Source organism: Pseudomonas quercus, assembly GCF_012033695.1.
GTDB lineage: Bacteria > Pseudomonadota > Gammaproteobacteria > Pseudomonadales > Pseudomonadaceae > Aquipseudomonas > Aquipseudomonas quercus.
The window spans coordinates 110,098-158,750 of record NZ_JAAVJI010000011.1 but is presented as its reverse complement, the minus strand read 5'-3'; the positions used below and the strand labels follow the sequence as shown (position 1 = coordinate 158,750).

The 48,653-nt window shown below is 58.2% G+C and carries 56 protein-coding genes and 1 tRNA gene (1 of these 57 running past the window's edge); 46 read left to right on the top strand and 11 right to left on the bottom strand.

All coding sequences use genetic code 11. The features are described from left to right. The 43 genes from tuf (HBH25_RS17455) to bfr form a co-directional block, all read left to right on the top strand. A partial coding sequence (tuf, locus tag HBH25_RS17455) for an elongation factor Tu (RefSeq protein WP_168085210.1) occupies positions 1-1,140 on the top strand: 1,140 nt, incomplete at its 5' end. Positions 1,141-1,193: 53 nt separating this feature from the next. Then, positions 1,194-1,269 (top strand) — tRNA-Trp (locus HBH25_RS17450). A 44-nt stretch (positions 1,270-1,313) separates the two neighbouring features. Continuing rightward, positions 1,314-1,682, top strand: coding sequence for a preprotein translocase subunit SecE (gene secE, locus HBH25_RS17445; protein WP_168085209.1), 369 nt, complete (start codon positions 1,314-1,316; stop codon positions 1,680-1,682). 9 nt (positions 1,683-1,691) lie between these two features. Then, positions 1,692-2,225, top strand: a complete 534-nt coding sequence (nusG, locus tag HBH25_RS17440) for a transcription termination/antitermination protein NusG (protein WP_168085208.1) — start codon at positions 1,692-1,694, stop codon at positions 2,223-2,225. A 115-nt stretch (positions 2,226-2,340) separates the two neighbouring features. After that, positions 2,341-2,772: a 50S ribosomal protein L11 gene (gene rplK, locus HBH25_RS17435; RefSeq protein ID WP_168085207.1), complete on the top strand. Its 432-nt coding sequence runs from the start codon at positions 2,341-2,343 to the stop codon at positions 2,770-2,772. Next, on the top strand, positions 2,772-3,467 hold the full coding sequence (rplA, locus tag HBH25_RS17430; protein WP_168085206.1) for a 50S ribosomal protein L1: 696 nt from the start codon (positions 2,772-2,774) through the stop codon (positions 3,465-3,467). Before rplK ends, rplA begins: the two co-directional genes overlap by 1 nt. Before the next feature lie 191 nt (positions 3,468-3,658). Next, a complete protein-coding gene (gene rplJ / locus HBH25_RS17425; protein ID WP_168085205.1) occupies positions 3,659-4,159 on the top strand; it encodes a 50S ribosomal protein L10 in 501 nt (166 codons plus the stop codon). Between the two features lie 75 nt (positions 4,160-4,234). Further along, positions 4,235-4,597, top strand: coding sequence for a 50S ribosomal protein L7/L12 (rplL, locus tag HBH25_RS17420; protein ID WP_168085204.1), 363 nt, complete (start codon positions 4,235-4,237; stop codon positions 4,595-4,597). 220 nt (positions 4,598-4,817) lie between these two features. Next, positions 4,818-8,891, top strand: a complete 4,074-nt coding sequence (rpoB, locus tag HBH25_RS17415; RefSeq protein ID WP_168085203.1) for a DNA-directed RNA polymerase subunit beta — start codon at positions 4,818-4,820, stop codon at positions 8,889-8,891. 63 nt (positions 8,892-8,954) lie between these two features. Continuing rightward, positions 8,955-13,154: a DNA-directed RNA polymerase subunit beta' gene (gene rpoC / locus HBH25_RS17410; protein WP_168085202.1), complete on the top strand. Its 4,200-nt coding sequence runs from the start codon at positions 8,955-8,957 to the stop codon at positions 13,152-13,154. Positions 13,155-13,330: 176 nt separating this feature from the next. Next, complete coding sequence (gene rpsL, locus HBH25_RS17405) at positions 13,331-13,702, top strand: 30S ribosomal protein S12 (RefSeq protein WP_003186084.1); 372 nt, start codon at positions 13,331-13,333, stop codon at positions 13,700-13,702. A 102-nt stretch (positions 13,703-13,804) separates the two neighbouring features. Continuing rightward, complete coding sequence (gene rpsG, locus HBH25_RS17400; protein ID WP_040261491.1) at positions 13,805-14,275, top strand: 30S ribosomal protein S7; 471 nt, start codon at positions 13,805-13,807, stop codon at positions 14,273-14,275. Between the two features lie 30 nt (positions 14,276-14,305). Beyond that, positions 14,306-16,426, top strand: coding sequence for an elongation factor G (gene fusA, locus HBH25_RS17395; protein WP_168085201.1), 2,121 nt, complete (start codon positions 14,306-14,308; stop codon positions 16,424-16,426). 27 nt (positions 16,427-16,453) lie between these two features. Next, complete coding sequence (tuf, locus tag HBH25_RS17390) at positions 16,454-17,647, top strand: elongation factor Tu (RefSeq protein WP_168085200.1); 1,194 nt, start codon at positions 16,454-16,456, stop codon at positions 17,645-17,647. 140 nt (positions 17,648-17,787) lie between these two features. Further along, positions 17,788-18,099 carry a 30S ribosomal protein S10 gene (gene rpsJ, locus HBH25_RS17385; RefSeq protein ID WP_003186070.1) on the top strand — a complete coding sequence of 104 codons (312 nt, stop codon included), beginning with the start codon at positions 17,788-17,790 and terminating at the stop codon, positions 18,097-18,099. An 80-nt stretch (positions 18,100-18,179) separates the two neighbouring features. Then, a complete protein-coding gene (gene rplC, locus HBH25_RS17380) occupies positions 18,180-18,815 on the top strand; it encodes a 50S ribosomal protein L3 (RefSeq protein ID WP_168085199.1) in 636 nt (211 codons plus the stop codon). 12 nt (positions 18,816-18,827) lie between these two features. Beyond that, entirely contained in the window at positions 18,828-19,430 is a 603-nt protein-coding gene (gene rplD, locus HBH25_RS17375; RefSeq protein ID WP_168085198.1) for a 50S ribosomal protein L4, read from the top strand. Further along, on the top strand, positions 19,427-19,726 hold the full coding sequence (rplW, locus tag HBH25_RS17370; RefSeq protein ID WP_168085197.1) for a 50S ribosomal protein L23: 300 nt from the start codon (positions 19,427-19,429) through the stop codon (positions 19,724-19,726). Before rplD ends, rplW begins: the two co-directional genes overlap by 4 nt. A 14-nt stretch (positions 19,727-19,740) precedes the next feature. Continuing rightward, on the top strand, positions 19,741-20,565 hold the full coding sequence (gene rplB / locus HBH25_RS17365; RefSeq protein WP_168085196.1) for a 50S ribosomal protein L2: 825 nt from the start codon (positions 19,741-19,743) through the stop codon (positions 20,563-20,565). A 15-nt stretch (positions 20,566-20,580) separates the two neighbouring features. Continuing rightward, a complete protein-coding gene (rpsS, locus tag HBH25_RS17360; protein ID WP_013789761.1) occupies positions 20,581-20,856 on the top strand; it encodes a 30S ribosomal protein S19 in 276 nt (91 codons plus the stop codon). Between the two features lie 11 nt (positions 20,857-20,867). Next, positions 20,868-21,200 carry a 50S ribosomal protein L22 gene (gene rplV / locus HBH25_RS17355; protein ID WP_168085195.1) on the top strand — a complete coding sequence of 111 codons (333 nt, stop codon included), beginning with the start codon at positions 20,868-20,870 and terminating at the stop codon, positions 21,198-21,200. Between the two features lie 13 nt (positions 21,201-21,213). Beyond that, a complete protein-coding gene (gene rpsC, locus HBH25_RS17350) occupies positions 21,214-21,900 on the top strand; it encodes a 30S ribosomal protein S3 (protein ID WP_168085194.1) in 687 nt (228 codons plus the stop codon). 12 nt (positions 21,901-21,912) lie between these two features. After that, positions 21,913-22,326 (top strand): 50S ribosomal protein L16, encoded by a 414-nt coding sequence (gene rplP, locus HBH25_RS17345; RefSeq protein ID WP_009397508.1) that lies wholly within the window; start codon positions 21,913-21,915, stop codon positions 22,324-22,326. Further along, positions 22,326-22,517 carry a 50S ribosomal protein L29 gene (rpmC, locus tag HBH25_RS17340; protein WP_040261502.1) on the top strand — a complete coding sequence of 64 codons (192 nt, stop codon included), beginning with the start codon at positions 22,326-22,328 and terminating at the stop codon, positions 22,515-22,517. Before rplP ends, rpmC begins: the two co-directional genes overlap by 1 nt. 2 nt (positions 22,518-22,519) lie before the next feature. Continuing rightward, positions 22,520-22,786, top strand: a complete 267-nt coding sequence (gene rpsQ, locus HBH25_RS17335; protein WP_168085193.1) for a 30S ribosomal protein S17 — start codon at positions 22,520-22,522, stop codon at positions 22,784-22,786. Positions 22,787-22,809: 23 nt separating this feature from the next. Further along, the gene (rplN, locus tag HBH25_RS17330; protein ID WP_003243907.1) at positions 22,810-23,178 is read left to right on the top strand and encodes a 50S ribosomal protein L14; all 369 of its coding nucleotides are present in this window, start codon (positions 22,810-22,812) and stop codon (positions 23,176-23,178) included. Positions 23,179-23,189: 11 nt separating this feature from the next. Further along, positions 23,190-23,504 carry a 50S ribosomal protein L24 gene (rplX, locus tag HBH25_RS17325; protein ID WP_168085192.1) on the top strand — a complete coding sequence of 105 codons (315 nt, stop codon included), beginning with the start codon at positions 23,190-23,192 and terminating at the stop codon, positions 23,502-23,504. Positions 23,505-23,524: 20 nt separating this feature from the next. After that, positions 23,525-24,064, top strand: a complete 540-nt coding sequence (gene rplE, locus HBH25_RS17320) for a 50S ribosomal protein L5 (protein WP_168085191.1) — start codon at positions 23,525-23,527, stop codon at positions 24,062-24,064. A gap of 13 nt (positions 24,065-24,077) precedes the next feature. Further along, complete coding sequence (gene rpsN, locus HBH25_RS17315; RefSeq protein WP_168085190.1) at positions 24,078-24,383, top strand: 30S ribosomal protein S14; 306 nt, start codon at positions 24,078-24,080, stop codon at positions 24,381-24,383. A 190-nt stretch (positions 24,384-24,573) separates the two neighbouring features. Continuing rightward, positions 24,574-24,966: a 30S ribosomal protein S8 gene (rpsH, locus tag HBH25_RS17310; protein WP_168085189.1), complete on the top strand. Its 393-nt coding sequence runs from the start codon at positions 24,574-24,576 to the stop codon at positions 24,964-24,966. Positions 24,967-24,978: 12 nt separating this feature from the next. Beyond that, a complete protein-coding gene (rplF, locus tag HBH25_RS17305) occupies positions 24,979-25,512 on the top strand; it encodes a 50S ribosomal protein L6 (protein WP_168085188.1) in 534 nt (177 codons plus the stop codon). Between the two features lie 10 nt (positions 25,513-25,522). Beyond that, positions 25,523-25,873: a 50S ribosomal protein L18 gene (rplR, locus tag HBH25_RS17300; RefSeq protein WP_168085187.1), complete on the top strand. Its 351-nt coding sequence runs from the start codon at positions 25,523-25,525 to the stop codon at positions 25,871-25,873. A gap of 3 nt (positions 25,874-25,876) precedes the next feature. Continuing rightward, a complete protein-coding gene (rpsE, locus tag HBH25_RS17295; protein ID WP_168085186.1) occupies positions 25,877-26,377 on the top strand; it encodes a 30S ribosomal protein S5 in 501 nt (166 codons plus the stop codon). Continuing rightward, the gene (rpmD, locus tag HBH25_RS17290) at positions 26,377-26,553 is read left to right on the top strand and encodes a 50S ribosomal protein L30 (protein ID WP_168085185.1); all 177 of its coding nucleotides are present in this window, start codon (positions 26,377-26,379) and stop codon (positions 26,551-26,553) included. Before rpsE ends, rpmD begins: the two co-directional genes overlap by 1 nt. A gap of 3 nt (positions 26,554-26,556) precedes the next feature. Further along, entirely contained in the window at positions 26,557-26,991 is a 435-nt protein-coding gene (gene rplO / locus HBH25_RS17285) for a 50S ribosomal protein L15 (protein ID WP_168085184.1), read from the top strand. Further along, positions 26,992-28,326, top strand: a complete 1,335-nt coding sequence (gene secY, locus HBH25_RS17280) for a preprotein translocase subunit SecY (RefSeq protein ID WP_168085183.1) — start codon at positions 26,992-26,994, stop codon at positions 28,324-28,326. A gap of 28 nt (positions 28,327-28,354) precedes the next feature. Beyond that, positions 28,355-28,471: a 50S ribosomal protein L36 gene (rpmJ, locus tag HBH25_RS17275; protein WP_002555468.1), complete on the top strand. Its 117-nt coding sequence runs from the start codon at positions 28,355-28,357 to the stop codon at positions 28,469-28,471. 130 nt (positions 28,472-28,601) lie between these two features. Then, positions 28,602-28,958 carry a 30S ribosomal protein S13 gene (rpsM, locus tag HBH25_RS17270; RefSeq protein WP_168085182.1) on the top strand — a complete coding sequence of 119 codons (357 nt, stop codon included), beginning with the start codon at positions 28,602-28,604 and terminating at the stop codon, positions 28,956-28,958. A 30-nt stretch (positions 28,959-28,988) separates the two neighbouring features. Further along, on the top strand, positions 28,989-29,378 hold the full coding sequence (rpsK, locus tag HBH25_RS17265; protein WP_002555466.1) for a 30S ribosomal protein S11: 390 nt from the start codon (positions 28,989-28,991) through the stop codon (positions 29,376-29,378). 18 nt (positions 29,379-29,396) lie between these two features. After that, positions 29,397-30,017, top strand: a complete 621-nt coding sequence (gene rpsD, locus HBH25_RS17260) for a 30S ribosomal protein S4 (RefSeq protein WP_168085181.1) — start codon at positions 29,397-29,399, stop codon at positions 30,015-30,017. Between the two features lie 22 nt (positions 30,018-30,039). Beyond that, positions 30,040-31,041 (top strand): DNA-directed RNA polymerase subunit alpha, encoded by a 1,002-nt coding sequence (locus HBH25_RS17255; protein WP_040261517.1) that lies wholly within the window; start codon positions 30,040-30,042, stop codon positions 31,039-31,041. A 43-nt stretch (positions 31,042-31,084) separates the two neighbouring features. Continuing rightward, entirely contained in the window at positions 31,085-31,471 is a 387-nt protein-coding gene (rplQ, locus tag HBH25_RS17250) for a 50S ribosomal protein L17 (protein WP_168085180.1), read from the top strand. 314 nt (positions 31,472-31,785) lie between these two features. Next, positions 31,786-32,256: a bacterioferritin gene (gene bfr, locus HBH25_RS17245; protein WP_168085179.1), complete on the top strand. Its 471-nt coding sequence runs from the start codon at positions 31,786-31,788 to the stop codon at positions 32,254-32,256. Between the two features lie 33 nt (positions 32,257-32,289). On the opposite strand, the gene uvrA is transcribed toward bfr, so the two are convergent. Continuing rightward, a complete protein-coding gene (gene uvrA / locus HBH25_RS17240; RefSeq protein ID WP_168085178.1) occupies positions 32,290-35,127 on the bottom strand; it encodes an excinuclease ABC subunit UvrA in 2,838 nt (945 codons plus the stop codon). 200 nt (positions 35,128-35,327) lie between these two features. Here uvrA and HBH25_RS17235 point away from each other — a divergent pair, with 200 nt between their 5' ends. The 3 genes from HBH25_RS17235 to HBH25_RS17225 all read left to right on the top strand — a co-directional run bounded on the left by HBH25_RS17235 (position 35,328) and on the right by HBH25_RS17225 (position 38,189). After that, entirely contained in the window at positions 35,328-36,722 is a 1,395-nt protein-coding gene (locus HBH25_RS17235; protein ID WP_168085177.1) for an MFS transporter, read from the top strand. A 10-nt stretch (positions 36,723-36,732) separates the two neighbouring features. After that, a complete protein-coding gene (locus tag HBH25_RS17230; RefSeq protein WP_168085176.1) occupies positions 36,733-37,257 on the top strand; it encodes a single-stranded DNA-binding protein in 525 nt (174 codons plus the stop codon). A gap of 206 nt (positions 37,258-37,463) precedes the next feature. Beyond that, positions 37,464-38,189 (top strand): NAD-dependent epimerase/dehydratase family protein, encoded by a 726-nt coding sequence (locus HBH25_RS17225; RefSeq protein WP_168085175.1) that lies wholly within the window; start codon positions 37,464-37,466, stop codon positions 38,187-38,189. Positions 38,190-38,261: 72 nt separating this feature from the next. On the opposite strand, the gene HBH25_RS17220 is transcribed toward HBH25_RS17225, so the two are convergent. The 10 genes from HBH25_RS17220 to HBH25_RS17175 all read right to left on the bottom strand — a co-directional run. After that, positions 38,262-39,857 (bottom strand): gamma-glutamyltransferase family protein, encoded by a 1,596-nt coding sequence (locus HBH25_RS17220; protein ID WP_168085174.1) that lies wholly within the window; start codon positions 39,855-39,857, stop codon positions 38,262-38,264. Positions 39,858-39,879: 22 nt separating this feature from the next. Beyond that, positions 39,880-40,764: an ABC transporter permease gene (locus HBH25_RS17215; RefSeq protein WP_168085173.1), complete on the bottom strand. Its 885-nt coding sequence runs from the start codon at positions 40,762-40,764 to the stop codon at positions 39,880-39,882. Continuing rightward, positions 40,764-41,708 carry an ABC transporter permease gene (locus HBH25_RS17210; protein WP_168085172.1) on the bottom strand — a complete coding sequence of 315 codons (945 nt, stop codon included), beginning with the start codon at positions 41,706-41,708 and terminating at the stop codon, positions 40,764-40,766. Before HBH25_RS17210 ends, HBH25_RS17215 begins: the two co-directional genes overlap by 1 nt. Positions 41,709-41,736: 28 nt before the next feature. Further along, positions 41,737-43,236 carry an ABC transporter substrate-binding protein gene (locus HBH25_RS17205; protein WP_168085171.1) on the bottom strand — a complete coding sequence of 500 codons (1,500 nt, stop codon included), beginning with the start codon at positions 43,234-43,236 and terminating at the stop codon, positions 41,737-41,739. Continuing rightward, positions 43,233-44,345, bottom strand: coding sequence for an ABC transporter ATP-binding protein (locus HBH25_RS17200; RefSeq protein WP_168085170.1), 1,113 nt, complete (start codon positions 44,343-44,345; stop codon positions 43,233-43,235). The genes HBH25_RS17205 and HBH25_RS17200 overlap by 4 nt, the downstream gene beginning before the upstream one ends. Continuing rightward, entirely contained in the window at positions 44,342-45,349 is a 1,008-nt protein-coding gene (locus HBH25_RS17195) for an ABC transporter ATP-binding protein (protein ID WP_168085169.1), read from the bottom strand. The genes HBH25_RS17200 and HBH25_RS17195 overlap by 4 nt, the downstream gene beginning before the upstream one ends. Then, positions 45,346-46,083, bottom strand: a complete 738-nt coding sequence (locus HBH25_RS17190) for a FadR/GntR family transcriptional regulator (protein WP_168085168.1) — start codon at positions 46,081-46,083, stop codon at positions 45,346-45,348. The genes HBH25_RS17195 and HBH25_RS17190 overlap by 4 nt, the downstream gene beginning before the upstream one ends. A 305-nt stretch (positions 46,084-46,388) precedes the next feature. Further along, on the bottom strand, positions 46,389-47,042 hold the full coding sequence (locus HBH25_RS17185; protein ID WP_168085167.1) for an HAD family hydrolase: 654 nt from the start codon (positions 47,040-47,042) through the stop codon (positions 46,389-46,391). A 58-nt stretch (positions 47,043-47,100) separates the two neighbouring features. Then, positions 47,101-48,630: a sodium:solute symporter family protein gene (locus tag HBH25_RS17180; protein WP_168085219.1), complete on the bottom strand. Its 1,530-nt coding sequence runs from the start codon at positions 48,628-48,630 to the stop codon at positions 47,101-47,103. Then, positions 48,630-48,653, bottom strand: partial view of a hypothetical protein gene (locus tag HBH25_RS17175; RefSeq protein ID WP_168085166.1) — the end only. Its footprint extends 234 nt past the window's final position; only the last 24 of its 258 coding nucleotides appear in the window; its start codon lies beyond the right edge, outside the window; its stop codon occupies positions 48,630-48,632. The genes HBH25_RS17180 and HBH25_RS17175 overlap by 1 nt, the downstream gene beginning before the upstream one ends.

Here is a 48,653-nt window from a genome sequence, read left to right as displayed (position 1 = left end):
GGTCACGTTGACCATGGCAAGACCACTCTGACGGCTGCTCTGACTCGCGTCTGCTCCGAAGTATTCGGTTCGGCCAAGGTCGACTTCGACAAGATCGATAGCGCCCCGGAAGAGAAAGCGCGCGGTATCACCATCAACACCGCACACGTCGAGTACGACTCGTCTGTTCGCCACTACGCTCACGTTGACTGCCCAGGTCACGCTGACTACGTGAAGAACATGATCACCGGTGCTGCCCAGATGGACGGCGCGATCCTGGTCTGCTCGGCCGCTGATGGCCCGATGCCTCAGACTCGCGAACACATCCTGCTGTCCCGTCAGGTAGGTGTTCCCTACATCGTCGTGTTCCTGAACAAGGCCGACATGGTAGATGACGCCGAGCTGCTGGAACTGGTTGAAATGGAAGTGCGTGACCTGCTCAGCACCTACGATTTCCCAGGCGACGACACCCCGATCATCATCGGTTCGGCGTTGATGGCCCTGAACGGCCAGGACGACAACGAGATGGGCACCACCGCTGTGAAGAAGCTGGTCGAAACCCTCGACAGCTACATCCCAGAGCCAGTGCGTGTGATCGACAAGCCGTTCCTGATGCCGATCGAAGACGTGTTCTCGATCTCCGGTCGCGGTACTGTTGTAACCGGTCGTATCGAGCGCGGTATCGTAAAAGTCCAGGATCCTCTGGAAATCGTTGGTCTGCGTGACACCACCGTGACCACCTGCACCGGCGTTGAAATGTTCCGCAAGCTGCTGGACGAAGGTCGTGCTGGCGAGAACTGCGGCGTGCTGCTGCGCGGCACCAAGCGTGACGACGTTGAGCGTGGCCAGGTACTGGTCAAGCCAGGTTCGGTCAAGCCGCACACCACGTTCGAAGCCGAAGTGTACGTACTGAGCAAGGAAGAAGGCGGTCGTCACACGCCGTTCTTCAAAGGCTACCGTCCACAGTTCTACTTCCGGACCACTGACGTGACCGGTAACTGCGAACTGCCGGAAGGCGTTGAAATGGTTATGCCAGGCGACAACGTGAAACTCGTTGTTACCCTGATCAAAACCATCGCAATGGAAGACGGTCTGCGTTTCGCAATCCGTGAAGGTGGTCGTACCGTTGGTGCTGGTGTTGTAGCCAAAATCATCGCGTAAGTAGTTGTAATCTCTCCATCAGGCCGGCATAATGGTCGGCCTGATTCAGTTTTAGGTCAGTAGCTCAATTGGCAGAGCGACGGTCTCCAAAACCGTAGGTTGGGGGTTCGATTCCCTCCTGACCTGCCAGATTCACTTCGGTGGCTGGCTTTCTTTTCACAGGACTTTCCCAAATGATGCCGAAGGCTGAAGCCTCTGACACTCGTTTCGATCTACTTAAGTGGTTGGTCGTTGTTGCGTTGGTCGTCGTGGGGGTTGTCGGTAATCAGTATTACTCGGCATCTCCAGTCCTGTATCGCGTGCTTGCGCTGATCGTGCTTGCCGCTGTTGCTGCGTATGTCGCACTTCAAACCGCCAAAGGCAAATCCTTCTTTGTCTTGGCCAAGGAAGCTCGCACCGAAATTCGCAAAGTTGTCTGGCCTACGCGCCAAGAGACTGCGCAGACAACCATGATTGTTGTGGCTGTCGTTCTGGTTATGGCCTTGCTGCTGTGGGGGCTCGATTCCCTCCTGGGCTGGCTTGTTTCCCTGATTGTAGGCTAAGGGTGTCCCGTGGCTAAGCGTTGGTACGTTGTGCATGCTTACTCGGGTTACGAGAAGCATGTCATGCGCTCCCTGGTGGAGCGTGTGAAGCTGGCAGGCATGGAAGAACAGTTTGGCGAAATCCTTGTTCCTACCGAAGAAGTGGTAGAAATGCGGAATGGCCAAAAGCGCAAAAGTGAGCGCAAGTTTTTCCCTGGCTATGTGCTGGTACAGATGGACATGAGTGAAGGCACTTGGCACCTTGTCAAGGATACCCCTCGTGTCATGGGCTTCATTGGCGGCACTGCTGATAAGCCGGCGCCGATCACTGACAAGGAAGCTGAAGCTATCCTGCGTCGGGTGGCGGACGGTAGCGACAAGCCGAAGCCCAAAACCCTCTTCGAGCCAGGTGAAGTGGTGCGTGTGGTCGACGGTCCATTCGCAGATTTCAACGGTACGGTTGAAGAAGTTAATTACGAGAAGAGCCGCCTGCAGGTTGCGGTGCTCATTTTCGGTCGCTCCACCCCGGTGGAGCTGGAGTTCAGCCAGGTCGAAAAGGTCTGACTGGAGACGGATCCCCTACCCCGCAGGCGTAAGCTGCGGGGTTTTGTCGTCACCGGGATAAAACGTAAGCAAATGGGGAGCCGGAAGGCGTTTGTACCCAAATCTGGAGTAGCTCATGGCTAAGAAGATCACGGCTTATATCAAGCTGCAAGTAAAGGCCGCTCAGGCCAACCCAAGCCCACCCGTTGGCCCAGCATTGGGTCAGCACGGCGTGAACATCATGGAATTCTGCAAGGCCTTCAACGCCCGTACCCAAGGTATGGAGCCAGGCCTGCCGACGCCTGTGATCATCACGGTCTACAGCGACCGTAGCTTCACGTTCGAAACCAAAAGCACCCCTGCTTCTGTTCTGCTGAAGAAAGCTGCAGGCCTCACCAGCGGTTCGGCTCGCCCGAACACCGTCAAGGTTGGCACCGTCACTCGCGCTCAGCTCGAAGAGATTGCCAAGACCAAGAACGCTGATCTGACCGCTGCCAGCCTCGATGCAGCCGTGCGTACTATCGCCGGCTCAGCTCGTAGCATGGGCCTGAACGTGGAGGGTGTGTAATGGCTAAGCAAACCAAGCGTCAAAAGGCAATCGCTTCGAAAATCGAAGCGGGCAAAGCCTACAGCTTCGAAGAAGCGGCTAACCTGTTGGCCGAGCTGTCGACCGTCAAGTTCAGCGAATCGTTCGACGTTGCTGTGAACCTGGGTGTAGACCCACGTAAATCCGACCAGGTCGTACGTAGCGCTACCGTTCTGCCACATGGCACCGGTAAAACCGTTCGCGTTGCCGTGTTCACCCAAGGCCCTGCTGCTGAAGCCGCTTTGGCCGCTGGCGCGGATCGCGTTGGCATGGACGACCTAGCCGCTGAAATGAAAGGCGGCGACCTGAACTATGACGTTGTGATCGCATCCCCTGATGCCATGCGCGTTGTAGGTCAGCTGGGCCAGGTCCTGGGTCCTCGCGGCCTGATGCCTAACCCGAAAGTCGGCACCGTAACTCCAGACGTAGCCACTGCTGTCAAGAACGCCAAAGCTGGCCAGGTGCGGTACCGTACTGACAAGAACGGTATCATCCACACCTCCGTTGGCAAGGTTGGCTTCGAAGCTGGCAAGCTGAAGGAAAACGTTGAAGCACTGATCGCTGACCTCAAGCGTATCAAGCCAGCTTCTTCGAAAGGTATCTACGTTAAGCGCGTTACGTTGAGCACCACCATGGGCCCAGGCCTGGTGATCGACCAAGGCTCGCTGAGCGCGTAAGACGGAAGAGGGCGGTTGTAACGCCTTCTGTGCAAGATTGGGGTCCCTGCCTGGCGGGGGCTGTCCAAGACCGTAGGCGGCTTTGCCTTAAACTACAAGCCTACGCAGATGGTGCTCCCGATTCGTTATTGAATCAGACACCAAAACGACATTCGGTTTCGGCCGAATGAACCGGAAACCAGGAGAAACCCGTGGCAATTAAACTCGAAGACAAAAAGGCCATCGTCGCTGAAGTCAACGAGGCTGCCAAAGCTGCTCTGTCTGCTGTCGTGGCTGATGCCCGTGGTGTGACTGTAGGCGCTATGACCGGACTCCGTAAAGAGGCCCGCGAAGCTGGCGTATACGTACGTGTTGTACGTAACACCCTGCTGCGCCGCGCTGTTGAAGGCACTGATTACAGTGTACTCAACGACGTGTTCAAAGGCCCGACCCTGATCGCGTTCTCCACCCAGCACCCAGGCGCCGCCGCCCGGTTGTTCAAGGAGTTCTCGAAGGGTCAGGACAAGTTCGAGATCAAGGCAGCTGCGTTTGAGGGCAAGTTCCTCGCAGCCAATCAGATCGACGTTCTGGCAACGCTGCCGACCCGTGACGAAGCCATTTCCCAGCTGATGAGCGTGATTCAAGGCGCTACCAGCAAATTGGCCCGTACACTGGCTGCACTTCGCGACCAGAAAGAAGCTGCAGCAGCTTAAGGCTCGCTCGTCTTCTAGCGTTTTTTGTTTATTTCGATGGTCGAGCAGGCCGTCCCCCAATTCAGGAAAAGAGTCATGTCCATTTCCCAAAACGATATCCTCGAAGCCGTTGGCAACATGTCCGTAATGGAAGTTGTTGAGCTGATCAAAGCTTTCGAAGAGAAGTTCGGTGTTACCGCTGCTGCCGCTTCTGCTGGCCCAGCTGCTGCCGCTGCCGTCGTTGAAGAGCAAACCGAATTCACCGTTAAACTGGTTGAAGCCGGCGAGAAGAAAGTAAACGTCATCAAGGCTGTACGTGAAGCCACCGGCCTGGGCCTGAAAGAAGCCAAAGCCGTTGTTGATGACCTGGGCGTTGTGAAAGAGAACGCTTCGAAAGAAGAAGCTGAAGCTCTGAAGAAAGCCCTGGAAGAAGCAGGCGCCAAAGTCGAAGTCAAGTAACTCCGACCTTGCGTCTCCAGCCGGAGCGTCAAGCAGAAGGCTGATGGCTGGTGGCTTATGCCACCGGCCTTTTTCCGTTACTGGCAGCCAATCAGGTTGGTGCCCTTAACGAGCGGTAACCGCCCCGAGGGGGTGGCGCAAACCATGGGGTTTGCAAGATTTTCTGGCTACTCCCGCCGGGAGAGGCCAAACAAGCAGGTGACCAAGCTGGGGAACGCTGATGGCTTACTCATACACTGAGAAAAAACGAATCCGCAAGGACTTTAGCAAGTTGCCGGACGTGATGGATGTGCCGTACCTCCTGGCCATCCAGCTGGATTCTTATCGTGAATTCCTGCAGGCGGGCGTGTCCAAGGACTCGTTCCGCGACGTCGGCCTGCATGCGGCTTTCAAATCGGTATTCCCGATCATCAGCTACTCCGGCAACGCTGCCCTGGAGTACGTTGGTTATCGCCTGGGCGAACCCGCCTTCGATGTGAAGGAATGTGTGCTTCGTGGCGTGACCTTCGCGGTTCCACTGCGAGTCAAGGTCCGCCTGATCATTTTCGACAAGGAATCGTCGAACAAAGCGATCAAGGACATCAAAGAGCAAGAAGTCTACATGGGTGAAATTCCCCTGATGACTGAAAACGGTACTTTCGTCATCAACGGTACCGAGCGCGTAATCGTTTCCCAGCTGCACCGTTCGCCTGGTGTCTTCTTCGATCACGACCGTGGCAAGACCCACAGCTCTGGCAAGCTGCTGTACTCCGCTCGCATCATTCCGTACCGCGGCTCTTGGTTGGACTTCGAGTTCGATCCCAAGGACTGCGTGTTCGTGCGTATCGACCGTCGTCGCAAGCTGCCGGCCTCCGTGCTGCTGCGCGCACTGGGCTATACCACCGAGGAAGTGCTTGACGCGTTCTACACCACCAACATCTTCCATGTGAAGGGCGAAAAGCTGAGCCTCGAGCTCGTACCGCAGCGCCTGCGCGGTGAAATCGCGGCCATGGACCTCACCGACAACGACGGCAAGGTCATTGTCGAGCAGGGTCGCCGGATCACTGCACGTCACATCAACCAGCTTGAAAAGGCCGGTATCAAGGAACTCGAAGTTCCTTTGGACTACATGATTGGCCGCACCACTGCCAAGGCTATCGTGCACCCGGCCACTGGCGAAATTCTGGCTGAATGCAACACCGAGCTGACCACTGAAGCGTTGGTCAAGATTGCTAAAGCCCAGGTCGTTCGTATCGAAACGTTGTATACCAACGATATCGACTGTGGTCCGTTCATCTCCGACACCCTGAAAATCGACTCCACCAGCAATCAGCTGGAAGCGCTGGTCGAAATCTACCGGATGATGCGCCCAGGCGAGCCGCCTACCAAGGACGCTGCCGAAACCCTGTTCAATAACCTGTTCTTCAGTGCAGAGCGCTACGACCTCTCCGCTGTGGGCCGGATGAAGTTCAACCGCCGTATTGGCCGGACCGAAATCGAAGGTTCCGGTGTTCTGAGTAAGGACGACATTGTTGCCGTGCTCAAGACGCTGGTGGACATCCGTAACGGTAAAGGCATTGTCGACGACATCGACCACCTGGGTAACCGTCGCGTTCGTTGTGTCGGTGAAATGGCCGAAAACCAGTTCCGCGTAGGCCTGGTACGGGTAGAGCGTGCCGTCAAGGAACGTCTGTCCATGGCCGAGAGCGAAGGCCTGATGCCTCAGGACCTGATCAACGCCAAGCCCGTAGCGGCAGCGGTGAAAGAGTTCTTCGGTTCCAGCCAGCTGTCCCAGTTCATGGACCAGAACAACCCGCTGTCGGAGATCACCCACAAGCGCCGCGTTTCCGCGCTTGGCCCGGGCGGTCTTACCCGTGAGCGTGCAGGCTTCGAAGTGCGTGACGTACACCCGACTCACTATGGTCGTGTATGCCCCATCGAGACGCCGGAAGGTCCGAACATCGGTCTGATCAACTCCTTGGCTGCCTATGCGCGCACCAACCAGTACGGCTTCTTGGAAAGCCCGTACCGTGTGGTTAATGACGGCGTGGTCACCGATGAGATCGTCTTCCTGTCCGCGATCGAAGAGGCCGATCATGTGATCGCCCAGGCTTCGGCGGCCATGAACGAGCAGAACCAGCTGATCGACGAGTTGGTAGCGGTCCGTCACCTGAACGAATTCACCGTGAAGGCGCCGGAAGACGTCACCCTGATGGACGTTTCGCCCAAGCAGGTGGTGTCGGTTGCAGCGTCGCTGATCCCGTTCCTTGAGCACGACGACGCCAACCGTGCGTTGATGGGTTCGAACATGCAGCGCCAGGCTGTACCTACCCTGCGTTCCGACAAGCCCCTGGTGGGCACCGGGATGGAGCGTAACGTTGCGCGTGACTCCGGCGTGTGCGTAGTTGCACGTCGTGGCGGCGTCATCGACTCCGTCGATGCGAGCCGTATCGTCGTGCGTGTAGCTGACGACGAAGTGGAAACGGGCGAAGCGGGTGTAGATATCTACAACCTGACCAAATACACCCGCTCCAACCAGAACACCTGCATCAACCAGCGCCCGCTGGTGAACCGCGGTGATCAGGTCGCTCGCGGCGACATCATGGCCGACGGCCCGTCCACCGATATGGGTGAGCTGGCGTTGGGCCAGAACATGCGCATCGCATTCATGGCATGGAACGGCTTCAACTTCGAAGACTCCATCTGCCTGTCCGAGCGTGTGGTTCAGGAAGATCGCTTCACCACGATCCACATCCAGGAACTGACCTGTGTGGCGCGTGACACCAAGCTGGGGCCAGAAGAGATCACTGCTGACATCCCGAACGTGGGTGAGGCAGCGCTCAACAAGCTGGACGAGGCGGGTATCGTTTATGTAGGTGCCGAGGTCGGCGCTGGCGACATTCTGGTAGGCAAGGTCACGCCAAAGGGCGAAACCCAGCTCACGCCGGAAGAGAAGCTGCTGCGTGCAATCTTCGGTGAGAAAGCCAGTGACGTTAAAGACACCTCCCTGCGCGTGCCTACAGGCACCAAGGGTACTGTCATTGACGTTCAGGTCTTCACACGTGATGGCGTGGAGCGCGATTCGCGCGCCTTGTCCATCGAGAAGAGCCAGCTCGACCAGATCCGCAAGGACCTGAACGAAGAGTTCCGCATCGTTGAAGGTGCAACCTTCGAGCGCCTGCGCAATGCGCTGGTAGGTCAGGTGGTAGACGGCGGTGCAGGCCTGAAGAAAGGCGCTGAGCTGACCGACGAAATCCTGAGCGGCCTTGAGCACGGCCAGTGGTTCAAGCTGCGCATGAACGAAGACGCGCTCAACGAGCAGTTGGAGAAAGCCCAGCAGTACATCGTTGACCGCCGTCGCCTGCTTGATGACAAGTTTGAAGACAAGAAGCGCAAGCTGCAGCAGGGCGATGACCTGGCACCGGGCGTACTGAAGATCGTCAAGGTCTACCTGGCTATCCGCCGCCGCATTCAGCCGGGCGACAAGATGGCCGGCCGTCACGGTAACAAGGGTGTGGTCTCGGTGATCATGCCGGTCGAAGACATGCCGCATGACGCTAACGGTACGCCAGTGGACGTGGTACTCAACCCACTGGGTGTACCTTCGCGGATGAACGTGGGTCAGATCCTTGAAACCCACCTGGGCCTTGCGGCCAAGGGCTTGGGCGAGAAGATCAACCGCATGCTGGAAGAGCAGCGCCAGGTCGCAGACCTGCGTGGGTTCCTGAACGAGATCTACAATGAGATCGGCGGGCGCCAGGAAAGCATTGACGAGCTGTCGGACCAGGAAGTACTGGCCTTGGCTAAAAACCTCAAGGCGGGCGTGCCAATGGCTACCCCAGTCTTCGACGGTGCCAAGGAAAGCGAAATCAAGTCGATGCTCAAGCTCGCAGACATGCCCGAAAGTGGCCAGATGCAGCTGTTCGACGGGCGGACTGGTAACAAGTTCGAGCGTCCGGTTACTGTGGGCTACATGTACATGCTCAAGCTGAACCACTTGGTGGACGACAAGATGCACGCTCGTTCCACCGGTTCTTACAGCCTGGTTACCCAGCAGCCGCTGGGTGGTAAGGCCCAGTTCGGTGGCCAGCGTTTCGGGGAGATGGAGGTGTGGGCGCTGGAAGCATACGGCGCGGCATACACCCTGCAGGAAATGCTCACCGTGAAGTCGGACGACGTGAACGGCCGTACCAAGATGTACAAGAACATCGTGGATGGCGATCACCGTATGGAGCCGGGCATGCCCGAGTCCTTCAACGTGTTGATCAAAGAAATTCGTTCCCTCGGTATCGATATCGATCTGGAAACCGAATAACACGCGACGTGAATGGGAGTGGGGGCTAACCCCCACTTCCTGCTCCGCCAGGAGGAAAAGGCCTTGAAAGACCTGTTGAATCTGCTGAAAAACCAGGGTCAAGTCGAAGAGTTCGACGCCATCCGTATCGGCCTTGCCTCGCCTGAAATGATCCGTTCGTGGTCGTTCGGTGAAGTCAAGAAGCCAGAAACCATCAACTACCGTACGTTCAAGCCTGAGCGTGACGGCCTTTTCTGCGCCAAGATCTTTGGCCCGGTCAAGGACTACGAGTGCCTGTGTGGCAAGTACAAGCGCCTGAAGCACCGTGGCGTGATCTGCGAGAAGTGTGGTGTTGAAGTCGCACTGGCCAAGGTCCGTCGCGAGCGCATGGCGCACATCGAACTGGCCTCGCCAGTTGCCCACATCTGGTTCCTGAAGTCGCTGCCGTCGCGTATCGGCTTGCTGATGGACATGACCCTGCGTGACATCGAACGCGTGCTCTACTTCGAGAGCTACGTAGTGATCGATCCAGGCATGACCACACTTGAAAAAGGTCAGCTGCTCAACGACGAACAGTACTTCGAAGCCCTTGAAGAGTTCGGTGATGACTTCGACGCCCGCATGGGTGCCGAAGCTGTCCGCGAACTGCTGCACGCTATTGATCTGGAACACGAGATCGGTCGCCTGCGTGAAGAGATTCCGCAGACCAACTCCGAAACCAAGATCAAGAAGCTGTCCAAGCGCCTGAAACTGATGGAAGCCTTCCAGGGCTCCGGCAACCTGCCAGAGTGGATGGTGCTGACAGTGCTGCCTGTGCTGCCACCGGATCTGCGTCCGCTGGTACCGCTGGACGGTGGCCGCTTTGCGACCTCGGACCTGAACGACCTGTATCGCCGTGTCATCAACCGTAACAACCGCCTGAAGCGTCTGCTGGATCTGTCTGCGCCCGATATTATCGTGCGTAACGAGAAGCGCATGCTGCAGGAAGCGGTCGATGCATTGCTGGACAACGGCCGCCGTGGCCGTGCCATCACCGGTTCGAACAAGCGTCCTCTGAAATCCCTGGCTGACATGATCAAGGGTAAGCAGGGTCGTTTCCGTCAGAACCTGCTGGGTAAGCGCGTTGACTACTCCGGTCGTTCGGTTATTACCGTAGGCCCGACCCTGCGTCTGCATCAGTGCGGCCTTCCCAAGAAGATGGCACTGGAACTGTTCAAACCGTTCATCTTCGGCAAGCTGGAAGTACGTGGCCTGGCCACCACCATTAAAGCCGCCAAGAAGATGGTCGAGCGCGAACTGCCGGAAGTATGGGACGTACTCGCTGAAGTGATTCGCGAACACCCCGTACTGCTCAACCGTGCGCCGACGCTTCACCGTCTGGGGATCCAGGCGTTCGAGCCCGTGCTCATCGAAGGCAAGGCTATCCAGCTTCACCCGCTGGTGTGCGCGGCGTACAACGCCGACTTCGACGGTGACCAGATGGCCGTTCACGTTCCGCTGACCCTTGAGGCACAGCTGGAAGCGCGCGCGCTGATGATGTCCACCAACAACATCCTTTCGCCTGCCAACGGCGAGCCGATCATTGTGCCTTCGCAGGACGTGGTTCTCGGTCTGTACTACATGACCCGTGAAGCCATCAATGCCAAGGGCGAAGGTCGTATCTTCGCTGACCTGCAGGAAGTCGACCGCGTGTTCCGCGCCGGCGAAGCGGCGCTTCATGCCAAGATCAAAGTACGTATCACCGAAACCGTGAACGACCGTGATGGCGGCAGCGTGACCAGCACCCGTATCGTCGACACCACTGTCGGCCGTGCGCTGCTGTTCCAAGTAGTGCCTGCTGGCCTGCCGTACGAAGTCGTCAACCAGCCCATGAAGAAAAAGGCGATCTCCAAGCTGATCAACCACTGCTATCGCGTGGTGGGCTTGAAGGAAACCGTTATCTTCGCGGACCAGTTGATGTACACCGGTTTTGCCTACTCGACCATTTCCGGCGTTTCCATCGGTGTTAACGACTTCGTTATCCCGGATGAAAAGGCTCGCATCATTGGTACGGCTACCGACGAAGTGAAAGAGATCGAAAGCCAGTACGCGTCGGGCCTGGTAACCCAGGGCGAGAAGTACAACAAGGTGATCGACCTTTGGTCCAAGGCCAACGACGAAGTCTCCAAGGCAATGATGGCTAACCTCTCGAAAGAGAAGGTCATCGACCGCCATGGCGACGAAGTCGACCAGGAGTCTTTCAACTCCATGTACATGATGGCGGACTCCGGTGCTCGGGGTTCGGCTGCACAGATTCGCCAGCTGGCGGGTATGCGTGGTCTGATGGCCAAGCCGGACGGCTCGATCATCGAAACGCCGATCACTGCGAACTTCCGTGAAGGCTTGAGCGTACTTCAGTACTTCATCTCTACACACGGTGCGCGGAAAGGTCTGGCGGATACCGCCTTGAAGACCGCTAACTCCGGTTACCTGACTCGCCGTCTGGTAGACGTGGCACAGGATCTGGTAGTTACCGAGATCGACTGTGGCACCGAACACGGCCTGTTGATGACGCCGCACATCGAAGGCGGCGACGTCGTAGAGCCACTGGGTGAACGCGTACTGGGTCGAGTGATCGCCCGTGACGTCTTCAAGCCTGGTACCGAGGACGTTATCGTTCCCGCTGGCACCCTGGTAGACGAGAAGTGGGTCGAGTTCATTGAACTCAACAGCATTGATGAAGTGATCGTTCGTTCGCCGATCAGCTGCGAAACGCGCTTCGGTATCTGCGGCAAGTGCTACGGTCGCGACCTGGCCCGTGGTCACCTGGTCAACATCGGTGAGGCCGTGGGCGTTATCGCAGCTCAGTCCATCGGTGAACCCGGTACCCAGCTCACCATGCGTACCTTCCACATCGGTGGTGCTGCAAGCCGGACCTCCGCTGCGGACAGTGTCCAGGTGAAGAATGGCGGTATGGTGCGCCTGCACAACCTCAAGCACGTCGAGCGCATCGACGGCAACCTGGTAGCGGTCTCCCGCTCCGGCGAGCTGGCGATTGCCGATGAGTTTGGTCGTGAGCGCGAGCGTTACAAGCTGCCATACGGTGCGGTCATTTCCGTGAAGGAAGGCGACAAGGTCGACGCTGGTGCCATCGTGGCCAAGTGGGACCCGCACACCCACCCGATCGTGACCGAAATGAAGGGTACCGTTACCTTCGTCGGCATGGAGGAAGGGATCACCATCAAGCGTCAGACGGACGAATTGACGGGTCTGACCAACATCGAAGTACTCGATGTCAAAGACCGTCCAGCCGCTGGCAAGGAAATCCGCCCTGCTGTGAAGATGGTAGGTGTGGATGGCAAGGATCTGCTGTTGCCGGGTACAGACGTACCGGCCCAGTACTTCCTGCCTGCAAACGCACTGGTAGGTGTAGCGGATGGTGTTCAGGTGGGCGTGGGCGATGTAATTGCTCGTATTCCACAAGAAACATCGAAAACCCGCGACATCACGGGTGGTCTGCCACGCGTTGCCGACCTTTTCGAAGCTCGTCGCCCGAAAGAAGCGTCGATTCTTGCGGAAGTCAGCGGCACGATCGCCTTCGGCAAGGAAACCAAAGGCAAGCGCCGCTTGGTGATCACGCCGAACGATGGCAGCGATCCGTACGAAGAGTTGATTCCGAAGTGGCGCCACCTGAACGTCTTCGAAGGCGAACAGGTAAACCGCGGCGAAGTCATCTCCGATGGTCCGAGCGATCCGCACGACATCCTGCGTTTGCTGGGTGTAAGCGCGCTGGCCAAGTACATCGTGAACGAGATTCAGGATGTTTACCGTCTGCAAGGCGTGAAGATCAACGACAAGCACATCGAAACCATCCTGCGTCAGATGCTGCGCAAGGTTGAGATTGCCGAGTCGGGTGATTCGAGCTTCATCAAGGGCGACCAGATGGAACTCACCCACGTACTGGGCGAAAACGAGCGCCTGTCTGCTGAAGACAAGTTCGTCTCCAAGTACTCACGTGTGCTGTTGGGTATCACTAAGGCCTCGTTGTCGACCGAGTCGTTCATCTCGGCAGCATCCTTCCAGGAGACCACTCGGGTACTTACCGAGGCAGCGGTTACCGGCAAGCGCGATTACCTGCGTGGCTTGAAGGAAAACGTGGTAGTAGGTCGTCTGATCCCGGCCGGTACTGGCCTGGCCTATCACAGCGAGCGCAAGCGTCGTCGTGAAGCAGACAAGCCGATGCGTGTAAGCGCGAGTGAAGTGGAAGCCGCACTGACGGAAGCCCTGAACTCAAGCGGTAACTGATAAGGCAGCGCACCTTACTGCTCCGGCCTAGCTGGGGGAGTAGGGTGCGCTTTGCCTTGACTGAGGGATGCGAGATCTTTAGACTCTCGTACCCCTAAATCTGGCGGGGCTTTTGCCCTGCCATTTGTTTTTCAAGTAGGGCAACAAGCGTCGAAAGACCTCAGTGGAGCTTAAAGATGGCAACGATCAACCAGCTGGTACGCCAGCCGCGCAAGCGCATCGTCGAGAAATCCGACGTGCCTGCGCTGCAGAACTGCCCGCAGCGCCGTGGCGTGTGCACCCGTGTGTACACCACCACGCCGAAAAAACCTAACTCGGCACTTCGTAAGGTTTGCCGTGTACGCTTGACCAACGGTTTCGAGGTTTCCTCGTATATCGGTGGTGAAGGCCACAACCTGCAAGAGCACAGCGTTGTTCTGATCCGTGGCGGTCGTGTAAAAGACTTGCCAGGTGTGCGTTACCACACCGTTCGCGGTTCTCTGGATACCTCGGGTGTCAAGGGCCGTAACCAGGGTCGTTCCAAGTACGGTACCAAGCGTCCTAAGTAAGGGTCGCTTGCCGTACTTTGCAGTCAACATTTTTATTGAGTCGATAAGAGTAAGGTCGGGCATCGTCCCGGGCTAACCTGAAGACCGTTTGAGGGCTTATCAATGCCAAGACGTCGTGTAGCAGCCAAGCGTGAGATTCTGGACGATCCGAAATACGGTTCCCAGATCCTCGCCAAATTCATGAACCACGTGATGGAAAGCGGCAAGAAAGCCGTAGCCGAGCGCATCGTTTATGGTGCACTGGAAACAGTCAAGGCTCGCAAGAACAGCGATCCCCTGGAGATCTTCGAGAAAGCTCTCGACGCCATCGCTCCGCTGGTCGAAGTGAAGTCCCGCCGTGTAGGCGGTGCAACCTACCAGGTGCCGGTCGAAGTTCGTCCATCCCGTCGTAACGCTCTGGCAATGCGCTGGCTCGTAGACTACGCCCGCAAGCGCGGCGAGAAGTCCATGGCGCTGCGCTTGGCTGGCGAACTGCTGGATGCTGCTGAAGGCAAAGGCGCTGCGGTCAAGAAGCGTGAAGACGTGCACCGTATGGCTGAAGCCAACAAAGCCTTCTCGCACTACCGCTTCTAATATCAGCGTCACTCACTTTGCGAGGGCTTTATGGCTCGTACAACTCCGATTAAGCGCTACCGTAACATCGGTATCGTTGCTCACGTGGATGCGGGTAAAACCACCACCACCGAGCGCGTGCTGTTTTACACCGGCGTAAACCACAAAATGGGCGAGGTGCATGATGGCGCCGCGACCATGGACTGGATGGTGCAGGAGCAGGAGCGGGGTATTACCATTACTTCCGCTGCTACTACCGCATTCTGGGCTGGCTCCAACAAGCAGTTCGAAAAGCACCGCTTCAACATCATCGATACCCCCGGCCACGTGGACTTCACCATTGAAGTAGAACGTTCGCTGCGCGTACTCGACGGTGCAGTAGTAGTGTTCTGTGGTACTTCTGGCGTAGAGCCTCAGTCCGAAACCGTATGGCGTCAGGCCAACAAGTACGGTGTTCCACGTCTGGTGTACGTGAACAAGATGGACCGCGCTGGTGCCAACTTCCTGCGCGTTGTCGAGCAGATCAAGAAGCGCCTGGGCCACACCCCGGTGCCGATCCAGCTGGCCATTGGTGCAGAAGACAACTTCCAGGGTCAGATCGACCTGATGAGCATGGAAGCGGTCTACTGGAACGATGACGACAAAGGCATGGCTTCTCGCCGTGAGCCTATTCCTGCCGAGCTGCAGGACCTGGCTGACGAGTGGCGCGCCAACATGGTTGAAGCCGCTGCAGAAGCAAGCGACGAGCTGATGAACAAGTACCTCGAAGGTGAAGAACTCACCGTTGAGGAAATCAAAGCGGGCCTGCGTCAGCGCACTATCGCTGGTGAAATCGTTCTGGCTGTCTGTGGCTCCTCGTTCAAGAACAAGGGCGTTCCCCTGGTTCTGGACGCCGTTATCGACTACCTGCCTGCACCTGTCGACATTCCCGCCATCAAGGGTTCCAACCCGGATGACGAGACTGACGAGATGGAGCGTCATGCAGACGACAACGAGCCCTTCTCGGCACTGGCGTTCAAGATCGCAACCGACCCATTCGTGGGTACACTGACCTTCGCACGCGTTTACTCTGGCGTGTTGAGCTCCGGTGACGGCGTGATCAACTCGGTGAAAGGCAAGAAAGAGCGTGTGGGCCGTATGGTTCAGATGCATGCCAACACCCGTGAAGAGATCAAGGAAGTACGCGCTGGCGACATCGCGGCCCTGATCGGCATGAAGGACGTCACCACCGGTGATACCCTCTGCTCCGCTGAAAAGCCAATCATCCTTGTGCGTATGGACTTCCCGGAGCCGGTAATTTCGGTAGCCGTAGAGCCCAAGACCAAGGACGACCAGGAAAAGATGGGTATCGCACTGGGCAAGCTGGCTCAGGAAGACCCGTCGTTCCGCGTCAAGACCGACGAAGAAACCGGCCAGACCATCATCTCCGGTATGGGTGAGCTGCACCTGGACATCCTCGTAGACCGTATGCGTCGCGAGTTCAATGTCGAGGCCAACATCGGCAAGCCGCAAGTGTCCTATCGTGAGCAGATCACTCGGGACAACGTCGAGATTGAAGGCAAGTTCGTTCGTCAGTCCGGTGGTCGCGGTCAGTTCGGTCATTGCTGGGTTCGTTTCTCGAAGCCAGATACTGACGAGAACGGCAACATCACCGAAGGCCTGGTGTTCACCAACGAAGTGGTAGGTGGTGTGATTCCTAAGGAATACATCCCGGCCATTCAGAAGGGCATCGAAGAACAGATGAAAAACGGCGTTGTTGCCGGTTATCCTCTGATCGGTCTGAAGGCAACGGTATTCGACGGTTCGTACCACGACGTCGACTCCAACGAAATGGCGTTCAAAGTGGCCGCCTCGATGGCTACCAAGCAACTGGCCCAGAAGGGCGGTGGTGAGGTGCTCGAGCCGATCATGAAGGTCGAAGTAGTGACCCCTGAGGACTACATGGGCGACGTGATGGGTGACTTGAACCGTCGTCGTGGCTTGATCCAGGGTATGGAAGACACCGTCTCCGGCAAGGTTATCCGTGCCGAAGTGCCACTGGGCGAAATGTTCGGTTATGCAACCGACGTGCGTTCCATGTCCCAGGGCCGTGCCAGCTACTCCATGGAATTCTCCAAATACGCGCCAGCACCTTCGAACATTGTCGAAGCACTGGTTAAAAAACAAGGCTAACTCCCTTTAGGCAAGAGGTTCACTGTCGTGGCTAAAGAAAAATTCCAACGTAACAAACCGCACGTCAACGTCGGCACCATTGGTCACGTTGACCATGGCAAGACCACTCTGACGGCTGCTCTGACTCGCGTCTGCTCCGAAGTATTCGGTTCGGCCAAGGTCGACTTCGACAAGATCGATAGCGCCCCGGAAGAGAAAGCGCGCGGTATCACCATCAACACCGCACACGTCGAGTACGACTCGTCTGTTCGCCACTACGCTCACGTTGACTGCCCAGGTCACGCTGACTACGTGAAGAACATGATCACCGGTGCTGCCCAGATGGACGGCGCGATCCTGGTCTGCTCGGCCGCTGATGGCCCGATGCCTCAGACTCGCGAACACATCCTGCTGTCCCGTCAGGTAGGTGTTCCCTACATCGTCGTGTTCCTGAACAAGGCCGACATGGTAGATGACGCCGAGCTGCTGGAACTGGTTGAAATGGAAGTGCGTGACCTGCTCAGCACCTACGATTTCCCAGGCGACGACACCCCGATCATCATCGGTTCGGCGTTGATGGCCCTGAACGGCCAGGACGACAACGAGATGGGCACCACCGCTGTGAAGAAGCTGGTCGAAACCCTCGACAGCTACATCCCAGAGCCAGTGCGTGTGATCGACAAGCCGTTCCTGATGCCGATCGAAGACGTGTTCTCGATCTCCGGTCGCGGTACTGTTGTAACCGGTCGTATCGAGCGCGGTATCGTAAAAGTCCAGGATCCTCTGGAAATCGTTGGTCTGCGTGACACCACCGTGACCACCTGCACCGGCGTTGAAATGTTCCGCAAGCTGCTGGACGAAGGTCGTGCTGGCGAGAACTGCGGCGTGCTGCTGCGCGGCACCAAGCGTGACGACGTTGAGCGTGGCCAGGTACTGGTCAAGCCAGGTTCGGTCAAGCCGCACACCACGTTCGAAGCCGAAGTGTACGTACTGAGCAAGGAAGAAGGCGGTCGTCACACGCCGTTCTTCAAAGGCTACCGTCCACAGTTCTACTTCCGGACCACTGACGTGACCGGTAACTGCGAACTGCCGGAAGGCGTTGAAATGGTTATGCCAGGCGACAACGTGAAACTCGTTGTTACCCTGATCAAAACCATCGCAATGGAAGACGGTCTGCGTTTCGCAATCCGTGAAGGTGGTCGTACCGTTGGTGCTGGCGTTGTAGCCAAAATCATCGCGTAAGTCACTTGCTCTAAAAAGAACCCCCGCCTAGCGGGGGTTTTTTTATTGGGTTGACACCTGTTGGGGCCGTCTATAGAATCACGCCTCCTTTTAACGGGCGTAGTCCGTCTGTGGGGAATGAGCCTGGAGTCTGAAATCCAATGCAAAATCAGCAAATTCGTATCAGGTTGAAGGCTTTTGACCATCGCCTGATCGACCAATCCACCCAGGAAATCGTGGAAACCGCGAAACGTACTGGTGCACAAGTGCGTGGTCCGATTCCACTGCCTACTCGTAAGGAGCGGTTCACCGTTCTGGTTTCTCCGCACGTCAACAAAGACGCGCGCGACCAGTACGAAATCCGCACTCATAAGCGTGTTCTGGACATCGTCCAGCCAACGGACAAAACCGTTGATGCGCTGATGAAGCTCGACCTCGCGGCAGGCGTGGAAGTACAGATCAGCCTCGGCTAAGACCCGTGTCTTGGTCGTGTAACGCTCTGAAATGGGCGGCCATAGCGGGTGAAAGCCCCGTACACTCATGAGGTTACAACATGACTATTGGTGTAGTCGGTCGTAAGTGCGGTATGACCCGCATCTTCACCGAAGATGGTGTCTCTATTCCGGTTACGGTCATTGAGATCGAGCCGAATCGCGTCACTCAGTTCAAAACCGAAGAATCCGATGGCTACCGTGCAGTGCAAGTCACTGTGGGCGAGCGTCGTGCTTCGCGCGTCACCGCAGCTCAGGCTGGCCACTTCGCCAAGGCGAACGTAGCTGCCGGCCGTGGCGTCTGGGAATTCCGCCTTGAAGAAGGCGACTACCAGGCAGGCGACCTGATCAATTCGGAACTGTTCGCAGCAGGCCAACTGGTAGACGTTACCGGTCAGTCCAAGGGTAAAGGCTTTGCCGGTACCATCAAGCGCTGGAACTTCCGTGGTCAGGACAACACCCACGGTAACTCCGTATCTCACCGCGTTCCGGGCTCCATCGGCCAGTGCCAGACTCCTGGTCGTGTCTTCAAGGGCAAGAAAATGTCCGGTCACATGGGCGCTGAGCGCGTGACCGTACAGTCCCTGGAAGTAGTCCGCGTTGACGTCGAACGTAACCTGCTGCTCGTCAAGGGTGCCGTTCCCGGCGCTACTGGCGGCGACGTGGTTGTGCGTTCGGCTGTTAAAGCTCGCGGTTAAGGGGAAGCTGACATGCAATTAAATGTAAATGACGCGCAAGCGATCGAAGTGTCCGAACTGACCTTTGGCGGCGACTTCAACGAGACCCTGGTACACCAGGCCGTTGTTGCCTACATGGCTGGCGGTCGTCAGGGCAGCAAGCAGCAGAAAACCCGTTCGGACGTGTCCGGCGGCGGCAAGCGCCCATGGCGCCAGAAGGGCACAGGCCGTGCTCGTGCCGGTACCATCCGTAGCCCACTGTGGCGCGGCGGTGGTACTACGTTCGCTGCTCGCCCTCAGGATCATTCGCAGAAGCTCAACAAGAAGATGTATCGCGCAGCTCTGCGCTCCATCCTCGCTGAGCTGGTACGCACTGATCGTCTGGTTGTGGTTCAGGACTTCGCTGTCGAAGCGCCGAAAACCAAGGAACTGCTGGGCAAGCTCAATGACATGGGCCTGACCGACGTGCTGATCGTTTCCGAAGCCGTTGATCAGAACCTGTACCTGGCTGCTCGCAACCTGCCGCACGTAGATGTACGTGACGTTCAGGGTTCCGATCCGGTCAGTCTGATCGCCTACGACAAGGTGTTGATCACCGTGTCGGCCGTGAAGAAATTCGAGGAGCTGCTGGGATGAACCAGGAACGCGTATTTAAAGTTCTGCTTGGCCCGCACGTATCCGAGAAGGCCACCGGCCTGGCTGAGAAGAAAGGCCAGTTCGTCTTCAAGGTCGCGACCGACGCTACCAAGCTGGAAATCAAGAAGGCCGTCGAAACGTTGTTCGACGTTAAAGTGGAGCGCGTCACTACCCTGAACGTTTTGGGTAAGACCAAGCGTACCGCTCGGGGTCTGGGCAAGCGTAATGACTGGAAGAAGGCTGTTGTTGCTCTTCAACCAGGCCAAGATCTCGATTTCAGCAGCAGTGCTGAGTAAGGAAGGGGTGCATCATGGCAATCGTTAAATGCAAACCGACTTCCCCTGGCCGCCGTTTCGTGGTCAAGGTGGTCAACCAGGAGCTGCATAAAGGCGCTCCTTACGCTCCGCTGCTCGAGAAGAAGTCGAAGTCTGGCGGTCGTAACAACAATGGCCGTATCACCACCCGTCACGTTGGCGGTGGTCATAAGCAGCACTACCGTATGGTCGACTTCCGTCGCAACGACAAGGACGGTATTCCGGCCATCGTTGAGCGTATCGAATACGATCCAAACCGTACTGCTCACCTGGCGCTGATTCGTTACGCCGATGGCGAGCGTCGCTACATCATCGCGCCTAAGGGCGTGAGCGCTGGCGACCAACTGATCGCAGGTTCCTTGGCTCCAATCAAGCCGGGCAACAGCCTTCAGCTGCGTAACATTCCGGTAGGTAGCACCATTCACGGTATCGAGCTCAAGCCAGGCAAGGGTGCACAAATTGCACGCTCCGCTGGTGCTTCCGCTCAGCTGGTTGCTCGCGAAGGCGTCTACGTGACCCTGCGTCTGCGCTCCGGTGAAATGCGTAAAGTGCTCTCTGAGTGCCGCGCTACCCTGGGTGAAGTATCCAACTCCGAGCATAGCCTGCGTTCGCTGGGTAAAGCCGGTGCCAAACGCTGGCGTGGCGTTCGGCCGACTGTTCGTGGTGTTGCCATGAACCCGGTTGACCACCCGCATGGTGGTGGTGAAGGTCGTACCTCCGGTGGCCGTCATCCGGTATCGCCATGGGGCTTCCCAACCAAGGGTGCAAAAACCCGTGGTAATAAGCGTACCGACAACATGATCGTCCGTCGTCGCAAGTAATCTGAGGATACGACAGTGCCACGTTCTCTGAAAAAAGGTCCTTTTATCGATCTTCACCTGTTGAAGAAGGTCGAAGTGGCGGCGGAAAAGAACGATCGCAAGCCAGTTAAAACCTGGTCGCGCCGTTCGATGATCCTGCCGCAAATGGTAGGTCTCACCATCGCCGTGCATAACGGTCGTCAACACGTCCCCGTTCTTGTGAACGAAGACATGGTCGGCCATAAACTGGGCGAGTTCGCCGGTACCCGCACTTATCGCGGGCACGTGGCTGACAAGAAAGCCAAGCGTTAAGGGGTTAGGAAATGGAAGTAGCCGCTAAGTTGTCGGGCGCTCGCATCTCCGCCCAGAAAGCCCGCTTGGTCGCCGACCAGATTCGCGGGAAGAAGGTGGGCGAAGCGCTCAACCTGTTGGCCTTCAGCAGCAAGAAGGCCGCTGAAGTCATGAAGAAAGTCCTCGAGTCGGCCGTTGCCAACGCCGAACACAACGAAGGCGCAGACGTCGATGACCTGAAAGTCTCGACTGTTTTCGTCAACGAAGGGCGTTCGCTTAAGCGCATCATGCCGCGTGCCAAAGGCCGCGCTGATCGCATCGTCAAGCGGTCTTGCCATATCACTGTCAAGGTTGCGGACAAGTAACGGAGTCGATCAGATGGGTCAGAAAGTACATCCCGTTGGCATTCGCCTGGGAATCGTCAAGGAGCACACCTCCGTCTGGTACGCAGACGGTCGGACCTACGCAGACTATCTGCTGGCGGATCTGAAAACGCGTGAGTTCCTGCAAGACAAACTAAAAAGCGCGTCCGTGAGCCGTATCGATATTCATCGCCCGGCTCAGACTGCACGCATCACCATCCACACCGCTCGTCCCGGCATCGTGATCGGCAAGAAAGGTGAAGATGTTGAGAAGCTGCGTCAGGACCTGACCAAGCAAATGGGTGTGCCTGTGCACATCAATATCGAAGAGATCCGCAAGCCGGAGCTCGACGGTATGTTGGTTGCACAAAGCGTAGCTCAGCAGCTGGAGCGCCGCGTTATGTTCCGTCGCGCCATGAAGCGCGCAGTACAGAACGCCATGCGTATTGGTGCCAAGGGCATCAAGATCCAGGTAAGTGGTCGTCTGGGCGGTGCTGAAATCGCACGTACTGAATGGTATCGCGAAGGTCGTGTGCCCCTGCACACCCTGCGTGCCGATATCGACTATGCCACCTACGAAGCTCACACCACCTACGGTGTGATTGGTGTCAAGGTTTGGATCTTCAAAGGCGAAGTAATTGGTGGTCGCCAGGAAGAACTGAAACCTCAAGCACCAGCGCCTCGTAAAAAAGCTGCCAAGTAAGGGGTACGCCAAATGTTGCAACCAAAGCGTACAAAATTCCGCAAGCAGATGACCGGCCACAACCGTGGTCTGGCACTGCGCGGTAGCAAGGTCAGCTTCGGCGAATTCGCCTTGAAAGCTGTTGCTCGTGGTCGCCTCACCGCCCGCCAGATCGAGTCGGCACGTCGTGCTCTGACCCGTCACGTAAAACGTGGCGGCAAGATCTGGATTCGCGTGTTCCCTGACAAGCCGGTCACCAAGAAGCCTCTCGAAGTGCGGATGGGTAAAGGTAAGGGTAGCGTTGAGTACTGGGTAGCCCAGATTCAGCCAGGCAAAGTCCTGTATGAAATCGAAGGTGTTTCCGAAGAGCTGGCGCGTGAGGCATTTGCCTTGGCAGCTGCAAAGCTGCCCCTCGCCACCTCCTTTGTTAAGCGGACGGTGATGTGATGCAAGCGAAAGAACTTCGTGAGAAATCAGCACAGCAGCTGAACGAGCAACTGCTCGGCTTGCTGCGTGACCAGTTCAATCTGCGTATGCAGAAGGCAACTGGCCAGTTGGGGCAGTCTCACCTGCTCTCGCAAGTGAAGCGCGACATCGCTCGCGTGAAAACTGTGCTCAACCAGCAGGCAGGTAAGTAATCATGGCTGAAGCCGAAAAAACCGTCCGTACGCTGACCGGCCGTGTCGTCAGCGACAAGATGGACAAAACCATCACCGTATTGATCGAGCGTCGCGTAAAGCACCCGATCTACGGCAAGTACGTCAAGCGTTCGACTAAGCTGCACGCTCACGACGAAAACAACCAGTGCCACGTTGGTGACAAGGTCACCATCAGTGAAACCCGTCCGGTCGCCAAGACCAAGAACTGGGCCCTGGTTGAAATCGTTGAACGCGCTGTTGAAGTCTAAGGGCTAGGGGTCGGAGATATTTTATGATTCAGACTCAATCCATGCTCGATGTGGCCGATAACAGCGGCGCTCGTCGCGTAATGTGCATCAAGGTACTCGGCGGTTCGCACCGCCGTTACGCCGGCATTGGTGACATCATCAAAGTTACCGTCAAGGAAGCGATTCCTCGCGGTAAGGTCAAGAAAGGCCAGGTGATGACCGCTGTTGTCGTACGTACCCGTCACGGTGTGCGCCGGGCTGATGGTTCCATCATCCGCTTCGACGGCAACGCTGCTGTTCTTCTGAACAACAAGCAAGAGCCGATCGGCACCCGTATCTTTGGGCCAGTGACCCGTGAACTTCGCTCTGAGAAGTTCATGAAGATCGTCTCGCTCGCCCCAGAAGTGCTGTAAGGAGATCCGACATGCAAAAGATTCGTCGTGACGACGAGATCATCGTGATCGCCGGCAAAGACAAGGGCAAGCGCGGTAAGGTGCTGAAGGTTCTCGCTGACGACCGTCTGGTCGTTGGTGGTCTGAACCTGGTCAAGCGCCATACCAAGCCGAATCCGATGGCTGGCAATCAAGGCGGTATCGTCGAGAAAGAAGCGCCTCTGCACGCTTCCAACGTTGCCATCTTCAACGGTGAAACCAACAAGGCTGACCGCGTTGGCTTCAAAGTTGAAGACGGCAAGAAAATTCGTGTCTTCAAGTCGACCCAGAAAGCGGTTGATGCTTGAACACTGCTAGGTAGAAGACAATGGCACGACTAAAAGAGATTTATCGGAAGGAAATCGCTCCGAAGCTTAAGGAAGAACTTAAGCTGTCGAACGTGATGGAAGTTCCGCGCGTTACCAAGATCACCCTGAACATGGGCCTGGGCGAAGCTATCGGTGACAAAAAAGTCATCGAGCACGCTGTAGCTGATCTTGAGAAAATCACCGGCCAGAAGCCTGTCGTTACCTTCGCTCGCAAGTCGATTGCAGGCTTCAAGGTACGTGAGGGTTGGCCGATCGGCGTCAAGGTAACCCTGCGTCGCGATCGTATGTACGAATTCCTGGATCGTCTGCTGTCGATCTCCCTGCCTCGGGTTCGCGACTTCCGCGGCCTGAATGCCAAGTCCTTCGATGGTCGTGGTAACTACAGCATGGGTGTGAAAGAGCAGATCATCTTCCCGGAAATCGATTACGACAAGATCGATGCTCTTCGCGGTCTGGATATCACCCTGACCACCACCGCCCGTTCGGACGACGAAGGCCGCGCTCTGCTGCGTGCTTTCAAGTTCCCGTTCCGTAACTGATAGGAGTCGGACAATGGCTAAGAAGAGTATGAAAAACCGTGAGCTGAAGCGTCAGCAAACGGTAGCCAAGTACGCTAAAAAGCGTGCCGAGCTGAAAGCAACCATCGTTGACCTCAATGCCTCTCCAGAAGAGCGTTGGGCAGCCAGCGTAGCGCTGCAGAAGCAACCACGTGACGCTAGCGCCTCGCGCATGCGTAACCGTTGCCGTCTGACCGGTCGTCCTCACGGCGTATACCGTAAGTTCGGCCTGGCGCGTAACATGCTGCGTCAAGCTGCAATGCGTGGTGACGTACCAGGTCTGGTCAAGGCCAGCTGGTAAGTCTCAGATCACGGCGGAGCGATCCGCCGCTGGTCACGCGATCCAATCAAGCCCCTCATGGGGCTTGATTCGTTTCCACGGTATGTTTAGAATTGCCGGCTCGCCTGAGCCCGGACCTTGGTCCTGGGCAGCACACAGGCGATTTTTGCAGCCGAAAGGCTCGTTTTCTTGTATCAGGAGCGTCTAGCCCATGAGTATGCAGGACCCGTTAGCGGACATGCTAACTCGCATCCGTAATGCCCAGATGGCTGAAAAGTCCGTCGTAAGCATGCCTTCCTCCACTGTGAAGGTAGCGGTAGCCAAAGTTCTTAAAGACGAAGGTTACATCGCGGGTTATCAGGTCACCGGTGAAGCCAAGCCTTCACTGTCCATCGAGCTTAAGTACTTCGAAGGCCGTCCAGTTATCGAAGAAGTTAAGCGCGTCAGCCGTCCCGGTCTGCGTCAGTACAAATCCGTCGATGATCTGCCAAAAGTTCGTGGCGGCCTCGGCGTATCGATCGTCTCCACCAGTAAAGGTGTGATGACTGATCGTGCTGCGCGCGCTGCCGGTGTCGGTGGCGAAGTCCTTTGCACCGTGTTCTAAGGGGGGATAAGCATGTCTCGCGTCGCTAAGAACCCCGTCAGGCTGCCTGCCGGCGTAGAAGTAAAGTTCGCTGGTCAGCAACTGTCGATCAAAGGTGCCAAAGGTACCCTCGAACTGAATGTGCACGCTTCTGTTGAAGTAGTCGAAGAAGGTGGCGAACTGAAGTTCTCCGCCCGCAATGGCGACCAGCAGACCCGCGCAATGGCCGGCACCACTCGTGCTCTGGTCAACAACATGGTGCAGGGCGTAAGCCAAGGCTTCGAGCGCAAGCTCCAGCTGGTCGGCGTAGGTTACAAGGCTCAGGCCAAGGGCGAAATTCTGTCCCTGGCACTCGGTTTCTCGCACCCGGTTGATTATCAGCTGCCGCAAGGCGTTACCGCTGAAACTCCAAGCCAGACCGATATCGTGATCAAAGGTATCGATAAGCAGCTCGTTGGCCAGGTTGCCGCGGAAATCCGCGACTTCCGTCGTCCAGAGCCGTACAAAGGCAAGGGTGTCCGTTACGCGGATGAAGTCGTCCGCCGTAAAGAAGCCAAGAAGAAGTAGGGCCTAGCAAATGACCGACAAAAAAGTTACTCGTCTGCGTCGCGCTCGCAAAGCACGCCTGAAAATGCACGAGCTCGAAACCGTGCGTCTGTGCGTGTACCGCTCTTCGCAGCACATTTATGCCCAGGTCATTTCGGCCGACGGCAGCAAGGTCCTGGCAAGCGCTTCGACCTTGGACAAAGAACTGCGTGATGGCGCCACTGGCAACATCGACGCCGCCACTAAGGTTGGCCAGCTGGTCGCTGAGCGTGCGAAAGCCGCTGGCGTTTCCCAAGTGGCTTTCGACCGTTCTGGCTTCAAGTACCACGGCCGCGTCAAGGCGCTGGCTGATGCTGCTCGTGAAGGCGGGCTGGAGTTCTAAGTTATGGCAAATAACGATCAAAAGCGCGACGAAGGCTACATCGAGAAGCTGGTTCAGGTTAACCGCGTTGCCAAGACCGTAAAAGGCGGTCGTATCTTCACCTTCACCGCGTTGACCGTGGTAGGTGATGGCAAAGGCCGTGTCGGCTTCGGCCGTGGCAAATCCCGCGAAGTGCCTGCCGCTATCCAGAAAGCTATGGAAGCCGCTCGCCGCAACATGATTCAGGTAGACCTGAACGGCACCACCCTGCAGTACGCTGCCAAGTCCACCCATGGCGCGTCCAAGGTGTACATGCAGCCTGCTTCGGAAGGTACTGGCATCATCGCTGGCGGCGCAATGCGTGCTGTCCTGGAAGTTGCCGGCGTTCAGAACGTTCTGGCCAAGTGCTACGGCTCCACCAACCCGGTGAACGTTGTACACGCTACGTTCAACGGTCTGAAGGCCATGCAGTCCCCTGATTCGATTGCTGCCAAGCGCGGCAAGACCGTCGAGGAGATCCTGTAATGTCGACTGTAAAAGTTACGCTGATCAAGAGCACCGCTGGCCGCCTGCCCAACCACAAACTGTGTGTTAAGGGTCTGGGCCTGCGTCGCATCGGTCATACCGTGGAAGTCCTGGATACTCCCGAGAATCGCGGGATGATCAATAAGGCTTACTACATGCTGCGCGTCGAGGGTTAATCGATGAAACTCAATGATCTGAGTCCAGCGCCGGGTTCCCGTCGCGAGAAGCATCGTCCGGGTCGTGGTATCGGTAGCGGTTTGGGCAAGACTGGTGGCCGTGGCCACAAAGGTCAAACCTCCCGTTCCGGTGGCACCATCGCTCCTGGTTTCGAAGGCGGTCAACAGCCGCTGCACCGTCGCCTGCCGAAGTTCGGCTTTGTTTCACTGAAAGCCATGGACCGCGCCGAAGTGCGTACGTCCGAGCTGGCCAAGGTGGAAGGCGATGTCGTCACTCTGCAATCCCTCAAGGATGCCAACGTGATCAACCAGAACGTTCAGCGTGTGAAAATCATGCTGTCGGGCGACGTTGCTCGTGCGGTCACCCTGAAGGGCATCGCCGCCACCAAAGGTGCGCGTGCGGCTATCGAAGCAGCTGGCGGCAAGTTCGAGGAATAAATGGCTAAGCAAGGTGCTCTCTCAGCGCTCAGCAAAGGTGGGGGTTTGTCCGAACTCTGGGCCCGTCTGCGTTTCCTGTTTCTGGCGATTATCGTCTACAGGATTGGCGCACACATCCCGGTGCCAGGTATCAACCCAGACCGGCTGGCAGACCTGTTCCGACAGAATGAGGGGACCATTCTTAGCCTGTTCAACATGTTTTCCGGCGGCGCGCTTGAGCGCATGAGCATCTTTGCATTGGGGATCATGCCGTACATTTCGGCATCGATCATCATGCAGTTGATGACAGCGATCAGCCCGCAGCTGGAGCAGTTGAAGAAGGAAGGGGAGTCTGGCCGTCGCAAGATAAGCCAGTACACCCGCTATGGCACCGTAGCCCTGGCACTGGTCCAGGCCATTGGCATGTCCATTGGCCTGGCCAACCAGGGCGTCGCGTTTTCCGCAGGTTTCAGCTTCTACTTCGTGGCAGTTTCCACCTTCGTGGCGGGCGCTATGTTCATGATGTGGCTGGGCGAGCAGATTACCGAGCGCGGTGTCGGCAACGGTATCTCGATGTTGATTTTCTCGGGTATCGTCGCCGGTCTTCCGAGGGCAATCGGGCAGTCCTTCGAGTCTGCACGTATGGGTGATATCAACATTTTTGCCCTGATTGCCATCGGGCTTCTGGCAGTCGCGATCATCGGTTTCGTGGTGTTCATTGAGCGTGGTCAGCGCCGTATTGCGGTGCACTATGCCAAGCGTCAGCAAGGCCGCAAGGTTTTTGCTGCCCAAACGAGCCACTTGCCGTTGAAAGTGAACATGGCGGGGGTTATCCCGGCCATTTTCGCTAGCAGCATTCTGCTGTTCCCGGCTTCGCTGGGCGCCTGGTTCGGTCAGTCCGAAGGTATGGGCTGGCTGCAGGACGTCTCGCAGTCGATCGCGCCTGGTCAGCCGTTGAACATCTTGCTGTTTACCGCAGGGATCATTTTCTTCTGCTTCTTCTACACAGCGTTGATGTTCAACCCTAAAGACGTAGCGGAAAACCTGAAGAAGTCCGGTGCCTTTATTCCTGGCATCCGTCCCGGTGAGCAATCTGCACGCTATATTGATGGTGTGTTGACCCGCTTGACGATGTTCGGAGCTTTATACATGACGGCCGTCTGCCTGCTTCCCCAGTTCCTGGTGGTTGCAGCAAACGTACCGTTCTACCTTGGCGGGACCTCGTTGCTGATTGTGGTAGTGGTTGTGATGGACTTTATGGCCCAAGTGCAATCTCACCTCGTTTCGCACCAGTACGAATCCCTGATGAAGAAAGCCAACCTGAAGGGCTATGGCGGCAGCAACATGCTGCGCTGAAGCGCCCATAAGGTTCGAGGAGTTGGTGATGAAAGTTCGTGCATCGGTGAAAAAGCTGTGCCGCAACTGCAAGATTATTCGCCGCGAAGGTGTTGTTCGCGTGATCTGCAGCGCGGAACCACGTCACAAGCAGCGCCAAGGCTGATTGTGAATGTGCTATAAGCCCGGCAGCTAGTGTGCTGCCGGGTTGATTAATTGTTTCTACAGCGATATCATCTCGCGCCCTATTTCTTGGCTTCCGGGGCGCAGGTAGCTGTCAATTGGAGTCCCACTGAATGGCCCGTATTGCAGGCGTCAACATTCCAGATAACAAGCATACTGTTATCTCGCTGACCTACATCTATGGTGTCGGTCGCACCACCGCGCAAAAAATCTGCGCGGATGCCGGTGTAAACCCGGCCGCAAAGATCAAGGATCTGAGCGACGAGCAAATCGAACTGCTGCGTGGCGAAGTTGCGAAGTTCACCACTGAAGGTGACCTGCGTCGTGACATCAACATGAAGATCAAGCGCTTGATGGACCTGGGCTGCTACCGTGGCCTGCGTCATCGCCGCGGTCTGCCGGTTCGCGGTCAGCGTACCAAGACCAACGCCCGTACCCGTAAGGGTCCGCGCAAGCCGATCCGCAAGTAATCGCGCCAGCGAATCGACAGGAATTTACTCATGGCAAAACCTGCTGCTCGTCCTCGTAAAAAAGTAAAAAAGACAGTGGTTGATGGCATCGCCCACATCCATGCGTCTTTCAACAACACCATCGTGACCATTACCGACCGTCAAGGTAACGCCCTGTCATGGGCTACCTCCGGTGGTTCGGGTTTCCGCGGTTCACGCAAGTCCACCCCGTTCGCGGCTCAGGTAGCTGCAGAGCGTGCTGGTCAAGCTGCGCTGGAATATGGCCTGAAAAACCTCGACGTAAACGTCAAAGGTCCAGGTCCAGGTCGTGAGTCCGCTGTCCGTGCTTTGAACGGCTGTGGCTACAAGATCGCCAGCATCACCGACGTGACGCCAATCCCGCATAACGGGTGCCGTCCGCCGAAGAAGCGCCGCGTGTAATTCAGGAGACGATAGATAATGGCTCGTTACATTGGTCCAAAATGCAAGCTGGCTCGTCGTGAAGGCACTGACCTGTTCCTGAAAAGCGGCGTCCGCGCTCTGGAATCGAAGTGCAACATCGAAGCAGCCCCAGGTATCCACGGCCAGCGCCGTGGCCGTCAGTCCGACTACGGCACCCAGCTGCGTGAGAAACAAAAAGTTCGTCGTATCTACGGCGTGCTGGAGCGTCAGTTCAGCGGCTACTACAAGCAAGCCGCTAGCCAGAAGGGCGCCACCGGCGAAAACCTCCTTCAGCTGCTCGAGTGCCGTCTGGACAACGTTGTTTACCGTATGGGTTACGGCGCCACGCGTGCTGAATCCCGTCAGCTGGTATCGCACAAGTCGATCACCGTTAACGGTAAAGTAGTAAACGTTCCGTCCTTCCAGGTTCGCGCAGGCGACGTGGTTGCAGTTCGTGAAAAGGCAAAGAACCAGCTGCGCATCGCTCAAGCCCTTGAGTTGTGTGCCCAGCGTGGCCGCGTTGAGTGGGTTGAAGTAGACGTTGAGAAGAAGTCTGGCACTTTCAAAAGTGTTCCGGCTCGCAGCGACCTCTCCGCCGACATCAACGAAAACCTGATCGTCGAGCTCTACTCCAAGTAAGGGCTAGAAAGTAGGTGCATCCATGCAGATTTCGGTAAATGAGTTTCTGACGCCCCGCCACATTGATGTGCAGGTCGTCAGCCCAACCCGCGCCAAGATTACGCTCGAGCCTCTCGAGCGTGGTTTCGGCCACACCCTGGGCAACGCGCTGCGTCGCATCCTGTTGTCCTCCATGCCTGGCTGTGCAGTTGTAGAAGCCGAGATCGACGGTGTACTCCATGAGTACAGCGCCATTGAAGGTGTTCAGGAAGACGTCATTGAAATCCTGCTCAACCTCAAGGGTCTGGCCATCAAGCTGCACGGTCGTGACGAAGTTACGCTGACCTTGTCCAAGAAGGGTTCGGGGGTGGTCACCGCTGCCGATATTCAGCTGGATCATGATGTCGAGATCGTGAATCCCGAGCACGTGATCGCGAACCTGGCGTCTAACGGCGCCTTGAACATGAAGCTCGTTGTAGCTCGTGGTCGTGGTTACGAGCCGGCTGACTCGCGTCAGAGCGACGATGACGAAAGCCGCAGCATTGGTCGCTTGCAGCTGGATGCTTCGTTCAGCCCAGTACGCCGTATCGCCTACGTGGTGGAAAACGCCCGTGTAGAGCAGCGCACTAACCTGGACAAGCTGGTCATCGACCTGGAAACCAACGGTACCCTGGACCCGGAAGAAGCTATCCGCCGTGCCGCGACCATTCTGCAACAGCAGCTGGCCGCGTTCGTGGATCTGAAGGGTGACAGCGAGCCAGTCGTCATCGAGCAGGAAGACGAGATCGATCCGATCCTTCTCCGCCCGGTTGATGATCTGGAGTTGACTGTACGTTCGGCTAACTGCCTTAAGGCGGAAAACATTTACTACATCGGTGACCTGATCCAGCGCACCGAAGTAGAACTGTTGAAGACTCCGAACCTGGGCAAGAAGTCCCTGACCGAAATCAAGGACGTCTTGGCCTCCCGCGGTCTGTCCCTCGGCATGCGCCTCGATAACTGGCCGCCGGCAAGTCTTAAGAAGGACGACAAGGCTACGGCCTGATCGTCGTAATCACCGAACGTAGAGTTTCGGTAAGGAATGAACCATGCGTCATCGTAAAAGTGGTCGTCATCTGAGCCGCACCAGCGCGCACCGCAAGGCCATGTTCCAAAACATGGCGGTGTCGCTGTTCGAACACGAACTGATCAAAACCACCCTTCCAAAAGCCAAGGAACTGCGCCGCGTTGCCGAGCCGCTGATCACCCTGGCTAAGGAAGACAGCGTTGCCAACCGTCGTCTGGCTTTCGACCGTACCCGTTCGAAGTCTGCCGTAGGCAAGCTGTTCAATGACCTGGGCAAGCGCTACGCTGCTCGTCCAGGTGGCTACCTGCGTATCCTCAAGTGCGGCTTCCGCGCTGGTGATAATGCGCCGATGGCTTATGTTGAGCTGGTTGACCGTCCGGTCGGCGGCGTAGTTGAAGCTGCCGAATAAGGCGCGCTTCTGCTAACACAGGAAACCGAGCTTAGGCTCGGTTTTTTGTTGCCTGCGAAATAGGGCCCTAGCAGGTGAGCCGTGGCGTATCGCCTTATCACCTAGGGAGTGCATTTCTTTAAAAGCCCACATGCGGTATTGCATTAAACAGAGAGGAAGTGGGAACGAAAACACGAAACGCCCTCATTTAATGGTTTTTAGCGCCTTAATAGCTGGTTTTTCGCGAGATTCGCGATTTTTTTGCACTGAGTGATCGACCCATTCATACCGATGGTTCACACTACGCATCTTTCAAGCGCAATGAGATTCAGGCCATGCAAGGTCATCCAGACGTTATCGACTACCTTAATACCCTGTTGACCGGCGAACTTGCTGCGCGCGATCAGTACTTCATCCATTCACGTATGTACGAGGATTGGGGTTTTGCCAAGCTCTACGAGCGTATCAACCACGAAATGGAAGAAGAAGCAGGCCATGCTGACGCATTGATGCGCCGCATTTTGATGCTGGAAGGCACGCCGCGCATGCGCCCTGACGACTTGGACGTCGGTACAACGGTACCTGAAATGTTGGAGAGCGACTTGCGCTTGGAATACAAAGTGCGGGCTGCACTCTGCAAAGGTATCGCGCTGTGTGAACAGCATAGAGACTATGTGAGCCGCGATATCCTCAAGCTGCAGCTATCGGATACCGAAGAAGACCATACCTACTGGTTGGAGAAGCAGCTTGGGCTGATCAAGCGCATCGGTCTGCAGAATTACCTGCAATCTCAGATCGGCGCCTGATCCCAACGGAGCAGGCACCGTTTCCCAATCGGGTTACGCTTTGTCCCGCTCCAGCAATGGCTTAAGGTATTTGCCGGTATAGGATTGGCTCATTTTGGTCACCTGTTCCGGCGTGCCGCAGGCAATGATCTGCCCCCCTCGTGAGCCACCTTCTGGCCCAAGGTCCACCAGCCAGTCCGCTGTTTTTATCACATCCAAGTTGTGTTCGATCACAACCACCGTGTTGCCGTGGTCACGCAACCGGTGCAGCACGTCCAACAACTGCTGGATATCGGCAAAGTGCAGGCCGGTAGTAGGCTCGTCCAGGATGTACAGGGTTTTGCCTGTGTCACGCTTGGACAGCTCGCGTGATAGCTTCACCCGCTGAGCCTCACCGCCAGACAGTGTAGTGGCCGACTGGCCTAGCTTGATGTATGACAGGCCCACGTCCATTAGGGTTTGCAGCTTGCGCGCCAGGGCTGGTACGGCATCGAAGAAAGTACGCGCTTCTTCAATGGTCATTTGCAGCACTTCGTCGATGCTCTTGCCCTTGTAACGGATCTCCAAGGTCTCGCGGTTGTAGCGTTTGCTTTTGCACACGTCACAGGGCACGTAGATGTCAGGCAGGAAGTGCATCTCCACCTTGATCAAGCCATCGCCCTGGCACGCTTCGCAGCGGCCACCTTTCACGTTGAATGAGAACCGCCCCGGCCCATAGCCCCGAGCCCTGGCTTCAGGTACACCGGAGAACAGCTCACGGATTGGCGTAAATAGCCCGGTATAGGTCGCCGGGTTTGAACGGGGCGTGCGGCCGATGGGGCTTTGATCAATATCCACCACCTTGTCCAAATGCTGCAACCCGTCGATGCTGTCGTGGGCGGCTGCTTCCAACGTGGTCGCCCCATTCAGGGCTGTCGCACTCAGTGGGAACAGGGTGTTATTGATCAGCGTGGATTTGCCCGAGCCCGATACACCTGTTACGCAGGTCAGCAGGCCAATAGGGATCTCAAGGTCCACATTGCGCAAGTTGTTGCCGCGTGCGCCCTTGATGCTGAGCGAGCGTTTTTTGTCACGCGGCGTGCGCTTGGCGGGGTAGACGATCTTTTTGCGACCAGACAGGTAAGCACCGGTGAGCGAGTCAGGGTGCGCCATTACCTCGGCGGGTGTCCCCTCAGCCACGATAGCGCCACCGTGTACCCCGGCCCCTGGGCCGATGTCCACAACGTAGTCTGCCAGGCGGATGGCGTCTTCATCGTGCTCTACCACGATCACCGTATTGCCGATGTCTCGCAAGTGGTTAAGCGTGGCCAACAAGCGGTCGTTATCCCGTTGGTGCAAGCCAATGGACGGTTCGTCGAGGATATACATCACCCCAACAAGGCCCGCCCCGATCTGGCTGGCTAAACGAATACGCTGCGCCTCACCACCGGACAGCGTATCAGCGCTGCGGTCCAGGGTGAGATAGTCCAGGCCTACGTTCACGAGGAACTGCAAGCGCTCACGGATCTCCTTGAGAATCTTGTCGGCGATCTCACCCTTTCGGCCTGTGAGCTGCAAGCTCCCGAAATAGTCCCAGGCTTCGCCAATAGGCAAACCTGTAACGGCAGGCAGGGTTTTTTCACCGACCCATACGTGCCGGGATTCCCGGCGCAGGCGCGTACCACGGCACTCGGGGCAGGGCTGTGTACTCAGGTACTTGGCCAAGTCCTCACGTACGCTGGCAGACTCGGTTTCGCGATAGCGCCGCTCCAGGTTCGGCACAATACCCTCGAAGGGGTGCGAGCGTTTCACGATGTCGCCGCGGTCGTTCAGGTAGCGGAAGTCCACGTTTTCGCGGCCGCTGCCGTACAGCAGCAACTTCTGCTTCTCAGCCGACAGTTCACCAAAGGGTTTTTCCAGGCTGAACTTGTAGTGAGATGCCAGGGAGCCCAGCATCTGGAAGTAGTACACATTACGCCGGTCCCAACCGCGTATAGCGCCTTCCCCCAAGGTAAGGTCGCTATTCACCAGCCGCTTGGCGTCGAAGAACTGCTTCACACCCAGGCCGTCGCAGGTAGGGCAGGCGCCAGCAGGGTTGTTGAAGGAAAACAGTTTGGGTTCCAGCTCGCTGATGGCATGGCCACAGATGGGGCAGGCGAAGCGTGCAGAGAAAATGATCTCTTCACCTGTGTCGCCTTCATCCATGGGGGCAACCAGTGCAATGCCATCCGCCAGTTTCAGCGCTGTTTCGAATGATTCGGCCAGCCGCTGCTGCAGGTCGCTTCGAACCTTGAAACGGTCCACCACCACGTCGATGGTGTGCTTCTTCTGCTTGTCCAGCTTCGGGGCTTCGTCCAGCTCATGCAGCTTGCCGTTGATACGCGCACGAACAAAGCCTTGGGCGCGCAACTCTTCCAGCACACCCAAATGCTCGCCCTTGCGCTCGCGGATCACAGGCGCCAACAGCATCAGGCGGCGGCCCTCAGGCTCTGCGAGTACCAGGTCAACCATCTGCGACACCGTCTGGGCTTCCAGTGGGATGTCGTGGTCGGGGCAGCGCGGGGTACCCACGCGGGCATACAGCAGGCGCAGGTAGTCGTAGATCTCGGTAATCGTCCCCACAGTAGAGCGTGGGTTGTGGGACGTGGACTTCTGCTCGATGGAAATGGCAGGAGAAAGCCCTTCTATCGTGTCGACATCTGGCTTTTCCATCATCGACAGGAACTGCCGGGCATAGGCCGACAGCGACTCCACATAGCGGCGCTGGCCCTCGGCGTACAAGGTATCGAATGCCAGGGAAGACTTGCCAGAGCCCGAGAGGCCAGTGATCACGATCAGTTTGTCGCGGGGGAGTGTCAGGTCAATGTTTTTCAGGTTGTGGGTACGCGCCCCACGAATCAGGATCTTGTCCAAGGCGGCCTCGCTCGGCGGGCATAAACACGAAAGTATACGGGGACAGGTAGGCAAACTTCACGTCATGGCCTCCCTGCAGCCCAGAGGGCTGATCTGCTGGCGTATGCCATGAAGATCCGTTCATGTGGCATAGCGTCACTCGATGTGCCGTTACTCGATGGGACTGGTAGAATCCCGACCGGTTCACACGAGGTAATTCCATGCAAGATCTCCACAGCGAACGCATGAGTAGCGGCGAAACACGCGCTGCTGCCGGCCTGGCGCTGGTATTCGCCTTTCGCATGCTGGGCATGTTCATGGTGCTGCCGGTGCTGGCTACCTATGGGATGGGCCTGCAAGGCGCCACGCTGCCGCTCATAGGGCTGGCTATCGGTGCCTATGGGCTGACCCAAGCCGTGCTGCAAATTCCGTTTGGCATGATTTCCGACCGAATAGGCCGCCTGCCGGTGATCTATGTAGGGTTGGTGATCTTTGCCATTGGCAGTGGCGTAGCTGCCCAGGCAGACACCATCTGGGGTGTGATCCTTGGCCGCGTGCTTCAAGGGGCCGGTGCCATTTCGGCAGCGGTGATGGCCTTGCTGTCAGACCTGACCCGTGAGCAGCACCGTACCAAGGCCATGGCCATGATCGGCATGAGCATTGGCCTGTCCTTTGCGGTGGCCATGGTAGTGGGCCCACTGCTTACGCGTGCCTTCGGCCTTCAGGGGCTGTTCGCCGCCACGGGTATCCTGGCACTGCTGGGCATGGTGATCATTGCCTTTGTGGTACCACGATCTACACGCGCTCTGCGGCATCGGGAATCCGGTGTAGCGAAGCAGGCATTGGGCCCTACGCTGCGTCACCCAGACTTGCTGCGGCTGGATGCAGGCATTTTCATTCTGCACGCCATTCTCATGTCCAGCTTCGTGGCCTTGCCATTGGCCTACGTGGACCGCGCCGGCCTGCCCAAGGAGCAGCACTGGTGGGTGTACCTCACGGCCTTGCTGATCTCATTCTTTGCAATGATTCCATTCATTATTTACGGCGAGAAGAAGCGCAAAATGAAGCGTGTTCTTCTCGGGGCAATCATTGTGCTGGCGCTTACCGAACTGTACTTCTGGGCTTTCGCCCAGGGCCTTACGGCGCTGGTGGTGGGCACGGTGGTGTTCTTCACCGCCTTCAACCTGCTGGAAGCTTCGCTGCCCTCATTGGTCAGCAAAGTGTCGCCTGCTGGCGGAAAGGGCACGGCCATGGGCGTGTACTCCACCAGCCAGTTCCTGGGCGCCGCATTGGGGGGGATTCTCGGCGGGTGGATGTACCAGCACGGGGGCTTGGGCGGAGTATTCCTGGGCTGTGCCGCATTACTGGCGATCTGGGCGGTCATTGCTGGTACTATGCGTGAACCACCCTACGTTACCAGCCTGAGGCTGCCGCTATCGCCAGCGTCGCTGAACGAAGCCGGGCTGGGCGAGCGGCTGATGGTCGTCCCCGGGGTGACAGACGCCGTTGTGGTAGCTGAAGAAGCTGCCATCTACATCAAACTCGATACCAAAATTTTGGATCGCGCAACGCTGGAAGCACTGGTCAACCAGCGCCCAGGCACGCGCGACGCCTAGGAGAACGTTTATGGCCCGCGGGGTTAACAAAGTCATATTGGTCGGTACGTGCGGCCAGGATCCTGAAGTTCGCTACCTGCCCAACGGCAACGCCGTCACCAACGTGAGCCTGGCCACCAGCGAGCAGTGGACCGACAAGCAGAGCGGCCAGAAGGTCGAGCGCACCGAGTGGCACCGCGTGTCCCTGTTCGGCAAGGTGGCGGAAATTGCTGGCAACTACCTGCGCAAGGGCTCCCAGGTGTACATCGAGGGCAAGCTGCAAACCCGCGAGTGGGAAAAGGACGGCATCAAGCGCTACACCACGGAAATCATCGTGGACATGCAAGGCACCATGCAGCTGCTGGGCGGCCGCCCACAGGGGCAGGACCAGCAAGGCGGCGGTGATAATTACAACCAGGCGCCACAGGCCCCTCGCCAGCAGGCCCCGCGCCCGCAGAGCCAGCCTCAGCAGCAGTCGCGCCCCGCGCCACAGCAGCAGCCTGCGCCGCAGCAGTCCAATGACTTCGACAGCTTTGATGACGATATTCCGTTCTGAGGAGCCGTAGAGACTCTTTCCAAGGTTTATCCCCACAACCCCCGCACTGCGGGGGTTGTGCTATTTCAGGCTACAAAATTCCAAGGCTACTCACTAACGCTGGAATGTACCCATACCTTGGTCTGGCATCAGTGTGTATTGGCATTTGATAAGCTCTGACCATTGCCTCGCCTTCATTCACATGACACTTCAAGGAGATACGTGCCATGCCCCGTAAGGTTTTCGTTGCCGGCGCATCCGGTGTAATCGGCAAAGCCCTGCTCAAGCTGTTGGTAGCGGCGGATTACAGCGTGTATGGCGCTACCCGCCACGCAGATAAAGTGAAGGGCATAGAGGCAACAGGCGCTCAGGCGATAGTCGTCGATGTGTACGACGCTGAGCGGTTGAAGGAGGCGTTGGTCAGCCTTCAGCCCTGGGCGGTGATTCACCAACTGACCGACCTGCCCCGTGGCCTGAGCCCCGAGCTAATGGCTAAAGCCGTAGAGAACAATGCCCGTATTCGTACCGAAGGCACACGCAACCTGGTGGCTGCAGCCAAGGCCGCGGGTGTGAGCCGGCTGGTCGCGCAAAGCATTGCCTGGGCCTATCAGCCGGGTGATACCCCGTACCTGGAAACCCACCCCTTGGACGTTGAAGCCCAAGGCAGCCGTGGTATCAGTGTGGGGGGCGTAGTGGCGCTGGAACAGCAAGTGTTGGGTGAGCCAAACCTGCGCGGCACCGTGCTGCGTTATGGCCAGCTATACGGGCCCGGCACCGGCACCGACGAGCCCACAGGCGCCAGCCCTGTGCACGTTCAAGCGGCTGCACGCGCGGCACTGTTGGCGTTGGAATCAGAGCAGCACGGCATTTTCAATATCACTAACGACAACCCCGCCGTCAGCAATGAGAAAGCCAAACGCCTGCTTGGATGGTCGCCTGCTGTAGACGCTTGACCCTCACTCGTACAGCAAGCCAGTGCCAGGCAAGCGCTCGGGTTGCACCGCTTGCCTGCCACCACGTGCTGCCTAATAGGCCGCTACCAACCCATCTTTGCGCGGGTCACTGCCGCCCACGTACCCATGCTCGGTACGCTGAATGATCTGGGCGCCGCCAAAGGCGAATACACCGCTGGGTTCTTCCACATCGATGTCGTGCCCCTTGTCACGCAGTGCCTTCACCACGTCCGGGTCGAACGTCTTTTCCACCGCCACTTTCAGGCCGGCTTCAATCCTCCAGCGAGGTGCGTCTGCTGCCGCCTGTGGGTTCTGCTTGTAGCGCAGAATGCGCATCATCATCTGCAAATGCCCTTGGGCCTGCATAGGGCCGCCCATCAAGCCAAAGGTCATCAAGGGCGTGCCGTCGGCGTTCATTACAAAGCCAGGAATGATGGTATGGAAAGGGCGCTTGCCGGGTGCCACGGTGTTCACGTGGTTGGGGTCCAGGGTAAAGCCCGCACCGCGGTTCTGCAGGCTGATGCCGGTGCCGGGCACTACCACACCCGAACCGAAGCCCATGTAGTTGGACTGAATGAACGACACCATCATGCCGCTTTCATCCGCCGTGGACAGGTACACCGTGCCGCCGGGTTTAGGTGAGCCGTGGCCGGGGTTGGCCGCCTGCTCGTTCACCAACGCTGCGCGCTCGGCCAAGTAATCAGGGGCGAGCAAGTGCTCGCTGCGCACGCGCATGTGGCTGTCTTCGGCCACGTGCTCGTTGAGGTCAGCCAAGGCCAGCTTCATGGCTTCAAGCACCGGGTGTACGGTGGCGGCGCTGTCTACCGGGTGCTCGCCAACGCCCAAAGCTTCCAGCATGCCAAGCCCGGCGAGGGTGGCGATGCCTTGGCCATTGGGGGGCAGTTCATGCACCACAGCGCCGGCATAGGGGATAGCCAGGGTATCGATCCAGTCCACACGGTGAGCAGCCAGGTCCTCCAGGGTCATCACGCTGCCATTGGCTTGGGCATGAGCAATCATGGCCTGGGCCAGTTCGCCTCGGTAAAAGGCCTCGCCCTGGGTTTGAGCAATCTGCTCCAGGGTGGCCGCGTGGTCGGCCAGGGTAACTTTCTCACCGGCTTTAGGCGCTTTGCCGCCTTGCAAGAAACAGTCGGCAAACCCTGGCTGGTCCTTGAGCAGCTCGGCACCCCGGCGCCACAGCTCAGCAATGATCGGGGTCACTTGGTAACCGTCACGGGCATAGCCAATGGCAGGCTTGGCCAGCGTGGCGAAGGGCAGCTTGCCATAGCGCTCGGACAGGGCGACCCAGGCCGATACGGCCCCCGGCACGGTGACCGCCCCCCAGCCACGCTGTGGCATCTGGGCCTGGCCTTTGAAGTACTCCGGTGTCCAGCCTTGGGGCGCCCGCCCGGAAGCATTCAGGCCTTGCAGGTGCGTGCCGTCCCATACAATGGCAAACGCATCGCTGCCAATGCCGCAGCCGGTGGGCTCCACCACCGTCAGCACCATGGCGGCGGCAATGGCCGCGTCTACGGCATTGCCGCCCTGGCGCAGCATGTCCAGGCCCGCCTGAGCCGCCAGTGGCTGGGAGCAGGCCACCATGTTGTTGCCCATCACTGGCGAGCGCGCCGAAGCGTAGGGTTGTGCGTAATCCAGATCATCAAACATGCGGTCGTCTCTTGGCAGTTGATCAGCTTTTTGGGTCTAGGGCGTCGCGCAGCCCATCGCCTAGCAGGTTGAAGCACAGTACTGTGATGTAGATCGCCACACCGGGGGCGATGGACATCCACGGTGCCTGCTCCATGAAGTTTTTAGCAGTGTTGAGCATCGAGCCCCAGGACGGCGAGGGCGGCTGCTGGCCAAGCCCAAGAAATGACAGGCTCGCCTCGGCAAGGATGGCCGAAGCAATGGTCAGCGTGGCTTGCACCACCAGCGGTGATAGCACGTTAGGCAGTACGTAGCGCAGGATGATCCAGCGGTCCGGCAAACCGATGGCCTGGGCACCTTCCAGGTAGTCCTCATGCCGGATAGCCAGTACCTGCCCACGGGTAAGCCGCGAAAAAATAGGCATGGCCGACAGGCCGATAGCAATCATGGCATTGGTCAGGCTCGGCCCCAGGAACGCGCCCAAGGCAATGGCCAATACCAGGAAAGGGCACGACAGCAAGGCTTCCATGATGCGAGAGATCACCGCGTCCAGCTTGCCACCGAAGTAACCGGCCAATAGCCCGAGGGGCACGCCAATCACCATGGCGATGGCAACCGATACGCCACCAGCCACCAGCGAGCTGCGGGCACCCCACAGCAGGCGCGAGAACAGGTCACGGCCCAGTTCGTCGGTGCCTAGCCAGTACACCAATGACGGTGCTTTGCGCACGGCCAGAAAGTTGGCCTTGAGCGGGTCATGGGGCGCGATCCAGGGCGCCAGAAGCGCGGCCAGGATAAACACCACCAACACCGCCAGGCCAATGACCGCGCCCTTATTGGCCAGGAACTTGCGCACGAAGGGCGAGCGCGCTCGTGGTATGAGGGTGATGTCCGAAGTACCGGCAACAGGCGACAGCAGCGTAGTCATCAGGCGGCCCTCAAACGTGGGTTGATCAGGCGGTAGAGCACATCGGCCAGCAGGTTCAGCAAGAGGAAACCAATGGCCACACAGAGCACGACGCCCTGCACCACGGCGTAATCTCGGTTGAACACAGCATCGACAATCATCTTGCCGAAGCCTGGGATGCTGAACACTTGCTCGGTCAGCACGGCACCCCCCAGCAGTTCGCCGAACAGCAGCGTGGTCAGGGTTACGATCGGCATCAACGCATTGCGCAACGCATGCTTGAGCACCACCGTGCGGGGAAACAGGCCTTTGGCCCGGGCGGTACGCACGTAATCAGCACGCAGCACTTCCAGCATCGCGCTGCGGGTGTGGCGCATCAGCACGCCGGCCAGGCCAGCCCCCAGCACAAACGCCGGCAGGATCAGGGTTTTCAGGTTTTGCATCAGGTCTTCACCCAGCGGTACAAAACCAGAAGCCGGTAGCCATTGCAGTTTCACGGCGAAAATCAGAATCAGCAGGATGCCCAGCCAGAAGTGAGGAATCGAGATGCCCGATAGCGCGAACACGTTGGCACCATAATCCACTGCTGTGCCCTTGCGTACGGCTGATACCACCCCGGCGGGAATGCCAATGACCAAGGCAATGATCAGCGCCAGCACCGCCAGCTCGATCGTCACCGGCAGCTTGGAGGCCAGCAGCGCAGTCACGGGTTGCTCGGTGCGCAGCGAAGTGCCGAAGTCCCCCGTCAACACGTTGCCTACCCAGTGCAGGTATTGCAGGGGCACTGGGTCATTCAGGCGATATTTTTCACGCAGGTACTCCATCACCGCTGGGTCGCGCTCCTCGCCTGCCATGGCCTGCACTGGGTCACCCGGCAACAGCTTCTGGAGGGTGAACACGAACAGGGAAACCAGAATCAGCGTAGGGATGGCGCTCAGCAAGCGCCGCAAGATAAACGTCAGCATGGCACCTCCTTGAAGCGGCCGACGGCGTTCATTTGAACGCCATGCCGTTGAGGCGGATCAGGCCGTCCGGGTTGGGCACAAAGCCTGTGAGTGTGCTGCGCATGGCAATGATGCGCGGGTCGAAGTACAGGTAGCTGGTAGGCACATCGGTGGCGAGCAGGCGCAGTGCCTGGGCGTACAGGGCCTGGCGCTGGGCCTGGTCGTTGACAGTACGTGCCTTGTCCAGCAGCTCATCGAGCTTGGGGTCGCAGAAGCGGCCATCGTTCTGAGCGCCCTTGCAGGTCACGAACTGGTGAATGTCACCATCCGGGTCCGGCCGGCCTGACCAGGCGCTCATGCCAATCTGGAAATTACCCGCTGCCTGCTCGCTTAGCAGGGTGGCGTACTCGGTGGCCACCAGGTTGACCTTGAAGCCGGCCTCTTCGGCCATGGCCTGAATGATCTGCCCCACTTGCTGGGCAATCGGGTTGTTGGCCACTTTCAGGTCAACGTTCAAGGGCAGCTTCACCCCAGCTTCGGCCAGCAGTTTCTTGCTCTGCGCTACATCACGGGGTGGGATAGGCAGGCTTTTGTCGTAGTACGGGCTGCTGGTGGGGAAAGGTTGTGCACTGGGGGCGTACAGGCCTTCGAACACCACCTGGTTGATGGCATCCCGGTCGAGGGCCAGCTCGAAGGCTTGGCGCACGCGCTTGTCCTGGCCCAGGGGGGTGTTGGCGCGGTCACCGTTGCCTATGTTGTAGATCAGCTGCATGTAGCCCAGCCCAGGGGTGTTGAATACCTGCAGTGCGCTGTCAGCCTTGGCGGTTTTTACATCGGTGGGGGCTACGCGTTCGATGATGTCCAGGTCGCCGGAGCGCAGGTTGGCCAAGCGCACGGAGGTGTCCGGTATGGGCAGGAAAATCACCTTGTCGAAGTGGTAGGCCTGCTTGTTCCAGTAGTTGTCGAAGCGCTCCAGCACGATGCGGTCCTGCTGCACCCGTTGCACGAACTTGTAAGGCCCGGAACACACCGGCTTGGCGGCGACGTCTGCGGTGGATGCCTTGGGGGCCAGCATCATGCCGGCCCGGTCGGACAGCTGGGAAATAAGGGTTGCGTCTGGCTGCTTGACCTTGATGGCCACCGTTTTTGCGTCCACTACTTCCACACTGTCGATAGACGCCAGCTCACTCTTGCGTAGTGAGTCGGGCAGGGTACGCGCCCGGTCCAGGTTGAACTTCACGGCCGCCGCGTCGAAGGTTTCGCCGTCGTGGAAGGTCACGCCTTCTCGCAGGGTCATGGTCAGGGTCTTGCCATCGTCGCTCCAGTGCCAGGCGGTCGCCAACTGCGGCACATATTCAAGCTGAGGGCTGATGTCCACCAGCTTGTCGCACAGCGCGGTATACACCAGCCGGCCGGAATAGGTGCGCGAGCGATGCGGGTCGAGCACGTCCGGGTCGTCCTGGATACCAATGCGCAAGGTGGTTTCAGCAACGGCGGCGTTGGCGGCGAGCACCATCAGCGTGCCTGTGATCAGGTGGGCAAGTTTCATGGTTGGCGCTCCAAGGCTAAGGCTTGATGGTGTTTGAACAGGTTCAGGCGCTGGGTATAGGCCGCACTAGGGGTAGGTACGGCCAAGGCATCAGCCCCGGCGTTGGCGATCTCGCGCCAGTAATGGCATGCCACCTGCCGCCCGGCCTCGGCCGTTTCGAACAGGGGCTTCACCTCGCGGCACAACGGTCGTGCATGGGGGCAACGGGTGTGAAACCGGCAGCCGGAGGGTGGGGTGCGTGGGCTGGGCATGTCGCCGCCGAGTACGGCCCGCGAGCGGCGCAGGTCTGGGTGGCTGACCGGCACGGCCGCCATCAACGCCTGGGTATAGGGATGCAGAGGGGTTTCGAACAAGGCATTGACCGGTGCCAACTCCACAATCTCGCCCAGGTACATTACCGCTACCCGGTCGCTCATGTGGCGGATCACGGCCAAGCCGTGGGCAACGATTAACAAGGTAAGGCCGAACTGTTGCTTGAGGTCCTCCAGCAGGTTCACGACTTGCGCCTGCACCGACACGTCCAAAGCAGACACAGGCTCGTCTCCCAGAAGCAGCCGAGGCTCGGACGCTAATGCGCGGGCAATACCGATGCGCTGGCGCTGGCCTCCGGAAAACTCATGGGGAAACCGGCTGCCGTGTTCCGGTGCCAGGCCTACCGTGCGCAGCAGCTCAGCCACCCTGTCCTGGCGGGCGCTGCGGTTGCTGTCCAAATGCAGCCAGATAGGTTCGCCAACAATCGCTTCAACACTCATGCGCGGGTTGAGCGAGGCGAACGGGTCCTGGAAGATGATCTGCAGGTCGCGCCGCACCTGGCGCAGCTTGTCCGGCGCCAGGTTGGCCAGGTTGCGGCCCTCATAGATAACATCGCCTGCCGTGGGCTTGAGCAGGTTGAGCAGTAGCCGGCCAAGGGTGGACTTGCCGGAGCCAGACTCGCCTACCAGCGCTAGGGTTTCGCCCCGGCGTACGGCCAGGGAGACCTCGTTTACGGCCTGTACCGGGGGCTTGCGGCGCTGGAGAAAACCCGCCTCGCTGCTGAAGTGCTTGCTCAGGGCAATGCTTTCCAGAATTGGCTTGGTGGTGTCGCTCAGGGCGACAGGGGCCAGGCTCATGCGCTTACTCCTACATGCTGCTCCAAGGGCGCACGGATGCACGCGGCGAAATGTTCAGGGGACACCTCAAGCAACGGCGGGCGCGCTGCCCGGCAGGCGTCGATCACAAACGGGCAGCGGCCGGCAAAGCGGCAGCCAGTCGGCATTTCCGTTGGCGTGGGCACGCGCCCGTGAATGGTGGCGAGCCGACCTTCACGGGGGCCAATAGACGGCATGGAGCCCATCAGGCCGATGGTGTAAGGGTGCTGGGGATCATCGAAGAGGGTTTTAACGCTGCCGCGCTCTACCACTTGGCCGGCATACATCACCAGCACCTCATCGGCTACTTCGGCGACCACACCCAGGTCATGGGTAATCAACACCATGGCCGTGCCTGTCTCAGCCTGCAGGGTGCTTACCAAAGCAAGGATCTGCGCCTGAATGGTCACGTCCAGGGCCGTGGTGGGTTCGTCAGCAATGATCAGGGCCGGGTCGTTGGCCAACGCCATGGCAATCATCGCCCGCTGCCGCATACCGCCGGACAGTTCGTGAGGGTAGGCGTCCAGCCGCTGCCGGGCGTCAGGTACCCGCACCTTTTCCAGCATCTCCAGGGCACGCTGGCGTGCAGCAGGCTTGGGCAAACCCTGATGGCGCATCACGCTTTCCGCAATTTGCTCGCCGATGGTGAACACCGGGTTCAGCGAGGTCATGGGCTCCTGGAAAATCATCGCCATGCGGTTGCCACGCACGCTGAGCAAGCGCTCGGCGGTCATGCCCAGCAAAGGCTCGCCCAGCAGGTTGGACGCCGTGGCCTTTACTTGCGCGCTGTCAGGAAGCAGGCCCATCAGCGACATGGACGTTACACTTTTCCCACAGCCGGACTCACCCACGATGGCCAGGGTTTGCCCTGGCAGTACCGAAAACGATACGCCATCGACCACATTGGCCGGGGCGCCTTTGAAACGTACCGAGAGGTCGCTGACACTCAGCACCGGGCGTGCTGCCGCCATGGATTGATCGCTCATGCGCTGGCCTCCAGATCGTGATGGATGACGTTGTCGAGCGCTTGCTGCAAGGCCCGCAGATGCCCGCGCATGGCCGTCGCGGCCCTGACCGGGTCGCGGCTTTCGATGGCCCCTACGATGTCATCGTGGTCGTGGCTATAGGTGCTCAGGCGGTCGCTGTTGCGCGCCCGCTGGCGTAAGGTCCGCCACACCGGGTCCAGCCGTATGGCGTCGAGCATTTCAAACAGGTCCAGCATCAAGCGATTGCCCGCTGCTTCAGCAATGCCACGGTGCAGTGCGCTGTCCCAGAGCTCCAGGCTGTCGGCGTCCGTGTGTTCGGCACCCTGCTGGCCTTGGGTGCGCTCGGCCAGGCGGCGAAGGATCGCCATCTGTTCGCCGCTGGCCCTTACCGCTGCCAAGGACGCCAGGGCAGGTTCAAGGTGCAGGCGGGCTTCCATGACCTCGCTGAAATTGGTTCGGCTGCATAGCTTGGCAAAACTGATGGAGGCACTGGGCGGGGTAGGGCCCACAAATGTCCCTTTGCCTTGCCTGCGCCAGATATGGCCCTCGGCTTCCAGCACCGCCAATGCCCTTCGGATGGCACGGCGGCTGACGGCAAAGTCTGCCGCCAGTTCACGCTCGGTAGGCAACGGGCGCTGGGGGTAGGCGGCTTGCTGGGCTACGAGCTGGCGCAGGGCATCAAGTGCCAGTTTGGACGCGCTGTCATGAGCGGCATCACTGTCGAACCTTTCCATCGTAGTTCTCGACTCCGGCTGAACGGCCTGCAAATGCAAGCCAAGGCCTAGGTTGGGCGCATGGAGGTAGGTGCAATAGTGATGCCAATGAACATTGGTTCAGGGCTCAGGGCCGCTTACCGCTATGGGACGCTGTACAGGCCTAAAGACTGCTGGGCCAATCGTGGATTGGTGCGGGCAGTGGTTCGGCCTGGGTGTTCAATTGGTTCGGCCTTCAGCGAACCAATTTGCCAATCGCGCATGGCAAGGTGGGTACACCTGCCTCTTAACAGTGCATGTGCTGTCGCGAATGCCAACGGGAACGATCAGGACCACTGCAAGACGGGCCAACCCTGCTGTTGCGCATGTGCCAGCAAGGCAGGGTCGGGGTTGACGGCAAACGGCTTGGGTACAGCGGTGAGCAGCGGCAGGTCGTTACGCGAGTCCGAGTAGAACGCTGCACCTTCCAACACCTCGCCGTTCGCTTCCAGCCAGGCCGCCAGCCGTAATACCTTCCCTTCGCGGTAGGTCAGCACACCCTTGGTATGGCCGGTGAACTGGTTGTTCTTAATGTCTAGGTCAATGGCCAGTACCTCTTCAATACTCAAATGGGCGGCAATGGGCGAAACGAGGTGCGCACCTGAAGCCGAGATCACCAGTAGCCGATCACCGGCCACGCGGTGCCTGGCAATGGCTTGGCGTGCATCGTGGTACACCAACGGCTCAATGACGGTACCTATGAAATGGTCAACAGCACCTGCGACCTCGTCAGTACTGCGCCCAACCATCGGCGCCAGGCTGAACGCCATGTAGTCTTCCATGGCGAGTTTGCCCTCCCCATACGCCTGCATCAGCTCGCGATCGCGCTGGATGAAGGCCTCGCCCTCTACCCAGCCCAGGCGCACCATTTCCTGGGTCCACAGGCTTGCACAGTCGCCATGAATCAAGGTGTCGTCCAGGTCAAATATTGCCAAAGCCATCGGCTGTTCCTTTTTTGCCAAATAGGGGATGCGCGCCTGGGATCAGGTGCGCCTGCTATCAACTCATTGTTGGCACTGCGCCCATCGTTTTTGAAACGCGGGTGCCGGCGTTGAACAAGTCATCCACACGCTTGATGTCAGCAGCGCTGGGCTTGATAGCCAGGGCAAAGCCGATGAACGTTGCGGCATTGACGACTAGGCCCACGATTCCACTGGTCAGCGAACCCAGTGCAGGGATGTCATCGGGGTAAAGCACGGTCAGGACGATGGCAACAGCGATGCCAGCCAGCATGCCGGCGATTGCCCCTTGCTTGTTGCCATAGCGAGAGAAGATGCCGAAAAACAGCGGCACCGCCAGCTGGATGATGCCCTGATAGGATATCTGCGCCAGCAGTTGCAGCCGGGCATAGTCGAAGGTCAGGTAAGCCAGTACAGAGGCCGCGCAGATGAAGACAACCATGCCTGCCTTGGCCAACACGGTTTTTTGCCGGTCTGTGCGGGGCGTGCGCCAGGTGGCCAGGTCGTTGGCGAACTGGGTGCCGCAGACCTGAACGCAGCCATCCACATGGCCAATGCTCGCGGCCAGCACAATCACAATGGCGAGCGCCAGCAACCAGGGGCCGCCGATATCGAACAGTGACAGGAACCAGCCATGTTGCGGGGCGGCGGCAACGTTCGGGTTCTGGCTGATGGCGGCACCGAACAGCATGAGAATGCCGTAGAACCCGGCCACCAGCAAAATGGTGACCAGCGTGCCCTTTTTGACCGAGCGCACCCCGCTGGCGGTGTAGATGCGCTGGAAGCTCATGGGCCAGCACATGGAGCCGATGACGCCGGTGAATATCAGGCTGAACATGTACATCGGGCCATAGGTGCTGCCTTCTCCACCTGGGATAACCAGCATGTTCGCCGGCAGGTGAGCCAGGTTCGAGAAAGACGCCTGGTCGCCGAACAGCAGGAAGATGCACAACGCCGCGCAGAGCACGTAGGCAATCAAGCCTTGGTACATGTCTGTCATGATCAGGCCGCGCATGCCCATGCTGACGGTCCAGTACTGGCGTATCAGGATGACGGCTACCCCCACAGACAGGCAGGTTGTCACCCCCCAGCGCCCGAAGCTTGCAAACTGGAACAACGTGGCCAGCGCCTGAATGCCCATGACCACCCAGGGAAAGACCGAGATGATGCCAATGATGGACGCGATCCGCTTTACGGCGGGGCTATTGAATCGCATGCCTAGCAGGTCGGGTTGAGTGGTGAGGTTGAACCGCTTGCCCCAGATCCAGGCGCGGTTGGCCATGAGGTACATGGCCGTTACGCCCAGGGTGGCGTAGACCATGCCGTAAAAGCCCAGCGCCCCGCCCACCGAGAGTGCGAAGAAAGCGGTAAAGGTTGCGCCGGGCCACCAGGAATTGGTGTAGCACATGGCGATGTACCAAGGCCCGTATGAACGGCCGCCTACGGCATAGTCAGAAAAAGAGTCACTCTTGCGGTTGGTGGCATACAGCACTGTAATCATGCCTGCCAGAAAAAAGCCCACAAGGCCGAACGTGATATAGAGGTCGGAGCCAAGCACTGTACTGACCATCATGCTTCTCCATCTTCAGGGAT

What these genes read in the sequence shown, in the direction of transcription:
- bfr (WP_168085179.1), top strand. Translation starts at nt 31,786, where the DNA reads ATGCAAGGTCATCCAGACGTTATCGACTACCTTAATACCCTGTTGACC.
- rplQ (WP_168085180.1), top strand. Translation starts at nt 31,085, where the DNA reads ATGCGTCATCGTAAAAGTGGTCGTCATCTGAGCCGCACCAGCGCGCAC.
- HBH25_RS17205 (WP_168085171.1), bottom strand. Translation starts at nt 43,236, where the DNA reads ATGAAACTTGCCCACCTGATCACAGGCACGCTGATGGTGCTCGCCGCC.
- rplD (WP_168085198.1), top strand. Translation starts at nt 18,828, where the DNA reads ATGCAATTAAATGTAAATGACGCGCAAGCGATCGAAGTGTCCGAACTG.
- HBH25_RS17220 (WP_168085174.1), bottom strand. Translation starts at nt 39,857, where the DNA reads ATGTTTGATGATCTGGATTACGCACAACCCTACGCTTCGGCGCGCTCG.
- rplW (WP_168085197.1), top strand. Translation starts at nt 19,427, where the DNA reads ATGAACCAGGAACGCGTATTTAAAGTTCTGCTTGGCCCGCACGTATCC.
- HBH25_RS17185 (WP_168085167.1), bottom strand. Translation starts at nt 47,042, where the DNA reads ATGGCTTTGGCAATATTTGACCTGGACGACACCTTGATTCATGGCGAC.
- rplE (WP_168085191.1), top strand. Translation starts at nt 23,525, where the DNA reads ATGGCACGACTAAAAGAGATTTATCGGAAGGAAATCGCTCCGAAGCTT.
- rpsQ (WP_168085193.1), top strand. Translation starts at nt 22,520, where the DNA reads ATGGCTGAAGCCGAAAAAACCGTCCGTACGCTGACCGGCCGTGTCGTC.
- HBH25_RS17210 (WP_168085172.1), bottom strand. Translation starts at nt 41,708, where the DNA reads ATGCTGACGTTTATCTTGCGGCGCTTGCTGAGCGCCATCCCTACGCTG.
- rpsK (WP_002555466.1), top strand. Translation starts at nt 28,989, where the DNA reads ATGGCAAAACCTGCTGCTCGTCCTCGTAAAAAAGTAAAAAAGACAGTG.
- rplX (WP_168085192.1), top strand. Translation starts at nt 23,190, where the DNA reads ATGCAAAAGATTCGTCGTGACGACGAGATCATCGTGATCGCCGGCAAA.
- rpmC (WP_040261502.1), top strand. Translation starts at nt 22,326, where the DNA reads ATGCAAGCGAAAGAACTTCGTGAGAAATCAGCACAGCAGCTGAACGAG.
- secY (WP_168085183.1), top strand. Translation starts at nt 26,992, where the DNA reads ATGGCTAAGCAAGGTGCTCTCTCAGCGCTCAGCAAAGGTGGGGGTTTG.
- rplR (WP_168085187.1), top strand. Translation starts at nt 25,523, where the DNA reads ATGACCGACAAAAAAGTTACTCGTCTGCGTCGCGCTCGCAAAGCACGC.
- rplC (WP_168085199.1), top strand. Translation starts at nt 18,180, where the DNA reads ATGACTATTGGTGTAGTCGGTCGTAAGTGCGGTATGACCCGCATCTTC.
- rplP (WP_009397508.1), top strand. Translation starts at nt 21,913, where the DNA reads ATGTTGCAACCAAAGCGTACAAAATTCCGCAAGCAGATGACCGGCCAC.
- HBH25_RS17195 (WP_168085169.1), bottom strand. Translation starts at nt 45,349, where the DNA reads ATGAGCGATCAATCCATGGCGGCAGCACGCCCGGTGCTGAGTGTCAGC.
- HBH25_RS17190 (WP_168085168.1), bottom strand. Translation starts at nt 46,083, where the DNA reads ATGGAAAGGTTCGACAGTGATGCCGCTCATGACAGCGCGTCCAAACTG.
- rpsL (WP_003186084.1), top strand. Translation starts at nt 13,331, where the DNA reads ATGGCAACGATCAACCAGCTGGTACGCCAGCCGCGCAAGCGCATCGTC.
- rplN (WP_003243907.1), top strand. Translation starts at nt 22,810, where the DNA reads ATGATTCAGACTCAATCCATGCTCGATGTGGCCGATAACAGCGGCGCT.
- rpsG (WP_040261491.1), top strand. Translation starts at nt 13,805, where the DNA reads ATGCCAAGACGTCGTGTAGCAGCCAAGCGTGAGATTCTGGACGATCCG.
- rpsE (WP_168085186.1), top strand. Translation starts at nt 25,877, where the DNA reads ATGGCAAATAACGATCAAAAGCGCGACGAAGGCTACATCGAGAAGCTG.
- rplV (WP_168085195.1), top strand. Translation starts at nt 20,868, where the DNA reads ATGGAAGTAGCCGCTAAGTTGTCGGGCGCTCGCATCTCCGCCCAGAAA.
- rplO (WP_168085184.1), top strand. Translation starts at nt 26,557, where the DNA reads ATGAAACTCAATGATCTGAGTCCAGCGCCGGGTTCCCGTCGCGAGAAG.
- HBH25_RS17180 (WP_168085219.1), bottom strand. Translation starts at nt 48,630, where the DNA reads ATGGTCAGTACAGTGCTTGGCTCCGACCTCTATATCACGTTCGGCCTT.
- rpsC (WP_168085194.1), top strand. Translation starts at nt 21,214, where the DNA reads ATGGGTCAGAAAGTACATCCCGTTGGCATTCGCCTGGGAATCGTCAAG.
- secE (WP_168085209.1), top strand. Translation starts at nt 1,314, where the DNA reads ATGATGCCGAAGGCTGAAGCCTCTGACACTCGTTTCGATCTACTTAAG.
- rplB (WP_168085196.1), top strand. Translation starts at nt 19,741, where the DNA reads ATGGCAATCGTTAAATGCAAACCGACTTCCCCTGGCCGCCGTTTCGTG.
- rplA (WP_168085206.1), top strand. Translation starts at nt 2,772, where the DNA reads ATGGCTAAGCAAACCAAGCGTCAAAAGGCAATCGCTTCGAAAATCGAA.
- HBH25_RS17235 (WP_168085177.1), top strand. Translation starts at nt 35,328, where the DNA reads ATGCAAGATCTCCACAGCGAACGCATGAGTAGCGGCGAAACACGCGCT.
- HBH25_RS17215 (WP_168085173.1), bottom strand. Translation starts at nt 40,764, where the DNA reads ATGACTACGCTGCTGTCGCCTGTTGCCGGTACTTCGGACATCACCCTC.
- rpsD (WP_168085181.1), top strand. Translation starts at nt 29,397, where the DNA reads ATGGCTCGTTACATTGGTCCAAAATGCAAGCTGGCTCGTCGTGAAGGC.
- rpmJ (WP_002555468.1), top strand. Translation starts at nt 28,355, where the DNA reads ATGAAAGTTCGTGCATCGGTGAAAAAGCTGTGCCGCAACTGCAAGATT.
- rplF (WP_168085188.1), top strand. Translation starts at nt 24,979, where the DNA reads ATGTCTCGCGTCGCTAAGAACCCCGTCAGGCTGCCTGCCGGCGTAGAA.
- rpmD (WP_168085185.1), top strand. Translation starts at nt 26,377, where the DNA reads ATGTCGACTGTAAAAGTTACGCTGATCAAGAGCACCGCTGGCCGCCTG.
- rpsJ (WP_003186070.1), top strand. Translation starts at nt 17,788, where the DNA reads ATGCAAAATCAGCAAATTCGTATCAGGTTGAAGGCTTTTGACCATCGC.
- HBH25_RS17230 (WP_168085176.1), top strand. Translation starts at nt 36,733, where the DNA reads ATGGCCCGCGGGGTTAACAAAGTCATATTGGTCGGTACGTGCGGCCAG.
- rpsH (WP_168085189.1), top strand. Translation starts at nt 24,574, where the DNA reads ATGAGTATGCAGGACCCGTTAGCGGACATGCTAACTCGCATCCGTAAT.
- fusA (WP_168085201.1), top strand. Translation starts at nt 14,306, where the DNA reads ATGGCTCGTACAACTCCGATTAAGCGCTACCGTAACATCGGTATCGTT.
- rpsN (WP_168085190.1), top strand. Translation starts at nt 24,078, where the DNA reads ATGGCTAAGAAGAGTATGAAAAACCGTGAGCTGAAGCGTCAGCAAACG.
- HBH25_RS17200 (WP_168085170.1), bottom strand. Translation starts at nt 44,345, where the DNA reads ATGAGCCTGGCCCCTGTCGCCCTGAGCGACACCACCAAGCCAATTCTG.
- HBH25_RS17255 (WP_040261517.1), top strand. Translation starts at nt 30,040, where the DNA reads ATGCAGATTTCGGTAAATGAGTTTCTGACGCCCCGCCACATTGATGTG.
- rpsM (WP_168085182.1), top strand. Translation starts at nt 28,602, where the DNA reads ATGGCCCGTATTGCAGGCGTCAACATTCCAGATAACAAGCATACTGTT.
- rplL (WP_168085204.1), top strand. Translation starts at nt 4,235, where the DNA reads ATGTCCATTTCCCAAAACGATATCCTCGAAGCCGTTGGCAACATGTCC.
- rplK (WP_168085207.1), top strand. Translation starts at nt 2,341, where the DNA reads ATGGCTAAGAAGATCACGGCTTATATCAAGCTGCAAGTAAAGGCCGCT.
- rpoB (WP_168085203.1), top strand. Translation starts at nt 4,818, where the DNA reads ATGGCTTACTCATACACTGAGAAAAAACGAATCCGCAAGGACTTTAGC.
- HBH25_RS17225 (WP_168085175.1), top strand. Translation starts at nt 37,464, where the DNA reads ATGCCCCGTAAGGTTTTCGTTGCCGGCGCATCCGGTGTAATCGGCAAA.